The 55,736-nt window shown below is 62.9% G+C and carries 57 protein-coding genes (2 of these 57 running past the window's edge); 28 read left to right on the top strand and 29 right to left on the bottom strand.

Annotation, left to right across the window (positions count from 1 at the left end; genetic code table 11):
- Together DS839_RS29140 and DS839_RS29135 are read right to left on the bottom strand one after the other, a co-directional pair.
- Positions 1 to 842, bottom strand: the 5' portion of a protein-coding gene (locus tag DS839_RS29140) for an MOSC domain-containing protein (protein WP_119274025.1). Its footprint begins 13 nt before the window's first position; the window shows 842 of its 855 coding nt (coding positions 1-842); it begins with the start codon at positions 840 to 842; the stop codon falls past the left edge of the window.
- Between the two features lie 168 nt (positions 843 to 1,010).
- Positions 1,011 to 1,670, bottom strand: coding sequence for a LysE family translocator (locus tag DS839_RS29135; protein ID WP_119274024.1), 660 nt, complete (start codon positions 1,668 to 1,670; stop codon positions 1,011 to 1,013).
- A gap of 184 nt (positions 1,671 to 1,854) precedes the next feature.
- Here DS839_RS29135 and DS839_RS29130 point away from each other — a divergent pair, with 184 nt between their 5' ends.
- Together DS839_RS29130 and mazG are read left to right on the top strand one after the other, a co-directional pair.
- Positions 1,855 to 2,382 (top strand): P-loop nucleotide/nucleoside kinase family protein, encoded by a 528-nt coding sequence (locus DS839_RS29130; protein ID WP_119274023.1) that lies wholly within the window; start codon positions 1,855 to 1,857, stop codon positions 2,380 to 2,382.
- 21 nt (positions 2,383 to 2,403) lie between these two features.
- On the top strand, positions 2,404 to 3,204 hold the full coding sequence (gene mazG / locus DS839_RS29125; protein ID WP_119274022.1) for a nucleoside triphosphate pyrophosphohydrolase: 801 nt from the start codon (positions 2,404 to 2,406) through the stop codon (positions 3,202 to 3,204).
- Between the two features lie 3 nt (positions 3,205 to 3,207).
- Here mazG and hflX read toward each other — a convergent pair whose 3' ends face one another.
- Positions 3,208 to 4,593, bottom strand: coding sequence for a GTPase HflX (gene hflX / locus DS839_RS29120; protein ID WP_119274021.1), 1,386 nt, complete (start codon positions 4,591 to 4,593; stop codon positions 3,208 to 3,210).
- A complete protein-coding gene (gene hfq / locus DS839_RS29115; protein WP_119274020.1) occupies positions 4,590 to 4,835 on the bottom strand; it encodes an RNA chaperone Hfq in 246 nt (81 codons plus the stop codon). Before hfq ends, hflX begins: the two co-directional genes overlap by 4 nt.
- Positions 4,836 to 5,093: 258 nt before the next feature.
- Here hfq and DS839_RS29110 point away from each other — a divergent pair, with 258 nt between their 5' ends.
- Both DS839_RS29110 and DS839_RS29105 read left to right on the top strand, forming a co-directional pair.
- A complete protein-coding gene (locus DS839_RS29110) occupies positions 5,094 to 5,768 on the top strand; it encodes a dihydrofolate reductase family protein (RefSeq protein ID WP_119274056.1) in 675 nt (224 codons plus the stop codon).
- A 58-nt stretch (positions 5,769 to 5,826) separates the two neighbouring features.
- The gene (locus tag DS839_RS29105) at positions 5,827 to 6,387 is read left to right on the top strand and encodes a dihydrofolate reductase family protein (RefSeq protein ID WP_119274019.1); all 561 of its coding nucleotides are present in this window, start codon (positions 5,827 to 5,829) and stop codon (positions 6,385 to 6,387) included.
- An 8-nt stretch (positions 6,388 to 6,395) separates the two neighbouring features.
- Here the strand turns inward: DS839_RS29105 and DS839_RS29100 are convergent, their stop codons facing one another.
- Positions 6,396 to 7,763: a PleD family two-component system response regulator gene (locus DS839_RS29100; RefSeq protein WP_119274018.1), complete on the bottom strand. Its 1,368-nt coding sequence runs from the start codon at positions 7,761 to 7,763 to the stop codon at positions 6,396 to 6,398.
- Complete coding sequence (locus DS839_RS29095; protein ID WP_119274017.1) at positions 7,760 to 8,155, bottom strand: response regulator; 396 nt, start codon at positions 8,153 to 8,155, stop codon at positions 7,760 to 7,762. Before DS839_RS29095 ends, DS839_RS29100 begins: the two co-directional genes overlap by 4 nt.
- A 228-nt stretch (positions 8,156 to 8,383) precedes the next feature.
- On the opposite strand from DS839_RS29095, the gene DS839_RS29090 reads away from it, so the two are divergent.
- Positions 8,384 to 8,665, top strand: a complete 282-nt coding sequence (locus DS839_RS29090; protein ID WP_368911980.1) for a DUF3572 domain-containing protein — start codon at positions 8,384 to 8,386, stop codon at positions 8,663 to 8,665.
- 3 nt (positions 8,666 to 8,668) lie between these two features.
- Here DS839_RS29090 and DS839_RS29085 read toward each other — a convergent pair whose 3' ends face one another.
- Positions 8,669 to 9,319, bottom strand: a complete 651-nt coding sequence (locus DS839_RS29085; protein WP_119274015.1) for a glutathione S-transferase family protein — start codon at positions 9,317 to 9,319, stop codon at positions 8,669 to 8,671.
- A 205-nt stretch (positions 9,320 to 9,524) separates the two neighbouring features.
- On the opposite strand from DS839_RS29085, the gene DS839_RS29080 reads away from it, so the two are divergent.
- Together DS839_RS29080 and DS839_RS29075 are read left to right on the top strand one after the other, a co-directional pair.
- Entirely contained in the window at positions 9,525 to 10,817 is a 1,293-nt protein-coding gene (locus tag DS839_RS29080; RefSeq protein WP_119274014.1) for a DNA polymerase IV, read from the top strand.
- Between the two features lie 76 nt (positions 10,818 to 10,893).
- Entirely contained in the window at positions 10,894 to 11,871 is a 978-nt protein-coding gene (locus DS839_RS29075) for a sigma-70 family RNA polymerase sigma factor (protein WP_119274013.1), read from the top strand.
- Here DS839_RS29075 and DS839_RS29070 read toward each other — a convergent pair whose 3' ends face one another.
- A complete protein-coding gene (locus tag DS839_RS29070; RefSeq protein ID WP_119274012.1) occupies positions 11,872 to 12,720 on the bottom strand; it encodes an EipB family protein in 849 nt (282 codons plus the stop codon).
- Positions 12,721 to 12,769: 49 nt separating this feature from the next.
- On the opposite strand from DS839_RS29070, the gene DS839_RS29065 reads away from it, so the two are divergent.
- The 9 genes from DS839_RS29065 (at position 12,770) to DS839_RS29020 (ending at position 20,084) form a co-directional block, all read left to right on the top strand.
- Positions 12,770 to 13,741 (top strand): 2-hydroxyacid dehydrogenase, encoded by a 972-nt coding sequence (locus DS839_RS29065; RefSeq protein WP_119274011.1) that lies wholly within the window; start codon positions 12,770 to 12,772, stop codon positions 13,739 to 13,741.
- 30 nt (positions 13,742 to 13,771) lie between these two features.
- Positions 13,772 to 14,236: a RidA family protein gene (locus DS839_RS29060; RefSeq protein WP_119274010.1), complete on the top strand. Its 465-nt coding sequence runs from the start codon at positions 13,772 to 13,774 to the stop codon at positions 14,234 to 14,236.
- Between the two features lie 4 nt (positions 14,237 to 14,240).
- Complete coding sequence (locus tag DS839_RS29055) at positions 14,241 to 14,999, top strand: glycerophosphodiester phosphodiesterase family protein (RefSeq protein WP_368911979.1); 759 nt, start codon at positions 14,241 to 14,243, stop codon at positions 14,997 to 14,999.
- A 14-nt stretch (positions 15,000 to 15,013) separates the two neighbouring features.
- Positions 15,014 to 16,165, top strand: coding sequence for a GNAT family N-acetyltransferase (locus tag DS839_RS29050; RefSeq protein WP_119274009.1), 1,152 nt, complete (start codon positions 15,014 to 15,016; stop codon positions 16,163 to 16,165).
- Between the two features lie 17 nt (positions 16,166 to 16,182).
- The gene (locus DS839_RS29045; RefSeq protein ID WP_119274008.1) at positions 16,183 to 16,617 is read left to right on the top strand and encodes an HIT family protein; all 435 of its coding nucleotides are present in this window, start codon (positions 16,183 to 16,185) and stop codon (positions 16,615 to 16,617) included.
- A 10-nt stretch (positions 16,618 to 16,627) separates the two neighbouring features.
- Entirely contained in the window at positions 16,628 to 18,583 is a 1,956-nt protein-coding gene (locus tag DS839_RS29040) for an NAD(P)-binding protein (protein ID WP_119274007.1), read from the top strand.
- Positions 18,584 to 18,606: 23 nt separating this feature from the next.
- A complete protein-coding gene (locus DS839_RS29035; protein ID WP_119274006.1) occupies positions 18,607 to 18,870 on the top strand; it encodes an AbrB/MazE/SpoVT family DNA-binding domain-containing protein in 264 nt (87 codons plus the stop codon).
- A gap of 434 nt (positions 18,871 to 19,304) precedes the next feature.
- Positions 19,305 to 19,745: an Hsp20 family protein gene (locus tag DS839_RS29025; protein WP_119274005.1), complete on the top strand. Its 441-nt coding sequence runs from the start codon at positions 19,305 to 19,307 to the stop codon at positions 19,743 to 19,745.
- 12 nt (positions 19,746 to 19,757) lie between these two features.
- A complete protein-coding gene (locus tag DS839_RS29020) occupies positions 19,758 to 20,084 on the top strand; it encodes a hypothetical protein (protein WP_119274004.1) in 327 nt (108 codons plus the stop codon).
- An 860-nt stretch (positions 20,085 to 20,944) separates the two neighbouring features.
- On the opposite strand, the gene clpA is transcribed toward DS839_RS29020, so the two are convergent.
- From clpA to DS839_RS29000, 3 genes are all read right to left on the bottom strand, one after another.
- Positions 20,945 to 23,347: an ATP-dependent Clp protease ATP-binding subunit ClpA gene (gene clpA, locus DS839_RS29010; RefSeq protein WP_119274002.1), complete on the bottom strand. Its 2,403-nt coding sequence runs from the start codon at positions 23,345 to 23,347 to the stop codon at positions 20,945 to 20,947.
- A gap of 12 nt (positions 23,348 to 23,359) precedes the next feature.
- Complete coding sequence (gene clpS, locus DS839_RS29005; protein ID WP_119274001.1) at positions 23,360 to 23,683, bottom strand: ATP-dependent Clp protease adapter ClpS; 324 nt, start codon at positions 23,681 to 23,683, stop codon at positions 23,360 to 23,362.
- A 259-nt stretch (positions 23,684 to 23,942) separates the two neighbouring features.
- Positions 23,943 to 24,287 (bottom strand): phasin family protein, encoded by a 345-nt coding sequence (locus DS839_RS29000; RefSeq protein ID WP_119274000.1) that lies wholly within the window; start codon positions 24,285 to 24,287, stop codon positions 23,943 to 23,945.
- Positions 24,288 to 24,589: 302 nt separating this feature from the next.
- Between DS839_RS29000 and DS839_RS28995 the strand changes: the two genes are divergently transcribed.
- Positions 24,590 to 26,080, top strand: a complete 1,491-nt coding sequence (locus DS839_RS28995) for a serine hydrolase (protein WP_119273999.1) — start codon at positions 24,590 to 24,592, stop codon at positions 26,078 to 26,080.
- On the opposite strand, the gene DS839_RS28990 is transcribed toward DS839_RS28995, so the two are convergent.
- The 5 genes from DS839_RS28990 to putA all read right to left on the bottom strand — a co-directional run bounded on the left by DS839_RS28990 (position 26,077) and on the right by putA (position 32,960).
- Positions 26,077 to 26,769, bottom strand: a complete 693-nt coding sequence (locus tag DS839_RS28990; protein WP_119273998.1) for a DnaJ domain-containing protein — start codon at positions 26,767 to 26,769, stop codon at positions 26,077 to 26,079. The genes DS839_RS28995 and DS839_RS28990 overlap by 4 nt on opposite strands.
- A gap of 6 nt (positions 26,770 to 26,775) precedes the next feature.
- Entirely contained in the window at positions 26,776 to 27,510 is a 735-nt protein-coding gene (locus DS839_RS28985; protein WP_119273997.1) for a vWA domain-containing protein, read from the bottom strand.
- 354 nt (positions 27,511 to 27,864) lie between these two features.
- On the bottom strand, positions 27,865 to 28,368 hold the full coding sequence (locus tag DS839_RS28980) for a hypothetical protein (RefSeq protein ID WP_438816552.1): 504 nt from the start codon (positions 28,366 to 28,368) through the stop codon (positions 27,865 to 27,867).
- Between the two features lie 175 nt (positions 28,369 to 28,543).
- Complete coding sequence (locus DS839_RS28975; RefSeq protein ID WP_119273995.1) at positions 28,544 to 29,809, bottom strand: flavin monoamine oxidase family protein; 1,266 nt, start codon at positions 29,807 to 29,809, stop codon at positions 28,544 to 28,546.
- Positions 29,802 to 32,960, bottom strand: coding sequence for a bifunctional proline dehydrogenase/L-glutamate gamma-semialdehyde dehydrogenase PutA (putA, locus tag DS839_RS28970; protein ID WP_119273994.1), 3,159 nt, complete (start codon positions 32,958 to 32,960; stop codon positions 29,802 to 29,804). The genes DS839_RS28975 and putA overlap by 8 nt, the downstream gene beginning before the upstream one ends.
- A gap of 57 nt (positions 32,961 to 33,017) precedes the next feature.
- On the opposite strand from putA, the gene panC reads away from it, so the two are divergent.
- The 4 genes from panC to DS839_RS28950 all read left to right on the top strand — a co-directional run bounded on the left by panC (position 33,018) and on the right by DS839_RS28950 (position 41,018).
- Positions 33,018 to 33,860, top strand: coding sequence for a pantoate--beta-alanine ligase (gene panC, locus DS839_RS28965; RefSeq protein ID WP_119273993.1), 843 nt, complete (start codon positions 33,018 to 33,020; stop codon positions 33,858 to 33,860).
- A 73-nt stretch (positions 33,861 to 33,933) separates the two neighbouring features.
- Positions 33,934 to 39,525 (top strand): GAF domain-containing protein, encoded by a 5,592-nt coding sequence (locus DS839_RS28960; RefSeq protein WP_119273992.1) that lies wholly within the window; start codon positions 33,934 to 33,936, stop codon positions 39,523 to 39,525.
- The gene (locus tag DS839_RS28955; protein WP_119273991.1) at positions 39,522 to 39,887 is read left to right on the top strand and encodes a response regulator; all 366 of its coding nucleotides are present in this window, start codon (positions 39,522 to 39,524) and stop codon (positions 39,885 to 39,887) included. The genes DS839_RS28960 and DS839_RS28955 overlap by 4 nt, the downstream gene beginning before the upstream one ends.
- Before the next feature lie 12 nt (positions 39,888 to 39,899).
- Entirely contained in the window at positions 39,900 to 41,018 is a 1,119-nt protein-coding gene (locus DS839_RS28950; protein ID WP_119273990.1) for an adenylate/guanylate cyclase domain-containing protein, read from the top strand.
- Here the strand turns inward: DS839_RS28950 and DS839_RS28945 are convergent.
- Positions 41,015 to 41,470, bottom strand: a complete 456-nt coding sequence (locus tag DS839_RS28945) for a GNAT family N-acetyltransferase (RefSeq protein ID WP_119273989.1) — start codon at positions 41,468 to 41,470, stop codon at positions 41,015 to 41,017. The two genes, DS839_RS28950 and DS839_RS28945, sit on opposite strands and share 4 nt — an antisense overlap.
- Positions 41,467 to 41,883 (bottom strand): DUF1489 family protein, encoded by a 417-nt coding sequence (locus tag DS839_RS28940; protein WP_119273988.1) that lies wholly within the window; start codon positions 41,881 to 41,883, stop codon positions 41,467 to 41,469. The genes DS839_RS28945 and DS839_RS28940 overlap by 4 nt, the downstream gene beginning before the upstream one ends.
- A 111-nt stretch (positions 41,884 to 41,994) precedes the next feature.
- On the opposite strand from DS839_RS28940, the gene DS839_RS28935 reads away from it, so the two are divergent.
- A complete protein-coding gene (locus DS839_RS28935; RefSeq protein ID WP_119273987.1) occupies positions 41,995 to 42,198 on the top strand; it encodes a dodecin family protein in 204 nt (67 codons plus the stop codon).
- Positions 42,199 to 42,201: 3 nt separating this feature from the next.
- Here DS839_RS28935 and DS839_RS28930 read toward each other — a convergent pair whose 3' ends face one another.
- From DS839_RS28930 to DS839_RS28920, 3 genes are all read right to left on the bottom strand, one after another.
- Positions 42,202 to 42,858: a glutathione S-transferase family protein gene (locus tag DS839_RS28930; protein ID WP_119273986.1), complete on the bottom strand. Its 657-nt coding sequence runs from the start codon at positions 42,856 to 42,858 to the stop codon at positions 42,202 to 42,204.
- A 9-nt stretch (positions 42,859 to 42,867) separates the two neighbouring features.
- Complete coding sequence (locus DS839_RS28925; RefSeq protein WP_119273985.1) at positions 42,868 to 43,281, bottom strand: rhodanese-like domain-containing protein; 414 nt, start codon at positions 43,279 to 43,281, stop codon at positions 42,868 to 42,870.
- A 277-nt stretch (positions 43,282 to 43,558) separates the two neighbouring features.
- On the bottom strand, positions 43,559 to 44,758 hold the full coding sequence (locus DS839_RS28920) for an MFS transporter (RefSeq protein ID WP_119273984.1): 1,200 nt from the start codon (positions 44,756 to 44,758) through the stop codon (positions 43,559 to 43,561).
- A gap of 218 nt (positions 44,759 to 44,976) precedes the next feature.
- Here DS839_RS28920 and DS839_RS28915 point away from each other — a divergent pair, with 218 nt between their 5' ends.
- Complete coding sequence (locus tag DS839_RS28915) at positions 44,977 to 46,362, top strand: cation-efflux pump (protein ID WP_119273983.1); 1,386 nt, start codon at positions 44,977 to 44,979, stop codon at positions 46,360 to 46,362.
- Positions 46,363 to 46,375: 13 nt separating this feature from the next.
- Entirely contained in the window at positions 46,376 to 46,960 is a 585-nt protein-coding gene (locus DS839_RS28910; RefSeq protein WP_162918874.1) for a HutD/Ves family protein, read from the top strand.
- Here the strand turns inward: DS839_RS28910 and DS839_RS28905 are convergent.
- Both DS839_RS28905 and mgtE read right to left on the bottom strand, forming a co-directional pair.
- The gene (locus DS839_RS28905) at positions 46,933 to 47,406 is read right to left on the bottom strand and encodes a GNAT family N-acetyltransferase (protein ID WP_119273981.1); all 474 of its coding nucleotides are present in this window, start codon (positions 47,404 to 47,406) and stop codon (positions 46,933 to 46,935) included. The two genes, DS839_RS28910 and DS839_RS28905, sit on opposite strands and share 28 nt — an antisense overlap.
- Positions 47,394 to 48,779, bottom strand: coding sequence for a magnesium transporter (mgtE, locus tag DS839_RS28900; protein ID WP_119273980.1), 1,386 nt, complete (start codon positions 48,777 to 48,779; stop codon positions 47,394 to 47,396). The genes DS839_RS28905 and mgtE overlap by 13 nt, the downstream gene beginning before the upstream one ends.
- Positions 48,780 to 48,852: 73 nt before the next feature.
- Here mgtE and DS839_RS28895 point away from each other — a divergent pair, with 73 nt between their 5' ends.
- The 4 genes from DS839_RS28895 (at position 48,853) to DS839_RS28880 (ending at position 51,412) form a co-directional block, all read left to right on the top strand.
- Positions 48,853 to 49,212 carry a cupin domain-containing protein gene (locus DS839_RS28895; protein WP_162918873.1) on the top strand — a complete coding sequence of 120 codons (360 nt, stop codon included), beginning with the start codon at positions 48,853 to 48,855 and terminating at the stop codon, positions 49,210 to 49,212.
- Positions 49,213 to 49,232: 20 nt separating this feature from the next.
- The gene (locus DS839_RS28890; RefSeq protein ID WP_119273979.1) at positions 49,233 to 50,138 is read left to right on the top strand and encodes a DMT family transporter; all 906 of its coding nucleotides are present in this window, start codon (positions 49,233 to 49,235) and stop codon (positions 50,136 to 50,138) included.
- Between the two features lie 77 nt (positions 50,139 to 50,215).
- Positions 50,216 to 50,842, top strand: coding sequence for a TetR/AcrR family transcriptional regulator (locus DS839_RS28885; RefSeq protein WP_119273978.1), 627 nt, complete (start codon positions 50,216 to 50,218; stop codon positions 50,840 to 50,842).
- A 30-nt stretch (positions 50,843 to 50,872) separates the two neighbouring features.
- Positions 50,873 to 51,412 (top strand): hypothetical protein, encoded by a 540-nt coding sequence (locus DS839_RS28880; protein ID WP_162918872.1) that lies wholly within the window; start codon positions 50,873 to 50,875, stop codon positions 51,410 to 51,412.
- On the opposite strand, the gene DS839_RS28875 is transcribed toward DS839_RS28880, so the two are convergent.
- The 6 genes in view from DS839_RS28875 to DS839_RS28850 are tightly spaced (at most 8 nt apart) and all read right to left on the bottom strand, a layout consistent with a single transcriptional unit that may run on beyond the window.
- Positions 51,409 to 51,999: a cysteine hydrolase family protein gene (locus tag DS839_RS28875; protein WP_119273976.1), complete on the bottom strand. Its 591-nt coding sequence runs from the start codon at positions 51,997 to 51,999 to the stop codon at positions 51,409 to 51,411. The genes DS839_RS28880 and DS839_RS28875 overlap by 4 nt on opposite strands.
- Before the next feature lie 4 nt (positions 52,000 to 52,003).
- The gene (locus tag DS839_RS28870; RefSeq protein WP_368911978.1) at positions 52,004 to 52,894 is read right to left on the bottom strand and encodes an MBL fold metallo-hydrolase; all 891 of its coding nucleotides are present in this window, start codon (positions 52,892 to 52,894) and stop codon (positions 52,004 to 52,006) included.
- Positions 52,895 to 52,897: 3 nt separating this feature from the next.
- Positions 52,898 to 53,923, bottom strand: a complete 1,026-nt coding sequence (locus tag DS839_RS28865) for a branched-chain amino acid ABC transporter permease (protein ID WP_119273975.1) — start codon at positions 53,921 to 53,923, stop codon at positions 52,898 to 52,900.
- Positions 53,924 to 54,799 carry a branched-chain amino acid ABC transporter permease gene (locus DS839_RS28860; RefSeq protein WP_119274052.1) on the bottom strand — a complete coding sequence of 292 codons (876 nt, stop codon included), beginning with the start codon at positions 54,797 to 54,799 and terminating at the stop codon, positions 53,924 to 53,926.
- A gap of 8 nt (positions 54,800 to 54,807) precedes the next feature.
- Complete coding sequence (locus tag DS839_RS28855; RefSeq protein ID WP_119273974.1) at positions 54,808 to 55,572, bottom strand: ABC transporter ATP-binding protein; 765 nt, start codon at positions 55,570 to 55,572, stop codon at positions 54,808 to 54,810.
- Positions 55,569 to 55,736 carry the 3' portion of an ABC transporter ATP-binding protein gene (locus DS839_RS28850; protein WP_368911977.1) on the bottom strand. Its footprint extends 552 nt past the window's final position, so the window shows 168 of its 720 coding nt (coding positions 553-720); its start codon lies off the right edge, out of view; it ends in the stop codon at positions 55,569 to 55,571. The genes DS839_RS28855 and DS839_RS28850 overlap by 4 nt, the downstream gene beginning before the upstream one ends.

The following is a 55,736-nucleotide window of genomic DNA, read 5'->3' as shown; positions in this document are numbered from 1 at the left end:
ACCGGATCTCCGACATGAATGGTGGACGACCCCGAAACCAGACCATAGATGCCGACATTCTGATCGGCCTCCTTGACGACGGTGCGCAGCACCGTCTTGTCGAAGGCAAATTCCGGCTGGGCGCGCGTAACGGCGCCACAACGCGGTGTGGTACCGGCACAGTCGATCGTCGCATCGCCGAGCTTGAGATGCTTGCCGATCCAATCCTGTTCCACGAGGCCTAACGCGTCCGAGCTTGGTTCGATCAGGAGATTGGGTCGAAAGCGGCGGCGGTCCCAATCGGCGCCTGGATTCAGGCGCTTCAAATGCCTGAGCGTCGCTGTCGTGACCACATGCAAGGGCGTCACCAGGAAAAACATGCCCGGGGTCGAGACATATTCGGCGAAAGCCGGCGGCGCCTGGCTGAAATCCGGCAAGGGCTCGCCCTCCTCGCGTTCGAAGGTCGCCTTCAACTCCTCGAACCAGGTATGGTCGTCGAGCTTGTGCCGGCGGTAGAAATCAAGATCGGAGCCGGGCCTGAGCGCCTCAAGCGTCGAGGCCCGGCCGATCAGCCTGGAAAGCCGGTCGTGGATGCTGGCATCGGTGCTTTCGACAACCGCTCCATCCGGAAGAGTCACTTCGACATGCCGACCTGCCCCGTTGCTGCGATCGCGGGCCTGGCACAGCAGCAGCTGCGGGCGAAACTTGCAGCTCTGGATTTCCTTGCGCGTCACATCGCGCAGCGCCCAGGTACGGTCGCCTCCGACGCCCCGTTCTCCCAACTCGCCCGAAGCGAGACTTTCTCCGGCCATGCCCTTGACCGGATAGCGCCAGATTTCCTTGATATGCCCGACATTGAGCATTGCCGCCCCCCTTCGAATTCATATGCGCAAGGCCGATCGTGCCCGATGCCTGCGCGATCGGCTCACGGTTGCAGCACCCGACAACAACTGCAAGCCGGCAAAAGTAAGGTTTTGTAACCAGACTGATCCGCATCGATCAATTGCAGCAGGGCTTCCCCGTGTTCGAAATCATGCGCGCGATGTCGGCGATGCGCTTGCGCCACCGGACATGAAGAGACGCAAGCCGAGGCCGATCATCACACATCCGGTGAAGCGCTGCTGCCATGCGAGGAGGCGCGGCCAGCGCGTCAACCACCGGCCGACCGTGCCCGATGCCAGCGCGACACCGCTCAAAGCGATCACGCCCGACAACATCTGCAGGCTGCCGAACAGCAAGAGCTGGAGCCACACCGGTCCGACCGCGGGATCGACGAATTGCGGCAGGAAGGCGAACATGAAGAGCAGCGACTTCGGATTGGTGAGGCTGTTGATCGCGCCCTCGCGCACCGCCGACCAGGACGAGGCCTCCGCGACGGCGACGGCAAGCGCGCCGCCGTTGAAGCTGGCGCGGATCAGCTTGACGCCCAGCCAGAGGAGATAGGCAGCGCCCGCCCAGCGCAACACGGTCAGAGCCTCGGGATAGGCCTTGAGGAGAGAGGCGACGCCCAGGATCAGGAGACAGATCTTGATGAAGCCGGCGACGAAGATCATGCCGACAACCGTCAGCAAGGCTGTCTTCCGTCCCTGCCCTATGCCGCGCCCGAGGATGAGCATCATATCGGGACCAGGTGTCACTTCCAGGAAGAACAAGGCGATCAGGAAGGTCAGCAATGTTTCGGCGCCGGGCATGGTCGACTCCCAAGGGGATGGCAGGATTCTGCCGGTCCAATGCCATAGCCATAAGCGGCCGGACTGGCCACCCCTGGCGCCATTCCGTCCTGACGTCGCTGCCAAGCCATTTTCTCATCGCTCTTGCGCGGGCGAGCGCAATCCAGCGGTAGCAAGCCGGTCGCCATGCCGGTAATCTCATCCGATGCATCTCATCTTCCTCTATGGACAGCCGGCATCGGGCAAGCTCACCATCGCGAAAGCCCTTGCCGCGCGCACCGGCCTCGCGCTCTTCCACAATCATCTGGTGGTCGACGCCGTCGGCGCGGTATTTCCCTTCGGCTGCGAAAGTTTCGCACGCTTGCGTGAACGCTTCTGGCTCGACGTCTTCGCCGAAGCGGCGAAGACCGGCCGCTCGCTCATCTTCACCTTCGCGCCCGAGCCCACGGTGGCGCGTGATTTCCCCGAGCGCGCCCGGGCCCTTGTCGAGACCGGCCGAGGAAAGGTGACGTTCGTCGCTCTCACCGTCCCGCCTGCAGAACAGGAGCGCCGTCTCGGCGCACCGGATCGCGCCGCATTCGGCAAGATGCAATCACCCGAGCTCTTGCGCCGGCTCGCGAATGACTTCGCCGCCTGTCTGGCGGCCATGCCGACGCCGGCGCTCACCATCGACACCGCGGCCATGACGCCAGACCAGGCGGCCGAGACAATCGCCGCTCTCCTTCCCGCATAACCCCTCACGAGTGCCAAACGCATGACCAATCCCGCCGATCTCGATCCCCGCCAAGTCGCGACCCTCAGAGCCATCATGGCGGCGCTGCGCATGCCCGGCACCGGCTGCCCCTGGGATCTCGAGCAGAATTTCGCGACCATCGCGCCCTATACGATCGAGGAAGCCTATGAAGTGGCCGATGCCATCGCACGCAACGACAGAAGCGATCTGTGCGAGGAACTGGGCGATCTCTTGCTGCAGGTCGTCTATCACGCCCAGCTCGCCGCCGAGGAGAAGAGTTTTGCCTTCGACGACGTGGTGGAATCCATCTGCCGCAAGATGATCCGGCGCCATCCGCATGTCTTCGGCGACGAGAAAGCGCGCTCGGCCAAGCTCGCCAAAGGCTTCTGGGAAGAGATGAAGGCGCGCGAGAAGAAGGACAACGCGAATGGCTCAGGGCTCCTCGATGGCGTGCCGGTGGCGCTGCCGGCGATGACGCGCGCGGTCAAGTTGCAGGCCAAGGCCGCCAAGGTCGGCTTCGACTGGCCGTCGATCGATTTCGTCTATGACAAGATGAACGAGGAGATCGCCGAGCTTCAGGACGAGACCGTGCCCGAAAAGCAGGCCGCCGAATATGGCGACCTGCTCTTCGCCATGGCCAATCTCGGCCGCCATCTCGGCATCGATCCGGAAAGCGCCGTGCGCACCGCAAATGAGAAATTCCTGCGCCGCTTCCGCCATATCGAGGACGCGCTCGCCAAGCGCGGCTCATCGCCGGAAAAGTCGACGCTCGCCGAGATGGATGCGCTGTGGGACGAAGCCAAGGCGCTTGAACGGCGCTGAACGTTATTCCGCCGCTTGATCGAGCAGGCTCGTATTGCGCAAGCGGTATTTGAAGCGGCTTTGGGCGATCTGCGCCTTGTCGGGGCCGAGGCGCACGGTCAGAACGACGCGGCCGTCCTCGAGCTGCTCGCGGCCCAGCACCTCGCCCTTGTCATAGAGCCAGGCCTGGCCCTGCCCGTCGGCCGGATCGAGGACCGCTTCATAGACATCGAGGTCCTTGCCCAATTTGGCTTCGATCAACTGGCGCAACTCATCGAGGCCCTGGCCGGTCAGGGCCGAGACCAGGACACAGCCTTCCTGCCTCGCGGCCTGCATCCGGCGCATCGCGGCGAGATCGTCAGGCAATTGATCGGCCTTGTTCCAGACGTCGATGATGTGGTCGCGGCGGTTCTCACCGATGCCGAGCTCGCTCAGGATGGCGGAGACGTCGGCCGCCTGGGCATCCGTTTCCGGATGGCTGATGTCGCGCACATGCAGGATCACATCGGCCTCGATCACCTCTTCGAGCGTGGCGCGGAAGGCGGCGATGAGCGGCGTCGGAAGATCGGAAATGAAGCCGACCGTGTCCGAGAGAACGACCTTGCGGCCATGCGGCAGCGAGATCGCGCGCATGGCGGGATCGAGGGTGGCGAAAAGCAGGTCCTTGGCGAGCACGCCCGCCTTGGTCAGCGCGTTGAACAGGGTCGACTTGCCGGCATTGGTATAGCCGACGAGGGCGACGACCGGATAGGGAACGCGCGCCCTGCCCTCGCGATGCAGCCCCCGCGTCTTCACGACGGAAGCGAGCTGCTTTTCGAGCCGCGATATGCGCTCCTGGATGAGCCGCCGGTCGGCTTCGAGCTGGGTCTCGCCGGGACCGCCAAGGAAGCCGAAGCCGCCGCGTTGGCGTTCCAAGTGGGTCCAGGATCTGACCAGCCGGCTCTTCTGGTAGCGCAAATGCGCGAGCTCGACCTGCAAGAGGCCTTCACGCGTGCGGGCGCGCCGCCCAAAAATCTCCAGGATGAGGCCGGTCCGGTCGAGGACCTTGGCATCCCAGGCCTTTTCGAGATTGCGCTGCTGGATCGGGCTCAGCGTCCCATTGACGAGGACGAGATCCGTCTCGCTCTCCCTGACCAGCCCCGCGATCTCATCGACCTTGCCGCTGCCGATCAAGGTAGCGGGGCGGGGTTCGCTCAGCATGACGACAAGCTCGCCGGCGATATCGAGATCGATGGCCAGCGCCAGACCGACGGCTTCCTCGAGGCGCGAGGCCGCCGTCCGATCCGTCAGCGCCGACGCCACCCTCGCCTTGCGTTCCACATGAACGACAACGGCGCGCGTGGCCTCAGGCCCTTCAATCTGAAATCGAACTTCGTGACCGGAAGAATGCTTGCGTCTGCTGGGCGTCACCCGTCCTTGCCTTCCTCGTCGAACAGGCTGATCGGCCCGCCCGGCATGATCGTCGAAATGGCATGCTTATAGACGAGCTGGGACAGGCCGTCTCTTCGCAAAAGCACGCAGAAATTATCGAACCAGGTAATAATACCCTGCAATTTCACCCCATTAACGAGAAACACCGTCACCGGGATCTTCTGCTTGCGGACGTGATTAAGAAAAGTATCCTGCAGATTTTGTGGTTTTTCCTGTGCCATATGGATCGCTTATTCCCTTCTTTTTAGGTCACAGCCAAGGGAATCCAAGCCTAGCACGGTTGCATTAGGTGCAAAACGCCAAAATCGGCAGGGCGCTATGTGTTCACGTCAAGATTGAAAGATGTGCGCTGCGCGCTCGATACGCTCATCCGACAGCGGAGCAGGCAAAAATATCGTCTCCCTTGTCGATTTCGCCTCGGTCCGTTCGTCGTGGCTATGAGAACGCCCCTGATGGGCTTGAAATCAAAGGAGAATACCATGCGCAAGATCGTAGCCAGCGCTTTTGTCAGTCTCGACGGCGTGATGCAGGCCCCTGGCGGACCGGATGAGGATCCCACCGGCGGCTTCAAATATGGCGGCTGGACGGCGCCTTACTGGGACGACGCCTTGAGCGCCGTCATGGACGAACTCCTTTCCGCGCCCTTCGACCTCCTGCTCGGCCGCAAGACCTATGACATCTTTGCCGCCTATTGGCCGCATGTGAAGACCGAAGGCGCCGACGAGCTCACGGGCAAGATCACCAGGCTGTTCAACGGCGCCACCAAATATGTCGCCACGCATTCGCCCGACACGCTCGGCTGGCACAACAGCCAGTCGCTCGGTCGCGATGTGGTCGCGACCTTGCGCGATCTCAAGCAGAAGGACGGCCCTGCCCTCCTCGTCCAGGGCTCGAGCAATTTCGTGCAGACGCTGCTGGCGCATCAGCTGATCGACGAAGTCACGCTCCTCACCTTTCCGGTCGCTCTCGGCAAGGGCAAGCGCTTCTTCGGTGACGGCACGAAGCCCGGCGCTTTAAAGCTGACGAAGTCGACGGTCTCGGGCTCGGGCGTCCTGGTCGCGCGCTATGAACCCGACGGCGACGTCAAGACCGGATCCTTCGCTGCGGACGACCCTTCCGCAGCCGAGATCGAGCGCCGCAACGATCTCACCTGACGAAGTGCCGGCCGGCTATCCGGCCGGTCCGGCAACACCCCTGTGAAAGGATATCGAGATGTCCAGAAGGATCATCGCGACGGATTACATGTCTCTCGACGGCGTCATCCAGGACCCGGTCGGGATGGAAGGATCGGGCCTCGGCGACTGGACCGGGCCGTTCAGCCGCGGCCCGGACGGCGACAAGTTCAAGCATGACGAACTCGCGGAGGCCGATGCGCTGCTCTTCGGCCGCCTGACCTATGACGGCTTCGCCGCCGTCTGGCCCACGGTCGAAGGTGAATTTGCCGAGCGCATGAACAGCCTGCCGAAATATGTCGCATCGCGCAGCCTCAAAAGCGCTGCGTGGAACAACACGACGATCATCGGCCGGGATCTTGTCGGTGAAACGAAGGCGTTGAAGGCGGAACCGGGCCGCGACATGCTGATCTATGGCAGCGCCTCGATCGTGCATGTACTGATGCCGCACCGTCTCGTCGATGAATATCGCCTGATGATCTATCCGATCGTGCTCGGGCGCGGCAAACGCCTGTTTCCGTCGGGCACGCAATCGGTGATGACGCTCGCCGAATGTCGCACCTTCAATGACGGGATCGTGCTGCTGCGATATGTCGTCTAGAGAACGGTTCAGGCCGCAGTCGAGTTGACGCGATTGCGGCCTTGGCGCTTGGCGCTGTAGAGCGCCTCGTCGGCGCGCTTCATGATGGCTTCCATCGTGTCGGACGATCCTTCGACGGCGGCGACGCCGATCGAGACGGTGACCGTCAGCGGGCCGGTCCGGGCGCCGACATTGAAGGGCTTGCCCGATATGTTGCGGCGCATGCGGTCGGCGATCTTGGCGGCCACCTCCGCGTTGGTGCCGGGCAGCACGATGACGAATTCCTCGCCGCCGATGCGGCAGATCATGTCGATATTGCGGATCGACTGCTTGAGGCGGGAGGCGAGCTCCTGCAGCACGCGGTCGCCCACCGCATGGCCGTTCTCGTCATTCACCGTCTTGAAGTGATCGACGTCGAGGGCGAGCAGCGACAGACTCTTGCCGCGATTGATGGCGTGCTCGACCAGCGCCGTGGTCTGGGTTTCCATATAGCGGCGGTTGTAGAGTCCGGTCAGCGGGTCGGTGACGGCGAGCTCCATCGTCGCCTGGACATGCGAGCGCAACTGGTCGGTATATCGGCAGCGCTTGATCTGGGTATTGGCGCGCGCCAGGAGCTCCTGCCTGTCGATGGGCCGGATCAGATAGTCGTTCACGCCCATGTCGAGCGCGCGCAGAAGCCGCTGGTGATCGTCGGGCGCCACGACGATGAGGATCGGCGTCTGGCGGGTGCGCTCGAGCGATTTGAGTTGCGAGCACAGGCGCAGGCCGTCGACATTGTCCATGTCGAGATTGATGATGATGAGCTCGTAGCGGGTTTCCGCCGCATGCATGACGGCGGTCAACGGGTCGTCGACCACCGTCACCTCATGATGGGGAACGAGGGCCGCTTTGGTGCGCTCGCTGGCGGTGGCGCGATTGTCGATGATGAGCACTTTGCCCGGGCGCGATGCCTCGCCGTTTTCCAGGCGGTTGACCAGGCGCACCGCCTCGCCGTTGGGCGAGCGGGCGCGGAGCTCATCGGTGAGCATCTTGAGCCTGACCAGGCTCTTCACCCGGCAGAACAGCGCCATGTCATTGACCGGCTTGGTCAGGAAATCGTCGGCGCCGGCCTCGAGGCCTTTCACACGGTCTTCCGGCTGATCGAGGGCGGTGACCATGACCACCGGAATATGATGGGTCTGCGAGTCGCCCTTGATCTGGCGGCAGACCTCGATGCCGTCGATGCCCGGCATCATCACATCGAGGAGCACGATATCGGGCTTCATGCGCCGGATCGCATCGAGGGCATCAGTGCCGTTCATGGCCGTCACGACGTCGAAATATTCCGCCGAAAGCTTCGCCTCGAGGAGGCGAACATTCGCGAGAATGTCGTCGACGACCAGAACCCTGGCGGTCATTGTGGTCTCTTGAGGAAGCTGTCTACCGTTTTGAGAAAGCTCATAACGGAAATGGGTTTGGAGATATAGGCCTCGCACCCCCCTTCCCGGATTTTTTCCTCATCGCCCTTCATGGCGAAGGCGGTCACGGCGATGACCGGTATCTTGCGCAGCTCGTCGTCTTCCTTGAGCCATTTGGTGACTTCGATGCCGGAAACTTCCGGCAATTGGATGTCCATGATGATCAGGTCGGGCATGTGCTGGCGCGCGATCTCGAGCGCCGACAGGCCGTCGCGCGTCTGCAGCACGCGATAGCCATGCGCCTCCAACAGATCGTTGAAGAGCTTCATATTGAGCTCGTTGTCCTCAACGATCAGAACGGTTTTGGCCTGCGCCGGATTCTTTGCGAGCATGTGCTCGTTTCCCACATGTTTTCCCGGTATCTGTAGCACGGCTGCCACCCCATCGGTGTATCTGTGCGGTTGCCGGAGTTAACCGCAAGCCACCGATTTCCCTGTTCGTTTTGAGAATTGGTGCAACTTTTCTTATGGCGGAATTGTCGCCGAACTCTGTAACTAACAGTTTAACCAATGTGACAGCCGCTAACGTGGTAAATCCTGGCTTAAGACGGAATATGGATTTTGCAGAAACCGCTTAAACTCTCAATTGAAGAAGCCGAGATTATCTCTCTGAAAGCGCTCGCTTTTCTGGCTATTGACGGCGACAGGCTGGGGCGCTTCCTGGCGCTTTCGGGCGTAAGCCCGGCCGATATCCGCGAAGCCGTCCAGAACCCGCGGTTCCTGGCGGGCGTCCTCAATCACTTGTTGCAGGACGAATCGCTTCTTTTGACCTTCACGGCCGATCAGGATCTCGACCCCCGCCTGCCGGCGCTGGCGGCCGAGATCCTCAACCGGTCATCCTAATGATCAGGCCGCCTCGGCGGTCTGGACGGCAAGTGCCCCATGGGCATCGAGCGCCGCCTTGAGACGCGGCCTCTTCCTCACATGCTCAGCCACCTTGGCAATATGCGGATAACGCTCGAGCACTGCCCGCTCCGAGGGGTAGGCCCAGAGCGTCAGCATGAACAGATAGATATCGGCGGCAGAGTAATTGTCGCCCAGGAGGAATGGTCCGTCCTCGGCGAGGCGGTTCTCGAGGATGTCGAAGACGCCGAGGCTATGCTGTCCGCCCTTCCGGCGGATCGCCGCATTCTGCTCCTCGGTCTCGGCAAGCGGCCCGCCGTCGAAGGCGAGATTGATAGAGGGATAGAGATTGACCGCCATGAAGACGAGCAACGAGAGATATTGGGCATGGTCGTCGCTGCCGATCGGCGGCGCCAGGCCCTTGTCGGGATGCGAGTCGGTGAGGAAGGCGACGATCGCCGCCGATTCGGCGATGGCGCGGCCATCCGACAGCCCGAGCGCCGGTATCAACCCCAAGGGACTGATCTCGCGGAATTCCGGCGCGCGCACCTGCTCGGCCGTCAACCACACATTTTGATAAGGAACTTCAAGCTCTTCGAGAACGAGATGGGCGCTGATCGAGCCCCACCGTTTGACGTTGTACAACTTGTACATCGGCTCCTCCTTATCCAGGCGGGAGCAGGACCTCGCGAAAACCGGCCCCCCTCATTTTCGCTCGTCCCACGTCCAGTGAAGCCTATTTATGCCGGCTGCGCAACGTCTCGATGACGTGTTCGCGCATGATCTTCTCGGAAAACCGGTGCATGGCCGGGTCAAGCCCGGCCATGAACTTTTCCGGATCATGCGTTAAAATGGACTCATGGACAGGGAAAGGGTGGGAGCGGGCTTCTGCCGGGATTGCTTCAATCCCGTGAGCGCGGACGATCGCCGCTGCTCCTCCTGCCGCTCGCCGCGGCTGCTGCGCCATCCCGAGCTGCATCACCTCACCACCGCCCATCTCGATTGTGACGCCTTCTATGCGGCGATCGAGAAGCGCGACGATCCGAGCCTGCGCGACAGACCGGTGATCGTCGGCGTCCAGCACAGGGGTGTGGTCTCGACCGCCTGCTATATCGCGCGCATCAGGGGCGTGAGATCGGCGATGCCGATGTTCCAGGCCCTCAAGCTCTGTCCCGACGCCACCGTCATTCCGCCCAACATGGCGAAATATGCCGCGGTCGGACAGCAAGTGCGCGAGCTCATGCTGGCGCTCACGCCCTTGGTCCAGCCGCTGTCGATCGACGAGGCCTTTCTCGATCTTGCCGGCACCGAGCGCCTGCATGGGCGCAGTGCGGCCTATTCGCTGGCGCTGCTCGGACAGGAGATCGAGCGCGAGATCGGCATCACCGTGTCGGTCGGCCTGTCGCACAACAAATTCCTCGCCAAGATGGCCTCCGATCTCGACAAGCCGCGCGGCTTCTCGGTGATCGGCAGGGCCGAGACGCTGGGCTTCCTGGCGGCGAAGCCGGTCAGCGCCATCTGGGGCGTCGGTAAGGCGATGCAGGCGGAGCTGGCCAAGGACGGCATCACCATGATCGCCCAGCTGCAGACGCGCGAGAAGGTCGATCTGATGAAACGCTACGGCACGCTGGGCGCCAGGCTCTATCACCTGTCGCGCGGCGAGGATGCCCGCCATGTGTCGCCCGACGACGACACCAAAAGCATCAGCGCCGAAACCACCTTCGATGAGGATATCAGCGACTACAAGGCGCTCGAGCGCATCCTCTGGCAAATGAGCGAGAAAGTATCGCGCCGCGCCAAGGCTGACCGGCTCGCGGGGTCCACCGTCACGCTCAAGCTCAAGACCGCGGACTTCAAGCTCAGGACCCGTGCCGCCTCCTTCCAGGATGCGACGGTGCTCGCCGACCGCATTTTCTCGGCAGCACAACCCTTGCTCAAGCGCGAAGCCACCGGCACCGCCTTCCGCCTTCTCGGCGTCGGCATTTCGCATCTGCGCGAGATCGATCCCTCCAGTCACGAAGCCACGCTCGACGAGCGCGCCGCGACCCGCGCCAAGGCGGAGCACGCCATCGACCGCCTCAGGGAAAAATTCGGCAGGAGCGCCGTCGAGCGTGGGCTCGTCTTCAACGGCGAGGAAGAGGACGGGGCGTAACAAGATCCCGCGCCCCGACGTATCCTTTTGGCCGGTTCGTTCGTCTACCTATCTTTGACCGCAAAGGAGAGATGGGATGATCCGCGTCATGACGGGGGGCGGTTTGGAACAGAAAGACGGGTTTTCCGCACAGGCGGAAGTGCGCCAGCCATGGCGCATATTCATCGATGAATTGGCGCCGCATCGGCCCCGGCTTCTGCGCTTTTGCTGCGGCCTTGCCGGCAATCTCTGGGACGGCGAGGACTTGCTCCAGGATGCCCTGGTTCGAGTCTTCGCCCAGCTGGGAAAGAGCCACGCGGAAGTCACCGATCCGAAGGCCTATGTCTGCCGGACGGCGACGAACCTGTGGATCGACCAGCACCGCCGCATGAGATTGGAGCTCACTCATGCCGAGGATGAGCCGCAATCCACCGCCGAGACCGATCCGGCGCGCTTGCTCGATATACGCGCCGCATCCGGCCGATTGTTTCTTGGTCTCGCGCCCAAGGAGCGCGCCACCGTCGTCTTGTCGGACGTCATGGATTTTCAGCTCGGCGAGATTGCCAGCATGCTTAAGATGACCGTCGGCGCGGTGAAATCGGCCCTACATCGCGGCCGCAAGAGGTTGCAACTGGGGAAGGCATCGACACCCTTGGCTGCGACGGCTCCACGTGAAGTCGTCGACAAATTCGTTACCGCTTTGACGGCTCGCGATTTCGAGGCCATCAAGGCACTATGTCTCAAAGACGTCACTGTCGACATGGTCGGCGGCAGCAGTTTCGAGGGCTTCGACGACGCCAAGATGACCTTCGAATATGCTCACTTCGTCAAGCTGGAATGGGGCTTTGGCGAAAATCCGAACTGGCGGGTCGCGGAATATCTGGGTGAGCCCATCGTGATCGGCTTTCGCACGTTGAACGGGAGGGAGGGCCTCAATGATATCTGGCGTCTCGAGATGGGCGATGGCGGCCTAGGCCGGCTGCGCCTCTATTGTTTCAGTCCCGACGTCATCGCGATGCTCGCCGCGGAACTCGGCGTCCCCGCCTTGCCCCGCCCCTATCGCAGTCCGGGTTGATCACTTGCAGTCTTGCTGGTCCAGCAATTCGAGCGAGGTCAGCCTGCCCGAGAGCACATAGTCGCCGTAATCGATGGTGAGCGTGCCGGCGACGCCGTTCTCATAGATCGGGAAGCTCATCTGATAGCTCGGCAGCTCCTCGCTCGTCGTCTGCTTCGCGTCATATTCGTAGAAGGTGACCGACAAGGGCCACGACGGCAGCGTCTGCAGAGCCTTGTCGGCGGTCTTGTCGGCTCCCGGCTCCTTGCGCTTGCCGATGAAGGAGATCACCTTGTAGATCTTCGATCCTGACGCGCCGTCAAAGAGGATGCTGACATCGCGCGTCTCGCCGCGTTCGGCGGCTTCCATGATGTGCTTCTGATGCGCCATGGGAAACAGGACGCCGGACGGCAGATCGAACTGCTCCGACTTGGGCTCGTCGATGACGCCCTTGCCGCCCTTGCTGCGGTCAGTGTCCATATCGGCCTTGAGCTTGGTCTCGGTCTCCAGCCGGTTGTTGATGAACTGCTTGTCGTTGAGCTGCAGCGACTGGCCGTCGCCCGATTCCCATGAGGCGACCTGATTGTCGAAAAGCTGGGTCTCGCCTTCGGCGGGCCGCATCTCCATGACACGACGGAAGCTGGTGGACCACCCTTCGCAGGCCGATCCCGTGAGCTCCATCACCATGCGGCCATCGGCGCCGGATACGTTCGATCCTTCCGATGAACGCTCGAGCTTCAGATCATAGACGGCGCGATGCGCCCTGATCGTCACCGTAGCGAAAGCGTTGCTGCCTAATGCCGCAAGGGCAGCAAAGCCCAACAGAAGGCTTGCGCCGCGGGTGATCTGGTGTTTTCTAGTCCGTGTCATTCCGGTCCTCTTCACCCCGTTCTCATAAGCCAAACGGTAGTTCTCAACAATGGCCCCTGCCTTACCGCGCCTCCTCGTCACCCGTCGCCTGCCCAAGGAGGTCGAAACCCGCCTCGCCAAGGCCTACCGGGCTGAGCTCAATGCCGACGACCAGCCGATGAGCGAGGCCGAAATCCTGGACGCGGCGCGGGACAAGGACGCGCTCCTGATCACGCCCATGGACAGGTCCTTCGCCACCGGCATCATCGCCAAGCTGCCGGCTTCGGTGAAGATCGTCGCGACCTTCTCGGTGGGCTATGAGCATGTCGATATTGCGGCGGCGCGAGAGCGGAACATCGCGGTCACCAACACGCCGGACGTGCTCACCAACGCCACCGCCGACATCGCCCTGCTCCTCATCCTGGGGGCGGCGCGCGGCGCCTACTGGGGCGAGCGCATGGTGCGCGAGGACCGCTGGACCTCATGGTCGCCGACGGCGCCGCTCGGTTTCGACGTCTCCGGCAAGCGGCTCGGCATTTTAGGCATGGGCCGCATCGGGCAGGCGGTTGCCAAGCGGGCCCAGGCCTTCGAGATGGAGCTCCACTATCACAACCGCCGGCCAGTGGCGCCCGACCTCGCCTATGGCGCGCGCTACCACGCGGCGCTCGACCAGATGCTGCCTCATTGCGATTTCCTGTCGGTCAACTGCGCTTCTACGCCGGAGACGCGCGGCCTGGTGAACGAGAAGCTGATCGCCAAGCTCCCCGATGGCGCGATCATCGTCAATTCGGCGCGCGGCGACATCATCGACGACGATGCGCTGATCGCAGGGCTGACATCGGGCAAGCTCGCCGCGGCCGGGCTCGACGTGTTCCGCAACGAGCCCCGGATCGATCCGCGCTACCGCAGCCTCGACAATGTGTTCCTGCTGCCGCATCTCGGCAGCGCCACGCGCGACACGCGCATCGCCATGGGCATGCGCGCCGCCGACAATCTCGATGCGTTCTTCGCCGGCAGGAGACCGGCCGACCTTCTGACCTGATCACCCACATAGGAATAGGAGACTTCCACCATGAGCCAGATCGACAAGAAGCTTGCTGAATTGGGCATCACCCTGCCGACGCCGGCGAAACCCGTCGCCAATTATGTCGGCTGGGTCAGGACCGGCAATCTCGTCTATACCGCGGGCCAGGTCACGCTCAAGGACGGCAAGCTCGAATATCAGGGCAAGGTCGGCAAGGATTTTTCCACCGAGGAAGCCGCCAAGGCGGCGCGCCTGTGCGCCATCAATATCGTGTCGCAGCTCAAGGATGCCTGCGGCGGCAATCTCGACAAAGTGAAGCGCATCGTGAAGCTGGTCGGCTTCGTCAACGGCGTGCCGGAATTCACCGAGCATCCGAAGGTCGTCAACGGCGCCTCCGACCTGATGGTCGAGATCTTCGGCGACAAAGGCAAGCATGCGCGCTCGGCCGTGGGCTCGGGCTCGCTGCCGCTCAATGTCGCTGTCGAGGTCGAGGCGATCGCCGAGGTCGAGTAGACCCATGCCCCGCGCCCCCGCCTTGCGCGATCTCGCCTGGCTGACCGCCAGGCCGATCGCGCATCGCGGCTTCCATGATGCCCGGCGCGGCATCATGGAGAACAGCGCTGCCGCCTTCGCGGCCGCGATCGATGCCGATTATGCGATCGAATGCGACCTGCAGCTCTCGCGCGACGGCGAAGCGATGGTCTTCCATGACGAGACGCTCGACCGGCTCATGGAAGGCGAGGGCCTGATCGCCGCTCATTCGGCGGCCGAGCTCAAGGCCCTGCCCTTCAAGGTAGGCTCCGATCGCATCCAGACGCTGGGCGAGCTTCTGGGCCAGGTCCAGGGCCGGGCTCCCCTGGTGATCGAGCTCAAAAGCCCGTGGAACGGCAATGAGGCGTTGGTCCGGCGCACTCTCGAGGTGATCCGTGTCTATCATGGGCCCTTCGCCCTGATGTCCTTCGATCCCAAGGTCATCGAGGCGGTGCGCGCGCAGGCACCCGATGTCGCGCGCGGCATCGTGGCGGACCAGGCGACGCATGAGGATTACGACATCCTGCCCGCGGCGGAGCGGCAGCGGCTGCGCGACCTCGCTCACCTGGCGGAAACCGATCCCGATTTCATCTCCTATCACTGGCGCGACCTGCCCTTCCCGCCGGTCGCCCAGTTTCGCCGGACCGGCCGGCCGGTGATCACCTGGACCATCCGCAGCCGGCAAGATGCCGCCACAGCCATGCGCTATTCGGACCAGGTCACTTTCGAAAGCTATCGCGCCTGAGCCGGCTTCCGCCCATGAGGATCGAGATCGTCCCCAGCATTCTCAAGATCGAGGCGGAAGCCTGGAATGCTTGCGCCAATCCTTCAGGGAATCCGTATAATCCTTTCATTTCCCACGAGTTTTTATCGGCGCTCGAGCGGTCGGGTTCGGCCACTCAAAAGACCGGCTGGCTCGGCCGGCATCTCGTCCTGCGGGATGATGAGGGCACAATTCTCGGCGTCGTGCCGGCCTATCTCAAATCGCACAGCATGGGCGAATATGTCTTCGACCACGCCTGGGCCGATGCTTTCGAGCGCGCCGGGGGACGCTATTATCCCAAGCTGCAAGTGTCCGTCCCGTTCACGCCGGTGACCGGCCCTCGCCTCCTCGCGCCGACGAAAGAGCTCCGCTCGCTCCTGCTCCATGGCCTTCGGCAGCTCACGGCCGAGACAGGCGCCAGCTCCGTCCACATCACCTTCCTGCCGGAAGAGGATTGGCGCGAGCTTGGTCTTCCTCCCTGGCTCAAGCGCACTGACACGCAATTCCATTGGTTCAACCAGGATTACGGCACGTTCGATGATTTCCTGGCGCACCTGTCGTCGCGCAAGCGCAAGAATATCCGCAAAGAACGGCAAACCCTGTGCGAGCTCGGCATCGAGTTCGAGCAGCTCACCGGCAACGCCATCACCGAGGCGCATTGGGACGCCTTCTTCGCCTTCTACATGGATACGGGCTCGCGCAAATGGGGCAGCCCCTATCTGACGCGGCGCTTCTTCAGCCTTATCGGCGAGAGCATGGCGGAGCGTGTTCTCCTGGTCATGGCCCGGCGCGGCCGCAAAACCATCGCCGGGGCTCTCAATTTCATCGGCTCGGACGCGCTCTACGGGCGCAATTGGGGCACTATCGAGCATCATCCCAACCTGCATTTCGAAGCCTGCTACTACCAGGCCATCGATTTCGCCATCGCCCGCAAGCTCAAGCGCGTCGAAGCGGGCGCCCAGGGACCGCACAAACTCGCCCGCGGCTATGTGCCGAAATCCACCCACAGCCTGCATTACCTCGCCCATCCGGGCCTGGCCCGGGCGGTCTCCGACTATCTCGAGCATGAGCGCCGCGCGGTCGCCGAGGACCAGAGTGCCCTTGCCGAGCACGCGCCGTTCAGGAATGCTGTCGAGGACGACTTTTGAACCTTATGGAGCCTCAAATGCCCGCTTATGATCCCAACAATATCCTTGCCAAGATCCTGCGCGGCGAAATCCCGTCCATCAAGGTCTATGAGGATCAGGACACGATTGCCATCATGGATATCATGCCGCAGGCCGACGGCCATGTGCTGGTCATCCCGCGCGCCCCCTCGCGCAACCTGCTCGATGCGGATCCCGCGATCTTCAAGCCGCTCTACGAGACCGTCCAGGTCGTCGCGCGCGCGGTACAGCAGGCCTTCGGCGCGGACGGCGTCCTCATCAAGCAGTATAATGAGGCAGCCGCCGGCCAGACGATCTTCCATCTCCATGTCCATGTCGTGCCGCGCAAGCGGGGCGATACGCTGAGGGCCCATGGCGGCAAGATGGCCGACCAGGCGCTGCTCGCCAAGCATGCGGAGATGATCAAGCAGGCGCTCAATTCGCCGCAAAGCTGACGCCGCCGATATGAGCGAGCGCGCGCTGGGCATGGAAGCCAAGATCACGCGGCGCGACTTTCTGGACGGTGTCCTCCTCACGGCCGGCGCGCTGGCGCTGGACGTGCCGGCTAGGAAGGCCAAGGCGGAAGCCCTTTATCCGCCGGCCCTCACCGGCCTCAGGGGACAGGACGCCGAGTCCTTCCGCGTCCTGCACGCCCTGCGCGATCATGATCTCAAGAGTGTGATCAGCGGAGCGCCGGAACCGACGGGTGAAACCTATGATCTCGTCGTGGTGGGCGGCGGCATCAGCGGACTCGCCGCGGCTTTCCTCTATCGCCAGCAATCGGGCGGCAAAGCGCGGGTGCTCATCCTCGAGGCGTGCGATGATTTCGGCGGCCATGCAAGGCGCACCGAATTCATCGCCCGCAACGGCCGCAAGGTCATCGGCTATGGCGGCTCGGAGTCGCTGCAGTCGCCGAGCTATTTCTCGAGCGCGGTCCAGCGGCTCCTCGCCGACATCGGCGTCGACATCGGCAAGTTCGAAACCGCATACGACCAAGGCTGGGCCGACAAATACAAGCTCGGACCAGCGGTGTTCTTCCACAAGCAATGGTTCGGTGCCGATCGCCTGGTCAAAAAGACCGACAATGCCGCCGACTGGGTGCCGAAGACGCCGCTCAACGACAAGGCCAAGCGGGACCTCATCGAGCTCCTCGACAGTCCGCGCGATTATCTCCGCGGCAAGTCGCGCGAGGACAAGCTCAAGATCCTGTCGGAGGCGACCTATGATGAATTCCTTACCCGCATCTGCGGCTATGATCCGCAACTCGTCGCCTATTTCCAGAACTCGACTGAGGGCTATTTCGGCGTCGGTATCGATGCCGTCTCAGCCCTCGATGCTTGGGGCAACTGGAATCCGGGCTTCGACGGCATGGACCTGGGCTACCTAGCCTACCGGACGATGAGCGCCAGCGCGCGGCGTTTCCTGACCGATCCCGATCCCCATATTTTTCATTTTCCGGACGGCAATGCCGGTCTTGCGCGTGCCCTTGTCAGGGCGTTGATCCCGGCCGCGCTTCCCGGGCGCGGCATGGACAGCCTGGTCGTGACGCCGGTCGACTACGGCAAGCTCGACCAGGCGGGGAATGCGGTGCGGCTGCGCCTCAATGCGCCGGTCATCGGGCTCGATCATGCCGGCCGGGCCGAAGAAGCGAAATCGGTGCGGCTCGCCTATGTCGAAGGCGGCCGGCTCAAGCTGGTCGATGCCGGACATGTGGTGCTCGCCTGCTGGCATCGCGTCATTCCTCACATCTTCCGCGAATTATGGCCCGACCAGGTGGACGCGCTCAATGATCAGCAGAAAGTGCCGCTCGTCCTCGCCAATGTCCTGATCCGCAATTGGCAGGCCTTCACCAGGCTCGGCATCCGCGGCTTCACGGCGCCGTCGGCCGCCTGGCATGGCGCCGCGCTCGATTTTCCCGTCAGCATGGGCACATACAGATTTGCCGAAAATCCCGGCGAACCGGTGCTGCTCAATCTCCTCAAGGTCCCGAAGGCGGCGATCAGGGGTGTTTCGCCGCGCGAGCAGAATCTCGCCGGACGGCGTCTGCTGGCGGAGCTCAGTTTCGCGGAGATGGAATATGAGATTCGCGATCTCCTGGGCCGTGCTCTCGCTGAAGGCGGCTTTGATCCGGCCTTCGACATCGAAGCGATCACCATCAATCGCTGGGCGCATGGCTATGCGCGCGAATATTTGCGGCCCTGGGACATATTCTGGCCGGATGGCCCGCTGCCGATCGAGACGGCGCGCAAGCGCCGCGGCCGCGTCGCCATCGCCAATTCAGATTCAGGCGCCTATGCCTATGCTCATTCGGCCATCGACCAGGCGGCACGCGCGGTGCGCGACCTTTTAGGACATTCCCCCGATCTGCCGGCCTATGCCGATTTCCCCGGGCCGCCGCGCGATATGCTGGGGCTGAAATAGGGTGGATCAGGAGAATTGACACGATGGTGAAGCTGACAGTCACGAAGCGGAAGCAGGTCACATTGCGAGAGGACGTGCTACGTCATCTCGGCGTCAGACCGGGCGATGAGATCGAGCTTGCCATGTTGCCTGACGGTCGGGCGCTTCTAAGAAAAGCGGCTCGGCCGACCGGCACCATTGAAGATTTCATCGGCCGGCTGGCCGGCAAAACAGAGAAGCCGCTCACAATCGAGGACATAAACGAGATTACCGCCGCTGGCTGGGCCGGCCGTTTCCGGCAACGCTAGGCTTGTGCGCGAGACGTTGTCGGCAAATGACGGCATCCCGGTCGACTACTCAGCCGGTGCCCCGGCCTTCCGGAGTCGCGACGAAGCCGGCTTGGTCATGATCGGGCGGAATATTTTTGGATTGATAATCAACGGGTTAAGGACAAAACCTACGGTAGGGCTTTCTCCTCGTCGCGACCGAGACCTGGCACTCGGGCGCCGCGGCGGTATCTGGAAACGGCAGGCGTCCAGTTCATCCCCGAGAACGGGGGCGCCGTCGGGGTACGGCTGCGGACGACCTGACAAAAATTTTTCTGCTTGGGGGTCTTGAAGGCAGGCCAGCCAAAACTAGATCAAATTTCGCCGGGTCGTAGGGGTATTCAGATCCGGTGCGGGCATCGGCGTTAATCCCGATGCGCTGCTCGTACCCATGTTGCTCAATGGAGGATGTGGCTATGCGCAACTACGACTTCTCAACTTTCTCCCGTTCAAGCGTTGGCTTTGAACCTCTCTTCAATCTCATCAACGAAGCCCAAAGATTCAACGAGGAAGGCGGCTTTCCGCCCTACGATATCGTTCGCAAGGACGATTCGACCTACGCAATCCGCCTGGCTCTCGCTGGCTTCTCGGAGGATGAACTGGCCATCACCGCCAAGCAGAACCTCGTGACCGTCTCGGGTCACAAGAAGACCGACGAAAAGCGGCAGTATTTGTACGAAGGCATATCTGCCCGAAGTTTCGAGCGGCAATTCAGCCTGGCTGATCATGTCGAAGTGCGAGGCGCCGCCTATGAAAACGGCATTCTCGAAATCGAACTTCACCAGGATGTTCCAGAAGCGGCGAAGCCACGAAAAATAGCAATAAACGGCGGAGCCTCAGCCAAACTCATCAATTGAGGGAGGGCGGCTATGCGAGGGTTTGTTTCCGCCCGAAGGATACCGTGCGAGCTGAACCTGGACGACATCCTGGAGCCAGCTGACGCATTCTCACATCCGCAAGAGGTCGTTTGCGACCTGGATCTGACGATAAACGAAAAGCGGGCCATCCTGGCGTCCTGGGCCTCTGACGCATGTGCAGTCGAAGCCACCCCGGGCTTGCGAAGATCACCCGCCGGCGCAACGGTTACCTTCGACGACATTATGGATGCGCTCAAGGAGCTGGATGAGAGCGCTCGCAAGGGAATGAAGCGCACGCCGTCTTATCGGCGATTGATGAGACAGAGCGATATTCTTTGATCAACCCAATTGCTGTCCGTAGATCGCCCCCGGTAAGCAGCACAGGAGTCGGGCCAGCCGTCGCTTCTGAGGGCGGCGGGCCTGTTCATTCCAACGTGAAATCATGAAACTCCCCGGTTTGCTACTCACAAAGGCCGCGAAACTAGCGAGCAGCCAAACTGTTCGCCGCGTAGAACTATCCGCCGAGATCGGACGGCTTGAGGGTCGCAGGAGCATTAGCGATGCTGAAAGAGCCGAACTCGAGGAAATTCGGTCCGAGGCTGAAAATTGTGGCCAGGCGCTGATGCGCTTTGCCGGTTATCGGCCTTATAGCGATGCCGACCCGAAGTGTCCTCATTGCTGGATCGTCCGGGGGGAAATCTCTCTTCTTCGACCGGGCGCCAAACCCGAAAGCTATCAGTGTGCCCAGTGCGGGGCAGAGTATCCCTGAACCGATTATGGCGGGGAACAGATGTTCAACACTCTTCTCCGGCTGGTGATCTCGGGTTTTGGCTGTCGACACGAGTGGTTGAAGGATGGTGACCCGCAACGGCAATGGATTGTCTGCAACAAATGCCGTCTCTATGCCTACGTGCCGGACCCCGAGGGTGGGAAGAGGGGTAGCTGTGTTTGCGATGACGGACATCCGGCGCCGCTGATTACTGAGCCTCCGCCAGACTAGCATCGATCTGGCAACTCAAGCTGACAAGCATGTGTCAGCGCCGGGAACTAGCGACGGCCACCATTTATACCTTTGACATGGGTTCACGGCCTAATTTACGGTCGCTGATGGCACGGCCAACTCCCGTCTGCTGGCCTTTGCTGAAACAACAAAGCCCCCGGCGAAAGCTTCGCCAGAGGCTTTTTTCAGAGCTTTCAGTTCAATTCAGCTTTTCTTTCTTCTTCGGTGTCTTGCGCGGCCGGGGCGTGCCCGACTTGCGCTGGGTCAGCGCCTTGCGGTCGGGAGGCTTGGGCAAGGCTTTCTCCTCGTCGCGGCCGAGATACTGGAAGTGCAGTTTGCCTTCGCCGTCCTCGCCCTTCTCAAAGAGCACGCGTACCGTGCCGCCCTTGGCCAGCTTGCCGAACAGGACCTCGTCGGCGAGCGGCTTCTTGACATATTCCTGGATGATGCGCGCCAGCGGACGAGCACCCATCTGCTGGTCGTAGCCCTTCTCGGCCAGCCAGTTCCCCGCTTCCTCGGAGAGCTCGATATTGACCTGGCGCTCGGAGAGCTGCGCCTCGAGCTGGAGGACGAATTTCTCGACGACCTTGCGCACGACTTCGGGCGGCAAGTGGTCGAAGGCGATGGTGGCATCGAGCCGGTTGCGGAACTCGGGCGAGAACATCCGGTTGATCGCTTCCTGGTCGTCGCCTTCGCGCACCGTGCGGGTGAAGCCGAAGGCGGCCTTGGCCAGATCCTGGGCGCCCGCATTGGTGGTCATGATCAGGATCGTGTTGCGGAACTCGACCGTCTTGCCGTTATGGTCGGTGAGCTTGCCGTGATCCATCACCTGCAGGAGGATGTTGAACAGATCGGGATGCGCCTTCTCGATCTCGTCGAGCAGCAGCACGCAATAGGGGTTCTGGTCGACGCCGTCGGTCAGGAGGCCGCCCTGGTCGAAGCCGACATAGCCCGGAGGCGCGCCGATCAGGCGCGAGACCGAATGGCGTTCCATATATTCCGACATGTCGAAGCGTATGAGCTTGACGCCCAGGACGTCGGCGAGGCGCTTGGCAACCTCGGTCTTGCCGACGCCGGTCGGGCCTGAGAACAGGTAGCAGCCGATCGGCTTCTCTGGCTCGCGCAGGCCGGCGCGGGCGAGCTTGATGGCGCCCGCCAGCGCCCCAATGGCCTTGTCCTGGCCGAAGACCATGCGCTTCAATTCCTTGTCGAGCTCGCGCAAGACCGTCGCGTCGTCCTTGGACACGGTCTTCTGTGGGATGCGCGCCATGGTGGCGACGGTTTCCTCGATCTCGGGAACCCCGATCACCGTCTTGCGCTTGTTCTCGGGCAGAAGCATCAGCGAGGCGCCGGTCTCGTCGATGACGTCGATCGCCTTGTCGGGAAGCTTGCGGTCGCTCATGTAGCGCGCCGAGAGCTGCACCGCCGTCTCGATGGCGTCGTCGGTGTAGCGGACCTTGTGGAACTCCTCGAAATAAGGCTTGAGGCCTTTCAGGATCTTCACCGCATCCTCGACCGAGGGCTCGTTCACGTCGATCTTCTGGAAGCGGCGCACCAGCGCCCTGTCCTTCTCGAAATGCTGGCGGTATTCCTTGTAGGTCGTCGAGCCGATGCAGCGCAGGTTGCCGCCGGCGAGCGCCGGCTTCAACAGGTTGGAGGCGTCCATGGCGCCGCCCGAGGTGGCGCCCGCCCCGATCACCGTGTGGATCTCGTCGATGAACATGATGGCGCCCGGCTGGCGCTCGATCTCCTTGATCACCGCCTTGAGACGCTCCTCGAAATCGCCGCGATAGCGCGTGCCGGCAAGGAGTGCGCCCATGTCGAGCTGATAGATGGTGCAATCCTTCAGCACGTCGGGAACTTCATTGTTGACGATACGGCGCGCCAGACCTTCGGCGATCGCCGTCTTGCCGACACCCGGGTCGCCGACGAAGAGCGGATTGTTCTTCTGCCGCCGGCATAGGATCTGAATGGTGCGGTTGACCTCCTGCTCGCGCCCGATCAGGGGATCGACATGGCCTTCGGCCGCCTTCTTGTTGAGGTCGACGCAATAGGCCTCGAGCGCATCGGCTTCGTTCTTCTTCTTGCCTTCGCCGGTCTCGCCCTCGCCGTTCTGCTGGTCCTGCTCGACCCCGCGGGCAGGCCGCGAATCCGAAAGGCCGGCACGCTTGGCGATGCCGTGCGAGATGTAATTGACCGCGTCGTAGCGGGTCATGTCCTGCTCCTGCAGGAAATAGGCGGCGTGGCTCTCGCGCTCGGCGAAGATGGCGACCAGCACGTTGGCGCCGGTCACCTCGTCGCGCCCCGAGGACTGGACATGGATCACGGCGCGCTGGATGACGCGCTGGAAGCCCGCGGTCGGCTTCGATTCCTTGACATTGTCGACGATGAGATTGGCGAGCTCGTTGTCGATATAGCTCTCGAGATTGCGGCGCAAAATATTGATGTCGACGCTGCAGGCGCGCATGACGGCAGCGGCGTCCTTGTCGTCGGTCAAAGCGAGAAGCAGATGCTCCAGCGTCGCATATTCGTGGCTACGCTCATTGGCGATGGCGAGCGCGCGATGGAGAGCCTTCTCTAGACTGCGGGAGAATGTGGGCACCCTCTTGAGCTCCTATTCCTTTTCCATAGTGCATTGTAGCGGATGTTGGTGCTTGCGTGCAAAGTCCATGACCTGCGTGACCTTGGTTTCCGCTATCTCGAATGTGTATACCCCGCACACGCCGACCCCTTTCTGGTGGACATGCAGCATGATGCGGGTGGCCTCGTCCCTGCCCTTATTGAAGAACCGTTCCAGCACGACGATGACGAACTCCATGGGCGTGTAGTCGTCATTCAGAAGCAGGACCTTGTAGAGCGACGGCTTCTTCGTCTTGGGCTGCGTCCTGGTGATGACGCCCGTCTGTCCGTTGTCGTGTTTCGAGTCTCGCTGGGCCATGAGATCAATTATATATGCGCTATGGGGTCAAATGGGAGAGGTTAAAGGCGGCGATTTTGCGTCACGCCTTCAAATCTGACGCATGGCTTGCCGAGAGGAGCCAAAAACAGACCAATTGGCCGCATTTTTCGGCAGCGGACCGTCACAAAAGCGGGCTCCCGAAAAGTTGCAGACTTTTCGGGATAAAGCCTGCGCCTTGAAAAGAAAAACCCGGAGACGAGCGTCCCCGGGCTCAAAAAGCCTAGACTGAAATCCAGACTTACTTTGTCACTTTCGGCGCAACGCCCGAGAGCTTCGTCTCGAAGGGCTTATAAGCTTCCTTGGCGGCGGCGAGATAGAGCTCGCCGAACTTGTTCATCTGGCCGAGGAACGCCTCATAGGCCTCCTTGGCATAGGCCTGCTGGACCTCGAGAGCCTTGTCGAAGGACTTGGCCGAGGACGCCTTCTCGAAGGCTTCAGTGCCGCGCTCGAAGGACTTGCGCGAGAAATCGACGGCTTCGGCCGTGATCGTCTGGAAGCCCTTGCTTAAGGCGGTGGCGGAAGCGACATAGGTGTCGACGCTGTCCTTGCCGAAAGACTGGAAATCTTCGAACGACTTGATCATTGAGGAAATCTCCTGGGGTGAATGGGGTCAGTTACTCAACTTTGATGCAGGGCAATATATGCAGTGCACAATGAGTGTCAAGATTTATTTTGCAGTGCACAATTTTATCCTAGCTGCGAAATTTTGCAGTTTTACAAAATAGTAAGCACGACGGAGCGAAAATCGCCTCCGGCAATCGGCTGCGACCGGACTAGGATTAAAAGCCGAAAGTTGACGGTATGAAAATTCATCCGATTTTCATCGCCGAGTAATGTAAGAATGGGTAAAGGGAGCGGACTCGATCCGCCTCAGGGGAATTGAAGATGCTGTTGACTGCCCTTCGCCGCATGATGGTCAGCCTCGCGCTGGTTCTTGCCGTGAGCGCAGGTGGCATCGATCCGGCGGCGGCCAGGGCCAAGTTCTCAGCCCTCGCGGTTGACGCGAGGACCGGCGACATCCTGTTCTCGAGCGATGCCGACGGACTGCGCCATCCCGCTTCCCTCACCAAGGTGATGACGCTCTATATCCTGTTCCAGGAAATGAAGGCGGGCCGCCTCACCCTCGATAGCCGCATCACGGTCTCGCGCTATGCCGCCGGCCGGCCGCCGACCAAGCTCGGCGTCAAAGCCGGCCAGACGGTCAGCGTCGGAGACGCGATCAAGGCGCTCATCACGCTCTCGGCCAATGACGTGGCGGTGGCGGTGGGCGAGCACATCGAAGGCAGCGAATCCGCTTTCGCCCGGCGCATGACCGAGACGGCGCGGCAGCTCGGCATGTCGCGCACCACGTTCCGCAACGCCTCCGGGCTCCCCGATCCCAAGCAGGTCACGACGGCGCGCGACATGGCCACCCTGAGCCTCAGGGTGCAGCGCGACTTCCCGCAATATTATCCCTATTTCCGCACCAGCTCGTTCCAGTTCGGCAAGCGCACGATCCGCACCCATAACCGGCTGCTCCGCCGTTTCGAAGGCACCGACGGCATCAAGACCGGCTATATCAGGGCGTCCGGCTTCAATCTCACGACCTCGGCCCGGCGCGGCGACAAGCGCATCATCGGCGTCGTCATGGGCGGCCGCACGGGGCGCGCCCGCGACAATTACATGATCGCGATGCTCAACAAGGCGTTCCCCAAATGCACCGGTGGTGCCACGCTCGCTTCCGCCGTCGAAGGCACGAGCCCGCGCCTGACCGAAACGGAAGTGAAGGTCGCCGAGACCGACGAACCCGATCAGGAAGCGATCGCCAAGCGTGTGAAGACGCGGCGCACCGGCAAGGCGCCTGACCAGGCGGCGGAGCCTGAGGGCGATACGGCCGGTTTCGACAATGAGGAACTGGCGGAACAGGCCGAGACCGCCGCCAACCTGCCGGGCACGACATATGCCACGGTGAATGCCGATCAGGCCGACCTTGCCCGCGTCTCCGGCGAGGTCGCCAATCCCGACAGCCAACCGCAGCAACTCGCCTCGGTGGCGCCGGTCGGCGCCTCTCTGCCGGCCGACCTGCCCTTCAAGGTCAAAAAGCCCGGCGACACGTCAGGCGGCCAGGTCATCGTCGCCTCGGTCTCGTCCACCTGGAACATCCAGCTCGGCGCCTATCCGACGAAAGAGGCGGCCCAGGACGCCCTCTACAAGGCGCGTAAAGTGAGTCCCAAGCTCTTCGCCAAGAAGCAGGCCTTCACCGTCGAGGTGAAGAAGGGCGAGGAGACGGTGTTCCGCGCCCGCATGTCAGGCTTCAGCGCCAGCACCGCCAAGCGCGCCTGCAGGACGCTGTCGCGCAAGGGCGTCGACTGCGCGACGCTGGCACCGGAAGGCTAAAGCAGCACGTCCTTCGCCTGGTTGATCTTGGCGGCGAGATAATCCGAGCCGCCGCGGTCGGGATGGAACTCCTTCATCAGCCGGCGATGCGCGGCACGGATGTCATCCGGTGTGGCGCCCTCCTTCAGACCCAGCACGGCCAGAGCCTCGGCCCGGCTCATCTTGCCCGACAATGTGGCCGAGCCATTGCCCGGCCCCGTGTTCCAGGCCTCGCGCCAACCCGCCTTGCTGCGGTCGAGCCAGGCTTCGAGCAAGGGCCGGCTCTGGTCTCTGACGGCGGTGCATTGCTGATGAAGCGCTTTCAACTCGTCATTGCTCAGCGAGGATAGGAGGCGGCCCTTGAGCGGCCCGGCCAGCACGGTTCCCTCCATGCGCCCGGTATCGTGATCGAGTTCCATGGCGAGCAGGCTCGTCGCGACACGCGAGCGCTGGCCGGCCGATTTCCGTTCCCAGGGAAAGCCGCCGGGGAACAGGCCGGATTTTCCGAGCAGCCCCACGCCCAGCACGAAAAGCGGGATGGCGGCGTTGAAGGCGCCGCGCAAAGTGAGGAAGCCGGCTATGGCGATGAGGGCGAAGCCGCCCGCCTTGCGGGCGACGCCCGCGACCTGGGTGGCCGGTGTCGAGACGAACTGGCGCAACAGCCAATAGCCGCCGAAAGCGATCACCAGCGCAATCACGAGATTTAGCATAGGCGATTATCGCAATTGTTCGAGGAGAAGGCGAGCGGTTCCCCCCTTCTCTTTCGAATGGTCGGCCAGCGCCTGGCGCCCGCCCGCGGCATAGACCGCGACCGCGGCCAGGAGCTCGCGCAGCTGCCTTGCGGAGGCGGCATCGAGACGGAAATAGGCGCCGCGCGTCAATCGCGCGATCTCGCGATAGGCCTCGCGGGTCACGCCGTCATTGCCTTCTTGGAACATGAAGAGCGGCACGTTGAGAAGCCCGATCTCGCCCGCCGTCTGGCACAGGCTGTCGACATTCTCCTCCATGGCGTCGCCGACATAGACCGCCGCATTGATCCGGCCTTCGCTTGCGGCGCGGCGGATGTGGCTCAGCACCTTGCCGATCTGGGTGTTGCCGCCCCGGCAGTCGACACCGGTCATCATCCGCGCCAAAGCGGAAGGCTCGCTCGCCCATTTGGAGGCCCGGCACTCGTTGAAGCCGCGGAAATAGACCAGTTGGACGTCGAGGCCGCCGATCCTCTCCGTCTCGAGGAACATCTCGCTCTGGATCTGCAGGGCGTGGTCCCAGGTCGGCTGCCGGCTCATGGTCGCATCCATGGCGAAGATCAGCCGGCCGCGCTCGCCGGCGCGCTTCTCGGCCGGCGGCATGCGCTTCACCTGCTCGAGAAAGGACGAGACATCCTCCGCGGCCGAAATCTCGGTTTGTGCCGCGCCGGTCTTCACCGGCGCATTGGATTTGGCATTAGCCATATCCGCCGCCCTCCAAAAAGCGACGTTACAGATAGGTAAGCCTAGCACAAATCAAAGGATTATTTTGCGAGAAGGATTCCAGCGAAAAACCTAGGGCTCCCCGCACCCCAGGGCTCTCGCATACGAGACGAGTCGCCTCCGATGTTCCCCCTCTCCCGTTGCGGAGCAATGGGAGAGGGTGGCCGAAGGCCGGGTGAGGGCTCTTTGTCTCAGCGAGGAATGCTCGTTGAGGTCAAAGCACGCTGCGCGAAAGAGCCCTCATCCGCGCTTCGCGCACCTTCTCCCATTGCTTCGCAACGGGAGAAGGGAAATGATGGAGAGGTCTCTCTTTGAACCGGCGAAATACTGGCTAGGTCACTTGGCCGGCGTCGCCACAGCATCGCAGGACACATCCGGGTTCATGTCCGCGAACGCTCCCGACCGGTTCTTCTTCCAGGCCCATACGTGAAGCTCGTAGAAGGGGCCGAGGCCGTAGCGGTTGGGCGCGGTGTGGAAGCTGAACAAATGGCCGTTGAGCTCCGCCGGTCCCTTGGAGGTGATGTATTCGACCCCGATCAGGGTAAGCTTGCCGCCGGCCGACGGCTCGTACATCACCGCTTCGGGATGCGCGAGATCGATGGCATCGTCCTTGAGCATGCTTTCATTGACATAGTGAATGCCCATCGATCCGCCCTCGACGCCGCTGGCGCAAGCGATCGGCTTATAGCCCTCGGCCATAGCGACGGACACGTCCTTGAAGCGGGCATTGGCATTGCGCACCTCTTCCACCAGCGGGTTAGCACTGTTCGCCGCCAAGGCCTGTCCCGTCGTCACGGCCAGCAAGGACGCGAGGACACTGGTCCATCTCAACATCTTCATGTGAAGCTCCATTTCTTTCTGTATTCCGCCCTCTGGTTAGCCCTCCGCGTTGATACGTCAGGCGGCGTGTTGTTATGCCGAGTGCGGGCGTCGATGAATGATCGGACGTCTGCGATGCTTGACTTTCCGTCCGCGATTGCGAGGAAAGATGCGCAGCGAGAAAAGCTCTTTGGATTCAGGCGCAGAGAGCCTTCAGGATGGTGAGTGCCGCGGCCTCGCCCGAGCGGATGGCGCCCTCGAACCAGCCGGCGGAGACTTCCGCGAAATCCGAGGTCGCGAAGGCAATGCGCCCTTCCCTGCCCCAGACCTCCGGATCACCGATCCAGGTCGCGTCCGCCGGCAAGGCGACCCAGGTGCCCTTGGCATAGGGATCGCCCAGCCAATCATGCCAATCCCAGGCGATGAGCTTTGCTTCGGGAAAGAACCGCGCCAGCGACGCCGCGACGGAAGCCCGGTCGTTGGGATCGAGTGTTCCGTCGGCAAGGGCGAAGCCGACGATCAGCGTCGCGCCATCGGCGCTCAGGCGCTCCGAGAAGAGCCAGCGCAGGCCGCCAGGTCCGCCGCTCGCCAGGATGCCGGGGCTGACGCCCACGACTTTGAGCCAGAGTTTCAGTGAGCGGCCGCCATGGCCGACCGCCGCGGCCTCGCGCTTCCTCGCCGAAAGTGCCGGGGTGAACGCCACTGGCCGCAGCGCGTTCAACGGGATGGCGCAAATGGCGGCGCGTGCTTTGACCGTCTTGCCGTTCACGCAGGTGACGCTCACGCCCTTGGCATCCTGGTTCACGGCGCTGACCGGCGCATTCAATTCGAGGCGCGCGCTCGATGATGCAATCATGCGTTCGGCCAGCATGCCGACGCCCGGAACGAGCGTGTGGCGCAGCGCCGTCATCATGCTTTCGGGCGCGCCGTCGCCATAGGCGCAGCTCGACAGGAATTCGCCCGCCGAAATGCGGTCCGGATCGCCATTGCCGGAGATCGTCCACCAGGCGAGCACATGCATGCGGGCCTCGGGGCTCGCAGCGATATGATCGAGATATTGGTTGAGCGTCAGGGGCGCTTTCCACGGCGAGGGCTTCCCGGCCTTGTAGAGGAGCGCATGCTCCTTCACCGCTTGCAGCGCCAAATCTGCTGCCGGCATGCCGCTGCGCAGCGCCTTGCCGTCGTGCCGGCGATGCTCGTCGACCGGATGGGTCGGCCGCAGCGTGATTTGGGTCTTGTCGGCATAGTGGCGGATACGGTCGTGCCAAGGCGCGATCCAGGAGCCGCCGAATTCGAGCTGGTCCTCACGGTCCTTGAAGCGGCGCGTGAAGCCCCGCCCGCCGGTCCGGTCCCGTGCCTCGAGGACGACCGTCGAAAGTCCGTGTTCGGAACAGATGGAAGACGCAGCGGCGCCGGCGAGCCCTGCCCCTATGACGACGACATCGCAATCGAGCTCACTCATGACCCCGCTCGCCGCTACCCATGCTCATCAGCGCGGCATTGCCGCCGGAAGCCGTGGTGTCGATCGAGCAGACACGCTCGGTGGCGAAGCGGTGGAGATAATGCGGTCCGCCCGCCTTGGGGCCGGTGCCGGAGAGTCCCTCGCCGCCGAAGGGCTGGACGCCGACCACCGCGCCGATCTGGTTGCGGTTCACATACATGTTGCCGACCCTTACACGGGCGCGCACCTCATCGACCGTCGTCTCGATACGCGTATGAAGACCAAGGGTAAGTCCGAAGCCGGTCGAATTGATGGCATCGCAGACCTCGCCCAAGCGGTCGCCGGCGAAGCGCACCACATGCAGGATGGGACCGAAGACCTCGCGCTTGAGGAGCGAGATGGACGGGATCTCATAGGCGGCCGGCGAAACGAAGGTCCCCGCCTTGGTCTGCGACGGCAGCTGCATGTCGAGAATGGTTCTGGCTTCCTTCGCCATGCGCGCTTTGTGCTCGTTGAGCATCCGGCGCGCGTCTTCGTCGATCACCGGGCCGACATCGGTCGCGTAATCCAAGGGATCGCCGATGGTGAGCTCGGCCATGGCGCCTTCCAGCATCGGGATGAGCCGGCCGGCGACGTCTTCCTGAACGAACAGAAGGCGTGCTGCCGAGCAGCGCTGGCCGGCGCTGTCGAAAGCCGAAGCGAGCACGTCGCGCACCGCCTGCTCGGGCAAGGCCGACGAATCGACGATCATCGCATTCATGCCGCCGGTCTCGGCGATGAGCGGCAGGATGGCGCCGTCACGGGCGGCGATGGCGCGGTTGATGATGGCCGCCGTCTCGTTCGAGCCGGTGAAGGCGACGCCGGAAAGAGCGGGATGGGCGAGCAGGATCTTGCCGATGCGGGCGCCATCGCCCGGCAGATAATGCAGTACGTCGGGCGGGACGCCCGCCTCATGCAGAAGCTTCACGCCTTCGAAGGCGATGAGCGGCGTCTGCTCGGCCGGCTTGGCGATGACCGCATTGCCGGAAGCGAGGCCCGCCGCGACCTGGCCGGTGAAGATGGCGAGCGGGAAATTCCACGGGCTGATGCAGGCGAAGACGCCGCGGCCATGGAGCGCGATCTCGTTCAATTCGCCGGTCGGCCCTGGAAGACGCTGCGGGGCCTCAAATTCCTTGCGGGCGCGCTCGGCGTAATAGCGCAGGAAGTCGACCGCCTCGCGCAGATCGGCCTGCGCATTGTCGAGCGTCTTGCCGGCTTCGCGAATGAGCAGCGCCATGAAGCGCGCGGTATTCGCTTCATAGAGATCGGCTGCCTTCTCCAAAATAGTGGCGCGCGCGGCGCCGCCTTTCAGATCCCAGGCCGCATTCGCCTTGGCCGCGTCGATGAGAGCCTGGGCGATTGCCTTGTCGTCTGCTTCCACCACCTCGCCGACGGTGACGCTGCGGTCATGCGGCGAGGTGATCGCACGGACCGCGCCGCCCTTGGCCGCTTTTCCGCTGACCAGGGCCTCGGCCTTCACCGGCTTCGCCAGCACCTTACCGATCCCCGCGAGCATGGTTTCGCGCGTCGCGTCGTCCCACATCGCATAGCCTTTGGAGTTGACGCGTGGCGCGAAGATGTCGCGCGGCAAGGGGATGCGCGGATGGGGGATGGAATTGAGGCCCTGAACCTGCTCGACCGGATCGGCGATGATCTCGCCGATCGGCGCCTCGTCGTCGGCCAGCCGGTTGACGAAGGAGGTGTTGGCGCCGTTCTCGAGCAGCCGGCGCACCAGGTAAGCGAGCAGGTCTTCATGGCTGCCGACCGGCGCATAGATGCGGCAGGGCTGGCGCATCCTGGGGATCCGCGCCACTTCCTCATAAAGCGCCTGGCCCATGCCGTGGAGGCGCTGGAATTCATACGAGCGGTCATCGCCCGCCATTACTGCGACGGCGGCGAGCGAATGCGCGTTGTGGGTGGCGAATTGCGGATAGAAGACGTCGCGGCGCGACAGGAGATATTTGGCGCAAGCGAGATAGCTCACATCGGTCGACACCTTGCGGGTGAAGAGCGAATAGTTCTCGAGGCCCGCTTCCTGGGCGCGTTTGATCTCGGTGTCCCAATAGGCGCCCTTGACCAGGCGGACGGGAAGCTTGCGGCCCGTCTGGCTCGCAAGATCGGCGAGCCATTGCAGCACCGGCTTGGCGCGCTTGCCATAGGCCTGGACGGCGAGACCGAGGCCGTTCCAGCCCTTGAGTGCGGGCTCATGCGCGAGCCTGCCGAAGAGCTCGAGCGACAGATCGAGCCGGTTGACCTCTTCCGCATCGATGGTGAGGCCGAGATCGAGCGCCTTGGCCTGGCGGGCGAGATCGATGACGCGCGGCAGAAGCTCCGTCATGGTGCGGGCTTCCTGCTTCTCCTCATAGCGCGGATGGAGTGCGGAGAGCTTCACCGATATCGACGGCTTGCCGAAGATGCCGTCGGCGCCGCCCGAGCCCGCGCGCTGACCCACGACGGCAAGCGCGTTCTCATAGGCCTTGAGATAGCGGCGCGCATCCTCGGCCGTGAAGGCAGCCTCGCCCAGCATGTCGAAGGAGAAACGGTAGTTCTGGGCTTCGAGGGGCTTCGCGATATCGAGCGCCTCCTCGATGGTGCGGCCGAGCACGAACTGCTTGCCCATGATGCGCATCGCGTGCTTCATGGCATTGCGGATGAAAGGCTCGCCCGAACGCGACACGAGGCGCTTGAGATAGCTGCCGGCATCGGTGGTGGTGCCGCGGCCGAGCTCGACGAAGCGGCCGGTAAGCATGAGGCCCCAGGCGGAAGCATTGACGAAGAGCGATTCCGACTGGCCGATATGGCGCTCCCACTGCTTGCCGCCGATCTTGTCGGCGATGAGCTTGTCGGCCGTCTCGCCGTCGGGAATGCGCAACAGTGCCTCGGCAAGGCACATCAGCACCACGCCCTCTTCGGAGGAGAGCGAATATTCCTGCATGAAGGCATCGACCCCGCCTTGCTGCCGGCGCCCGGCGCGCACCGCCGCGACCAGCTGGCGGGCGAGCTCGGCGACCTGCCGCGACTGCTCAGGCGACAATTGGGCATCGGCGTAGAGCGACTTGACGACGGAGGCTTCGTCCGCAAAGAGAAGTTTCGAGATCGGGGCACGGCTGGGAAGGGCTGGAGATATGGTCATGACGCTGGATATGGTTGAAAGGGCGCCACTGGTTAGCACCTCTTTCGCAAATCCGAAATGACTCTGAAGATCGTCCGTAACATTCTAGACCTGCGCCGGGAGACGGCGTCCTGGCGCGCACAGGGGCTCGTCAGCGCCGTCGTGCCGACCATGGGCGCCCTGCATCGGGGCCATCTCACGCTGGTGCAGGAAGGCCTCAAGCGCGCCGACCGGGTCGTCACCACGATTTTCGTCAATCCGAAGCAGTTCGGACCGCAAGAGGATCTCGGGCGCTATCCACGCACCGAAGCCGCGGATGTCGCCCAGCTCGAGGAAGCGGGCGCCCATCTTGTCTTCGCGCCTCAGCCGAACGAAGTCTATCCGCCTGGCTTCGCCACCAGCATCGTCATGGCGGGTCCCGCCAAGGCCGGGCTCGAGGACAAGTTCAGGCCGCATTTCTTCGACGGTGTCGCGACCGTCGTCGCCAAGCTCTTCACCCAGTCGGAAGCCCAATTCGCCATGTTCGGCGAGAAGGATTATCAGCAGCTCCTGGTTGTGAGACGCATGGCGCGCGATCTCGATTTGCCGATCGAGGTCATCGGCGTGCCGACGGTGCGTGAAGAAAGCGGTCTCGCCCTCTCGTCGCGCAACGCCTATCTGAGCAAGGCTGAGCACCACCAGGCGGCGTCCCTCCACCGGATATTGACCCAGGCGGCGGTCAAGATCAAAGCCGGCCAGAAGCCCACGCGGGCCACGGCGGCGGCCAGGCGGGCTCTGACGACGCGCGGCTTCCGGGTCGATTATGTCGCGGCGCGCAATGCCGAAACGCTGGCCTTGCCGCGCGAGGCGGACGAACCGATGAGGCTCCTCGCCGCGGTCTGGCTCGGCACGACGCGGCTCATCGACAATATCGCGGTCTAGGCCTCATCGACACCCGAAATATCCTGGCGTAAGCTGCCGTACGGGGCGTTCGTCTGACCGGAGGTATTCCGGCGTGAAGTCGAGCTCTCTTCAGTCGAAGCCCGGCGGGAAACAGGTGCCCGGGGAGCTGAGCCGCCTGCGCGACGAGGTCGATCAGCTCAGCCAGGAGCTCGCCGAAGCACGCCAGCAGCAGGCAGCGACTGCCGGGGTGCTCAAGGCCATCAGCCGGTCGAATTTCGACCTGCAGGCAGTGTTGAACACGCTGGTCGAATCGGCCGTCCGTCTGTGCGGCGCCAATTTCGGACAGATCTTCAGATGGGATGGCACTTATCTGCGCTGGGCGGCAGGCTACGCCTTCAGTCCGGAATTTCTCGAGACGCAACGTGAGCTGACCTATCGGCCTGGGCGACAGTCGCTCGTCGCCCGCACCGCACTCAATATGAGTGTCACGGTGATCGACGATGCCCTTGCAGATCCGGAATATGCCTACAAGGAGTATGCGAAGATCGGCAATTACCGCACGATGCTCGGCGTTCCGCTGCTGCGCTCGGGCGAGCTCATCGGCGTCCTGGCACTCGTGCATCAGCGCGTCGAGCCCTTCACCGAGAGACAGGTCGAGCTGGTGACGACTTTTGCTGACCAAGCGGTGATCGCCATCGAGAATGCTCGGCTGTTCGCGGACCTTCAGACACGCAATCGCGAGCTTACCGAGGCGCTTGAGCAGCAGACGGCAACGGCCGAAGTCCTGAAGGCGATCAGCCGTTCGAATTTCGACCTGCAGTCGGTGCTGAACACGTTGGCCGAGTCGGCCACTCGCCTGTGCGGCGCCAATCTGGGGGTAATATTCACGTCGGACGGCACTCATTTGCGCTGGGCTGCCGGATATGCCTTGAGCCCGGAGCTCCTCGAGATCCAGCGGGAACGCGTCTACCAGCCTGGGCGGGAATCGCTGATTGCCCGAACCGCACTCAATATGCGCGTCACGGTCATAGACGATGCCCTTGAAGACCCGGATTACGGCTACAAGGACGATGCACGGACCGGCAAATACCGGTCGATGTTGGGCGTGCCCTTGGTGCGCTCGGGCGAGCTTGTCGGAGTCCTGGGGCTCACGCGTCAGGAGGTCGAGCCTTTCACCGACAGACAGATCGACCTGGTAACAACCTTCGCCGACCAGGCGGTGATCGCCATCGAGAATACCCGGTTGTTCGAAGGACTGCAGACGCGCAACCGCGAGCTGACCGAGGCGCTCGAGCAGCAGACCGCGACCGGCGCGATCCTCAGAGCCATCGCCGCCTCGCCAACGGATATTGGGCCGGTTCTCAACGCCGTGACGGAAAGTGCTGCACGGCTCTGCGAGGCGTATGACTCGGCAATCCTGCTCAGTGAGGGCGATGCGCTCGTCGAGAGCGCGCATTACGGACCGATACCCATCGATTTCGCCCGCTGGCCGATTGGACGCGATTGGGTAACGGGACGGGCGTATGTCGACCGCAAGCCCGTCCATGTGCATGATCTCATGCAGGAAACGGAGGAGTATCCCTTGGGTTACCCGACGGCGAAGCGCCATGGGTATCGCGCGATGCTCGCCGTGCCGCTGCTGCGTAAGGACAAGGCCATTGGCGTGCTGATCATGCGCCGCAGGGAAGTGCGTCCGTTTACCCAGAAGCAGATCGACCTTTTCACCCTATTCGCCGATCAGGCGGCGATCGCCATCGAGAATGCCCGGCTGTTCGAAGAGCTGCAGGCACGTAACCGCGAGCTTACGGAGGCGCTGGAGCAGCAAATGGCAACCGGCACGATTCTGCGCGCCATTGCCGCCTCGCCAACGGATGTCGAGCCGGTTCTCAACACCGTGGCCGAAAGCGCGGCAAGACTATGCGAGGCCTACGATGTGGTGATCCTGCTCGCGGAAGGAAACATGCTCATCACACGCGCGCATCATGGTCCGATACCGCTCAATTTCGTCCAATGGCCGATCGATCGCGATTGGGTTACGGGGCGCGCCTATGCCGACCGCAAGCCCATCCACGTGCACGATATCATCGCGGAGAAAGACGAATACCCCACCGGCTATGCAATGGTGCAGCGCGGCGGTGGTCGAACCGTGCTGGCCATACCGCTGCTACGCGAAGACAAGGCCATCGGCGTGATCGCGATGCGCCGTCATGAAGTACGGCCATTCAGCCAGAAGCAGATCGACCTTCTCGTCATGTTCGCCGATCAGGCGGCGATCGCCATCGAAAACACCCGTCTGTTCGAAGAGGTCAAAACGCGCAACCGCGAGCTGACCGAAGCGCTGGAGCAGCAGATGGCGACCGGCACGATCCTGCGCGCCATCGCCGCATCGCCTACGGACGTGCAGCCGGTTCTCAACACCGTTGCGGAAAGTGCGGCACGGCTCTGCGAGGCCTTCGATGCGATGGTCGTCCTGAAAGTCGACGACACACTTTCGCTCAAGGCCCATCATGGATCAATGCCGACGGTTTCGGAAACCTGGCCGGTCGGGCGCGGCTTGGTGAGCGGTCGCGCCGTTGTCGATCGGGTGCCGGTGCATGTCCATGATCTGCTCGAAGCCGCGGATGAGTTTCCCGTAAGCCATGAACTGGTCGCCTCGGAAGGCCAGCGAACGATCCTCGCCGTTCCCTTGCTCCGCAAGAACGAGGCCATCGGAGCGCTCTGCGTGCGCCGCCACGAGGTCCGGCCTTTCAGCCAGAAACAGATCGACCTCCTTGTCCTGTTCGCCGATCAGGCGGCGATCGCGATCGAGAATGCCCGGCTGTTCGAAGAGCTTCAGACGCGCAACCGCGAGCTCATCCAGGCGATCGAACGGCAGACAGCGACGGCCGAAGTGTTGAAAGCGATCAGCCGTGCGGCCTTCGATCTGCCCGCCGTGCTCCGGACACTCGTTGCATCGGCCGCCCGTTTGTGCGGAGCGAGCTATGGCGGCATCATGCTGCGCGAAGGCGACATGCTGCGCGTTCGAGCACTCTACGGGGGAACCGCAGAGGACGAGGCGGACCTGCAAAGTCGCCTCGCGCCGATCGACCGTAGCCGCATTTCCGGTCGTGTCGTCATCTCCGGCCACATCGAACACATTCCCGATATTCTGGCCGATCGCGAATATGAAGCGCCACTCCCGAGCATCTGGAACACCCGCGCCTTGATGGGCGTTCCCTTGCTGAGAGAGGCAACCGTCGAAGGCGTGTTCTTCCTCGGCCGGCCGCAGCCCGGCACCTTCACCCAGTATCAGAGCGACCTCGTCCAGACCTTCGCCGACCAGGCGGTCATCGCCATCGAGAATGTGCGGCTGTTCGAGGAGGTCAAGGCGCGCACCGGTGAGCTCTCGGAATCGCTCCAACAGCAAATCGCGACCGCCGACGTGCTCAAGGCGATCAGCCGGTCGACTTTCGATCTGCAGGCCGTTCTGAACACGCTGGTGGAATCGGCGGCCCGCCTGTGCGCCGCCAATATCGCGCAGATATTCAGGTGGGATGGTACATGCCTGCGCTGGGCCGCCGGACACGCCCTGGGGCCGGATTATCTCGAAATCCAGCGTGAACGCACCTACAAGCTTGGGCGGGATTCGCTCGTCGGCCGGACCGGCCTCGAGAAACGGACCACGATCATTGCCGATGTCCTGGAAGATCCGGAATATGCCTACAAGGATCATGCGAAGATCGGCCAGATCAGAACGCTTCTGGGCGTGCCGCTCCTGCGTTCAGGCGAGCTGATCGGCGTCATCGCGCTCGCCCATCAGCAGGTCGAACCCTTCACCGAAAAGCAGATCGAGCTGGTGACGACTTTCGCCGACCAGGCGGTCATTGCCATAGAGAACGCCAGGCTGTTCGAGGAGGTGCAGGCACGGACGCGCGAGCTCCAGGAAACGCTCGACTATCAAACGGCCATCAGCGAAGTGCTCAATGTCATCAGCAGATCGCCGTCCGACGTGCAGCCGGTGCTCGATGTGATCCTCCAGACTGCGGTACGCCTGTGCGATGCCGATGGCGGCACGATCGCGCGCGAGCGCAATGGACAATTCTTCCGTTCGGGCCAGGTCGGCTTCTCGCCGGAGTTCATGGAGCTGATGAAGCGCGAGCCGGTCGAATTGTCGCGCGGCACCGCTACCGGACGCACGCTCGTGGATGGCAAGGTCGTTCACATACGCGATGCGGCAACCGATCCCGAATATACTTGGACCGAAGCGCTGAAGCTCGGCGAGCTGCACACATTGCTCGGCGTTCCCCTCTTGCGCGACAAGGTCACGATCGGCGTGATCGCGCTCATACGCCGCACGGTGCGGCCGTTCACCGAAAAGCAAATCGAGCTTGTCACCACCTTTGCCGACCAGGCGGTGATCGCGATCGAGAATGCGCGGCTGTTCGAGGAGGTGCAGGCGCGCACTTCCGATCTCGCCCGTTCGGTCGGTGAGCTCAAGGCGCTGGGCGAAGTCAGCCAGTCGGTCAATTCGACGCTCGATCTCAACACCGTCCTCGAGACCATTGTCGCGAAGGCGGTGCAGCTTTCCGGCACCGATGCCGGCGCCATCTATGTCTATAGCCGGCAGGTGGATCGCTTTCGCCTCAAGGCTACCTACGGAATGAGTGCTGAGCTGATCAAGGCGATCTCCGGTCAGGCCCTGAGGTTGAACGACGCTGGCATGGGTGAGGCCGCGCGATCCCGCCGGCCGGTACAAGCGGAAGATTTGTCCGCGAACCTCCCCTCGCCGACCCACAAGATCGTTCTCGACGCCGGTTTCCGCAGTCTTCTCATCGTGCCATTGCTCAGGCCCAACAAGGTCGTCGGCGCACTCGTCGTCCGGCGCCGCGCGCCGGGGCGCTTTTCCGATTCGACCGTGCGCCTCATGGAGACTTTCGCCGCCCAGTCGGTGCTTGCGATCCAGAATGCCCGGCTGTTCAGCGAGATCGAGGAAAAGGGCCATCAGCTCGAGATCGCCAGCCGCCACAAGTCGCAATTCCTTGCCAATATGAGCCACGAATTGCGCACCCCTCTCAACTCGGTTCTGGGCTTCACGGAAATGCTGGCCGACGGCCTCTATGGCGAACTGCCGGAAAAAGCCAAGGCGACGCTTGGGCGGGTGCAGGCCAATGGACGCCACCTTCTCGGCCTGATCAACGATGTGCTCGATCTGTCCAAGATCGAGGCCGGCCAGCTCACTTTGACTCTCGAGGATTATGCCATCGGTCAGATCGTCAAGACGGTCGCCGCCACCACCGAACCCTTGGCGCGCGCCAAGGGCCTGAAGCTCACGGCAACCGTCGCCGATGGGCTCCCTTTGGGGCGCGGCGATGAACGGCGGCTGCATCAGGTTCTCCTCAATTTGGCCGGCAACGCCGTCAAATTCACCGAAACGGGTTCGATCGAGATCGCCGCCGATGCCAGGGACGGGAGCTTCGAGATCCTAGTGCGCGACACCGGCCCCGGCATCGCGCTCGAGCACCAGACGCGCATCTTCGAGGAATTCCAGCAAATCGACGACAGCAATACGCGCCAGAAGGGCGGCACCGGGCTCGGCCTCGCGATTTCCAAGCGCATCGTCGAAATGCACGGCGGATCCATCAGTATCGAGTCCATGCCGGGCGCGGGCTCGACCTTTCGGGTCAAAATTCCGGTCAGGGCCGGTGAAGGGATGGCAGCGGCATGAGCAAACGCATCCTCATGGTCGAGGACACCGAAGACAATCGTCAGATCCTGCGCGACCTCTTCGCTGCCACGGATTATGAGCTCATCGAGGCAGCGGACGGCGCCCAAGGCCTTGCCATGGCGCGGACCCACAAGCCCGACCTCATCCTCATGGACATCCAATTGCCGGTGCTCGATGGATATGAGACCACACGGCGCATCAAGGCCGATCCGGCGCTGCGCGATATTCCGGTCATCGCGGTTACATCCTATGCATTGTCCGGCGATGAGACGAAGGCGCGCGCCGCGGGCTGCGATGCCTACATCACCAAGCCGTTCAGCCCGCGCCTGCTTCTGGCCAAGGTTCGTGAATTCCTGATGTAAAGGCGGCCTCACTTGCGCGATCCTCCCCTCATTCTCGCCGTGGACGATATGCCCGAGAACCTGGAAATCCTGCGGGTCCGACTGGAGGCCAACGGTTATGAGGTGACGACGGCGGCAGATGGCGAGGAGGGTCTCGCGGCAGCGCGCCGTCTCGTCCCCGACCTGATCCTCCTCGACATCATGATGCCGAAGCGCGACGGCATCAGCGTCGTGCGCGAGCTGAAGGCCGATCCGGCTCTGCAGGCGATACCGGTTGTCCTCATCACCGCCAAATCGGACACGCGCGATGTCGTCGAGGGCCTCGATGCGGGCGGCGATGATTTCCTGTCCAAGCCGTTCGAGCATGCAGCCCTCCTCGCCCGCGTGCGCTCGATGCTGCGCCAGAAGCAGTTGCATGACCGGGTCCAGGAAATGGCCGCGAATCTCGCGGTCTGGAACCAGTCTCTCGAGCAGAAAGTCGCAGCCCAAGTCGCGGAAATAGAACGGGTCAACCGGCTGAAACGCTTCCTTCCCGAGCAAGTGGCCAATCTCGTGGTGGCGTCCAGCGCGGCGGATGATCCGCTCAAAAGCCACCGGCGCGAGGTGACCGTGGTGTTCTGCGATCTGCGCGGCTTCACCGCTTTCGCCGAGATCGCCGAGCCCGAGGAAGTGATGGTCGTGCTCGGCGAATACCATGCCTGCCTTGGCGCGCTGATCGATCATCACGAGGGAACCCTCGAAAGGTTCATTGGCGATGGAGCGCTCGTCCTGTTCAACGACCCGCTGCCCTGCCCCGATCATACCGAGCGTGCGGTCCGCATGGCGCTCGCCATGCGCGATGAGGTCGGGTTGCTCGGCCAAAAATGGCAGCGCAACGGCCATTCGCTGGGCTTCGGCATCGGCATAGCGCGCGGCCATGCGACGATCGGAAAGATCGGCTTCGATCGGCGCGCGGACTATGCGGTCATCGGCAGCGTGCCGAACCTTGCCGCCCGTTTATGCGAAGAGGCGAAAGCCGGGCAGATATTGGCGAGCCAGCGCGCCTTTGCTCCGATAGAATCCCATGTCGAGGCCCGCTCGCTCGGCGAATTGACGCTCAAGGGATTCCACCGCCCGATGGCGGCTTTCGATATCACCCGCTGGGTAACCTAAAGCCTCTTCGCCAGGATCAGTCGGCCTTCGCTGTCAAAGCCGAGGCGGTCATAGAAGGCTTTGAGATCGTGCGCCTCCTGGGCGTAGGGCGTCACCGTCACCTGATAGAAGCTGGCGCCGCGGCCTTTGAGGAAATCCTCGATCGCGAGGACAAGCCGCCGTGACAGGCCATGGCCACGCCATTCCGGCAGGACATAGAGATCGCCCATTTCGGCGCCCCAGCCAAATTCAATGCCGAATTCGAGCGATATGGTGGCAACACCAATCGCCTTGCCCAGATTTTCGGCAATGAAGAGGCCGCAATTGTCGAGCCCGGCCATCTCGGCGGTGTGGCGGCGGATCACCTCGTCCGGCGTATCGAAACCTTCCTCGCGGAAGAACCGGATGAGGAGGTCGCAAGCCTGGGTGAGATCGTCGCCGCTGCCGAGCCTGCGGATCAGGACCTCGCTCATAGGAGGCCGAGCTCGATCAGCTCCTTGCGCATCTTGGGCGGAATGTCCTTGCCGCGCTCAGCCCTAGGCAGGTCGCGCGGCGCATCCTCATCCTTGAAATAGCGCCAGCCCTGGAAGGCACGGCGCGGCATCGGCTGGACCGGCACCACCTGGTGCTTGAGCTCGATCCGGCAGCGCTCGATGCCGTCCTTGCCGGTCACCGGCACAAGATCGGCAATGGGGGTGCGGCACAGGACGACGCCGCGGATGACCCAATAGAGCGAGCCCCCGGGCAGGATCTCGTCCTTGCGGCGCGGAAACATGCGCGTCGTGTGGCTGAACTTGTCGCGGCCGGCCTTCGCGTCCTTGAGCCAGCGGTACATGTCGTCGATATCCTCGCTACCGACGGAGAGCTTGATGATATGGAGAGCCATTGGTCACTGTCGTTCTTTGAAACCCGGCATATTATGCTACGATCCGGCCATGCGGACAAACGGCGGCAGCGGCGTTTCCCGCAAATGCTGTGAATAACTGGGAGATTGACCATGAGCGTCGCCAAAGTCATCGAACTCACCAGCGCCTCCTCGAAAAGCATCGAGGATGCCATCGAACAGGGCGTCAAGCGTGCCGACCAGACGCTCGATCAGGTCGAAGGCGTCTGGGTGCAGGACATCAAGGCGACGGTCAAGAACGGCAAGATCGCCGAATGGCGGGTCAATATGAAAGTGACCTTCCTGCTCAAGAACTAGTCCTCACTCGACTTCCTCCCGAGCGATGATCCAGGTTTCCTCACGGGCCGCCTTCTCCCAGGCCTTGAAGGCTGGCGTCGCGAGCACCGCCTCCATATAGGCACGGCTTTCGCCGGACACCTTGATGTCATAGGTGTCGAAACGGGTCACGACCGGCGCGAACATCGCGTCGGCATTGCTGAAGGGCCCGAACAGGAATCTGCCCTTCCGGCCATGGGCCCTGCGGCACTCACGCCAGAGCGCGTCGATGCGCGCAACATCGGTCTTCACCGTCTCGTTCATCGCGACCGCTTTGCGCGGCCGGCGCAGATTCATCGGGCAGGCGCTTCTCAGCGCGGCGAAGCCACAATGCATCTCGTTCGCCACCGAGCGCGCCGCGGCACGGGCGGCCTTGCCTTCCGGCCAGAGTTTCTTTTCCGGAAACATCTCGGCCAGATATTCGAGAATGGCGAGCGATTCCCACACCGTCAGCTTGCCGTGATGCAGCACCGGCACAAAGCCTGCCTCCGAATGCTCGGTGATGTGTTTCTTGGTCTGCGGCTGATCGAGCGGGATGATCGTTTCCTCGAAGGGGATATGCGCCATGGTGAGCGCCATCCAGGGCCTGAGCGACCAGGAGGAGTAATTCTTGTTGCCGATGACGAGATGGAGCTTCGCCATGGATGCCTCTCACTTGCTCTTCTTTTCCGGCAGCTTCTCGACGGCGCCACCCGCTTCCTTCCAGGCCGTGAAACCGCCCGTCATGTTCTTGACGGGCTTCACGCCCATCTTCTGCAAGATCTGCGTCGCGAGCAGCGACCGCCAGCCCGAGGCGCAGTGGATGATGAAGGTCTTGTCTTCGGCGAAGATGGGCTTGTGATAGGGGCTTTCCGGATCGACCCAGAATTCGAGCATGCCGCGCGGCGCATGGAATGATCCCGCAATGCGGCCCTCGCGTTCGAGCTCGCGGATATCGCGGATGTCGACGATGACCACGTCATCGCGCTCGTGAAGGGCAATCGCATCGGCGGCCGCAATGCTCTCGACCTCGGCCTCGGCTTTCGCCATCAGCTCCTTATAGCCGTGGATGATTTTTTGCGGCATGCGCCTTCCCGGAGAAGGCGGCTACAGTCGCGCCAAGTCCGGCGGCGGTCAAGCGCTAAGAAGGCGCAAGAATTTCTCTTTCAAATCTGGCCGATACGCGAAAGCGCCACGACGCTCATGGCCAGAATGGCGATCACATAGAGATAGAAAATCGCCGGAACCTTTGCACGCATACGCAACATGACACTCTCCCAAACCTGCTGACCATTGCGCAAAATCGTTAAACAGACGTGGAAGAGGCCTTAACACGGCATTCACCATGCCGCTGTGCGCATTGTCACATCGAGCGCGGCAGATAGCGCCAGGCGACGAGGCCAACGATCGCGAGCCAGGCGCCCAGGATGTAGAACACGCTGCCCAGCGGGAAAGCGAGCAGCACGAAGGAATAGATGAGCGAGGGCAGAAGATCGGAGAGATCGATATAGCTGCGGTAGACGCCGGTCATTTGCGGGCGCTCATGCGCTCTGACCGAGCGCAGATAGGGAATGCCCCCTACCCCGTCCAAGGCGGAATTTGCGGTCGAGCCGATAAGGAGGCAAATCGCCGCCATCAAGGGCTGGGCGGTCCCGGCATAGCCCGCGCCAATGACCGCAAGGGCGGCGACCGCATAGGAGCCGGCGATCACCTTGCGCACGCCGATGCGCTCGGACATCCGCCCGGCGAGATAGGCCATGATGAGGCCGAGCTGGCTCAACGAGATCAGGAGCCCGCTCGCCTCCTTGCCGAGATTGCCCTCGATCATGAGCAGCGAGCCATAGACGAAGAAGGTCGTCCAGAAGCAGGACCGGCCGAAGGCGATGATCCAGGCGAGCCTGAGACGTGGCTGGCTGACGAAGCGCCCGACATTGGTCCATGGGTTGTGCGGCCTCGAACGGGCGGCGCGGATGATGGGATGGTCGTTGAGGCGCAGATACCAGAAGAACGCCACCACCAGGCAGCAGGCGGCAATACACAAGAGCTGCGGCGCCCAGGGACCGTAGGTCTCATAGAGCCAGACGCCGAGAAAGGGACCGATGGTCCAGGAAGCGGCCGAGAAGGCGAGCCGCAAGGGCTCGGACCTGACCAGATCGACCTTGCGGATGTGGTCGAGAATGTAGAGCGCCAGCGCGATATTGAGCGTCGCCGCGCCGACATTGCGCAAATACATGCCGGCAACCTGTCCCGGCAGCACATCGGTGGCAAAGGCGATCGAGGCCAGGATGAGGCCACCCACGCCGCCCGTATAGATCCAGCGGCGCGGCACATAGCGGAAGACGAGCGGCAGCATCAGGGTCGACGTCAGGACGGCAAGGCTCACGCAAGTGAACAGCACACTGACTTTCTGGCTCGACTGCAGGAGATCATGCGCCTGGACCGAGACGACGGTCGAGATGAGGGCGCGGGCAAAGGATTCGATGGCGAAGAGCGAGGCGAAAGCCACTGCCCCGCGCTTGGGCGGTGCCGTAGTCCAGACGAGCGAAGAGGCTTCGGAAGCCATAGGCGGGAAAACTCGAGATGCGCCTGAAAAAAGCACCGGTAGGGCAGGATTCGCAAGAATTATCCCGGCAGATCATTCATGCGCTTCCATCATGACTGAGCGGGTGAATGGCCCTCACCAAGACGAGGTTCCATTTCATAGCTTCATGCATAAATGTGCGCGCAATTGTTGCAGAAAACCCGGTTCCCCTTTCGGTTGTCCCCCTCTAAACAGCGGCCATGCAGGTTCATTCGGAGAAACAGTCGGTAGCCCTCGTCTCGATGCTCGCCAGCGCCGGCCTCGCCATCGCCAAGCTGGTGGCCGGCCTGTTGACGGGCTCGCTCGGCATCCTGTCGGAAGCGGTCCACAGCTTCACCGACTTCTGCGCCACGGTGATCACTTTCTTCGCCGTGCGCATGGGCGACCAGCCGCCGGACGACCGGCATCACTACGGCCATGCCAAGTTCGAGAGCATGGCGGCGCTGGCCGAGACCGGCTTGTTGCTCGGCACGACGGGCTGGATCGCCTATGAAGCCATCCGTCGGCTTCTCTCCGGCGAGACCCACATCCTCTTTGCCTGGTGGGCGACGGCCATCATCGTCGCCTCGATTGTCATCGATTTCTTCCGGGCCCGCGCTCTGAGCCGGGTCGCCACGGCGACGTCGAGCGAGGCGCTCGCGGCCGATGCGCTCAATTTCACCTCCGACATGTGGAGCTCGCTCGCCGTCCTTGCCGGGCTCGCCGCCGTGTGGCTCGGCTATCCGGCCGCCGATTCGATCGCCGCTTTGATCGTCGCCGCCGTCATGATGGTGGCGGCGGTGCGGCTCGGTGCACGCACCCTCGACACGCTGCTCGATGCGGCACCGGGCGGCGCCACCGAGGACATCCGCAAGATCGTCGAAGGGACGGACGGCGTCCTGTCGCTCGCCCGCCTGCGCATCAGGCCCGCCGGCGCCACACTCTTCACCGGCGTCGTGGTGACGGTGCCGCGCACCATGCCGATCGACGACATGATCGCGCTGCGCCAGAAAATCGCCCGCGACATCAAGATCCGCTACCCCAACGCCGATGTGACGGTCACCACCGATCCGGTGGCGCTCGATGATGAATCCATTTCCGAGCGGGTGCGCCTCATCGCCCAGCGCCAGGGCCTCGCCATTCATCATCTCACCATCCAGCGCGTCGGCATAAGGACGGCCGTCAGCTTCGATCTCGAGGTCGAAGGCTCGATGACGCTCGAGGACGCGCATGAGAAGGCGACGATGCTCGAGGCCGCCATTCGCCGCGAGCTCGGCGAGGATGTCGAGGTCGAAAGCCATATCGAGCCTTTACCCGAAAGGGTCCTGCCCGGCGAAGACCTGCCCGCCCACGACAAGGAGGCGATCGAGACCATGCTGCGCAAGCTCGTCGCCGGCGAAAGCCGCATCAGCGATATCCATAATGTCCGGGTCAGGCGCAACAGCGAGGGGCTCTTCGTGCATTATCATTGCCGCTTCGACCCATCCGAGACGATCGAGACGGTGCATGAGGTCATCGACCGGATCGAGACCGAGCTTCAGCATGAGGAGCCCCGGATCAAGCGGGTGATCGCCCATGCCGAACCCATCGGCCGTGCCCGGCATTGAAAGGGATTGGGCCATGAACATCCTACGCCAGGAAGACTACAAGGTGATGCCGTGGAAGAATGGCGGCGGCGTCACGACCGAGATATGGGTCTCGCCCCCGGGCTCGGGCCTTGCCGGCACGCCGTTCCAATGGCGGGTCAGCATCGCTGATGTCGCGTCGGATGGCCCCTTCTCCAAATTCCCGGGCTACGACCGGCATATCATGTTGCTCGACGGCGCCGGCATGCGGCTCGAAAGCGAGGACAACGGCGCAATCGAGCTTGCTCGCTATCACCCGGCCGCATTCTCAGGCGACTGGGCGGTCACCGGCAAGCTCGCGGACGGTCCGGTGCGCGACTTCAACCTGATGGTGGCGCGCCATTTCGGCCAGGGATCGCTCAGCTGCCAGAGAGTGACAGCGCCTTTGCCTTTGACCGGCGACGGCACGACACGCCTCATCCATGCGATCGACGGCGAACTATCGCTCGCCGGTCATATCATCGGGTCGGGCGAGACGGTGATAGTCACCGGGATGGAGAGCGGGGTCCTGGCCCCTCTCGAGGCGGACGCTCTCATCGCGCTCTGCACCATTCACCAGGGCCAGGGTGTACGCATGTAGCGCAAATAGGGTGTGCGGATGCCGTTTCTTTCATAAAAGCGCTTTAGCTTCCCATCCGTCTCATCGACCATCCAGAAGACCTGGGTCGCGCCCTTTTCATCCGCCTGGCGGTAGACGGCCCTGAGCAATGCCTCGCCCACGCCCTTGCCGCGGGCGCGGTCCAGGACGAAGAGATCCTGCAGGAAGGCGATATCGGAGGCGGTCCAGGCAAAGGGCGTCAAGCTCACCGTGGCGAAGCCGATGGCCTCACCTTGGGGTGTGAAGGCGAGCAGGATCTGAAGACCGCTGTCCGTCGCCAGTGCCCGAGCCCAGGTTCTTTCCGTGACATCGGCGGGGACGGCACCTTTCATGTGGCGCTGCCATTCAAGCCAAAGCCTCAGCCAGGCGTCCTTGTCCTGAGGCCGTGCCGGTGCAACCCGGATGCCGGGCTCGGTCACGCCAGCCATAGCGCCGCGAGCCCCAGGAAAGCGAAGAAGCCGACTACGTCCGTCACCATGGTGACGAAGACGCCCGATGCAATCGCCGGATCGATATCCCAGTAATCGAGCGTCAAGGGCACCAATATGCCGGCGAGTGCTGCGGCGAAGAAGTTGATGATCATGGCCGCACCGATGATGAGCCCGAGCTCGTCGGAGCCGAACCACCAGAAGGCCATGCCGCCGACCAGCAGAGCGAAGATCAATCCGCTCAACAGGCCCGAGGCGCATTCGCGCAAGATGACCTTGAGGGCGTTGAAGGGGCCGAGATCGCGCATGGCGAGCGCTCGCACCGCTACCGTCATGGTCTGGGTGCCGGCATTGCCGCCCATCGAGGCGACGATCGGCATGAGCACGGCCAGCGCCACCATCTGGTGGATGGTGGCATCGAACCAGGAGATCACCCAGGAGGCGAGGAGTGCGGTGAAGAGATTGAGCAGGCGCCAGGAGAAGCGCGATTTCGTCGTTCGCCAGACGCTGTCATTGACCGTCTCCTCGCTGGTGACGCCGCCCAGATGGAGAATGTCCTCTTCCGCCTCCTCCTCGATGACGTCGACGACGTCGTCGACCATCAGCACGCCGACCAGGCGCTTGTCGGCATCGACGACCGCCGCCGACACCAGATTATACTGCTTGAACTTGAAGGCGATGTCGGTCTCCTCGTCGGTGACCGAGAAGACCGTCTGCTCCTTTTCCATGATCGCGGAAATCTTGCGGTCGCGCTTGTTGCGCAGGATCCGGCTGACCGGGACGACGCCGGTCAGGTGGAAGCTCGGATTGACGACATAGATCTCGACGAAGTCTTCCGGCAGCTCCGCTTCGCTGCGCATATAGTCGATGGTCTGGCCGATCGTCCAGAATTCGGGGACGGCCACGAATTCGGTCTGCATCAGGCGGCCGGCGGTGCCCTCGGGATATTCGAGCGCGCGGTTGAGGGCGACCCGGTCCTCACGCGAGATCTTGGCCAGGATCTCTTCCTGCTCCTCCTTGGGAAGATCCTCGATCAGATAGGCGGCGTCATCGGTGTCGAGCTTCTTGATGGCGGAGGCGATGACGTCGGCCGGCAGGGCTTCCATCAGCTGGTCGCGCACCCCCTCATCGAGCTCGGCCAGGGCCTCGCCGTCGAAAGAACGGCCAAGGCCCGTGATCAGGCCTACACGCTCATCGGGCTCGAGCGCCTCGATGAGGTTGGCGAGGTCGGCCGCATGGAGGTTCTTCGCCTCGGCGCGCAGCGCCTCGTTGTCGCCAGAGGTCAAGCCCGCACGGATCGCGGCGATGAATTCCGGGGCGAGCGACCCCCATTCATCGCGAATCTGCTTCACCGTGATGATGATATCCGCCATTTCGCCCGCCGATTGCCTTTTATCCACACTCCGTGGCACAGTTCAGAGGACCCTTTCAAGAGCAAGAGCCATCATGCGCAAAATCGAGGACGCCGAGCGGATCGTCACCAATATCAAGACCACCAGGTTCAAGCCCTATGTGGTGGACGGCAAGGTGCTCACCGACCAGAGCTATCTGCAGCTCGACGAGACTTTCCCGGAAAGTGCCGGATTCTACATCTATCGGATGGAGCCCGGCGCCTCGAGCCAGCCGCATGAGCATACCTGCCATGAGCAGTTCCTGATGATCGAGGGCGAGCTCATCGACAATGACGGCTATGTCTACAAGCCCGGCGATTTCGTGCTGCTCAAGGAGGGCACCCAGCACAATTCCTACACCAAGACCGGCGCCACCATCGCCGTCTTCGTGCGCGAGATCGAGCGCAATCTCTAGGACCGTCCGATCGACCGCCCATGAAAACCGAGACACTGGCGAAGTTCGCCTGCGCCTATTCGGGCATGGTCTGGGGATTGTTCTGGATCCCGATCCGCAGCCTCGATCAGGCCGGGATCGGCGGCCTGTGGGCGACCTTCTTTTTCTACACCCTGCCCTTCGCGCTCTGCCTGCCCATACTGCTCGTCAGGTGGCGGCCGACGGTCGCGGGCGGACTCTGGCTGCAGCTCTTAGGGTTCATGGCGGCCTTGAGCCTGGTGGCTTATTCCGTGTCGATCCTCTACACCGATGTCGTTCGCGCGACGCTCCTCTTCTATCTGACGCCCTTATGGAGCACGCTCCTCGCCCGGATCTTCCTCGGCGAACCGATCACCCTGCTGCGCTGGGTCGCCATGGCGGTGGCGCTCCTCGGCATGCTGGTCATCTTCCGTGCCGATGCCGGCATTCCGCTGCCCGAGCGGCCGGGCGACTGGATCGCGCTCGGCTCGGGCTTCCTGTGGTCGGTCGCCGCGATCCTGCTGCGCGCCGACAAGGAAAGTGCCGCCATCGACCTGGTCGTCCAGAACTTCATCTGGTCGGCGGTGGTCGCGGCGGCGCTCCTCTTGTTCCTCGGGCCCGATCCTTCGACCTCACCGCCCCTTGCCGTCTATCTGGCGCAATTGCCCTGGCTCGTGCCGACTATCCTCATCGTGGTGATGACCGGTGTCTTCGCCTCCATGTGGGGCACGCCCAAGCTCAATCCGGGCCTCGTCGGCCTCCTGTTCATGACCGAGATCAGCGTCGGCGCCATCACCGCGGCCCTCTGGTCGGGCGATCCCTTCGGCTGGCGCGAGGCGATCGGCATCATCCTGATCTCGGTGGCCGGGATGATGGAAAGCCTGTGGGAGCTGTGGCGAAGGCGCGGGGCGGCGGTCCAGCTGCGGTGACCGGCCCCATGCTTGGCAAAGACGGAAACCTTCGCTATGCCGGAAGCTGATGGTTTGATCGCGTTTGCAAGGACGACATGATGGTGCAGGTGAAGAAGGTCGAAGTCCGCGAGGCCATCGTCGATGCGGCGGCGCGGCTGTTCGTCGACAAGGGCTATGTCGGTACCTCGACGAACGAGATCGGACAGCGCGCCGGTGTGGCGCCCTCGGCCATCTATACCTATTTCGATTCCAAGCTGGCGCTGTTCTACGAGGTGTTCAGCCCGTGGCTGAAGACGCGGCTCGAGCAGCTCGACCATGAGATCAAATCGGTGAGCGGCCACCGCGCCAAGGTGCGGCGGATCATCGAGGCGATCTGGCGGGACATTCCCCATGAGCAGAATTTCTTCGCCAACAATCTGATGCAGGCGGTGTCGATGGCGACACCGGCCGACCACTATAGCGGCGAGCTCCTGGAATGGTGCGAGCAGCGCGTGGCCAGAATGCTGAAGGCCGCCGAGCCAAAACCGCTGCACAGTCTCCACCACTATGCCAGCCTCTCGCATGTGCTCTTCATGTCGTTCAACGGCTTTGTCGCCGGCGCCTATCTCGGCGTGCGGGGCGACAAGACGCTGCCCGCGATCGACACGATGACCGATCTCATCATCGGCGCGCCGGCGCCCGGCCTGAAGCCCGTGGACGGCGCGGGAAGCTCCTCCAGCTAGCTCACCAGCCCACAGTCGCGAGTCAGTGAGATGGAAGGCTTTAATCCAGTTAGACAAGTAGAGGAAAAAGTCCTTACTGCTTTGGAGTCACTCGGCTTTGAAAAGGTCAGAGCGAGATCTCAGTTCAAGGCCGTCAAGAAGATCAAGCCCGAATTCGAAGCATACTTCTTCTCAGGTGTAATGAAACGCGGCGGAAAGATTCTGATCCAACCGGTTGTGGGTATGGACTTTCTGCCGCTCCGACGTGCTCTTGAAATACATGAATCGAATCCGACTACACAAGTGTGCCACTGTTACTTGGGACTCCTTGATAGCAGCAACATTTGGACCACAATGGAGCTGACCAAAAACGCATTGGAGGACGATGGAGCAGAAGTAATCAGAGATATTTTGCTCCGATTTGCTTTGCCTGAGTTAGTGTCTCTAAGCTTTGTTGAAAAGATCAAGAGTCTATTTGAAGATGTTGTGCATCATCGGAGCACAAGTCAATTTGCTGTAATCCAAGAGCATCTGAAGCTAGAAGTTTTGGAAAGACTACTTTCAGAAAACTCTTTTGGACGCTTCAACTAAGGCCATCGTTCAGAGGACGAGAGAGAGTCCAGGGTCTCGATGTCGGCCAGCATCGCCATGCTGGCGAAGGAGGCTTCCGCTGCCGTCTTGTTCGCCGAGGCGCAGCAGTCGCGCACCATGGTGACGAAATAGCCCAGATCCGCGGCGTGCCTGACGGTGTGCTCGACCGAATATTGGGTGGCGAGCCCGGCCACAGCTACATGGGTGACGCCCTGCGCTGTGAGGATCTCCTCGAGCCCGGTCCGGTGGAACGCGTTGTTGCAGGCATGAACGAGCGTTACGTCGCCGGGGGCGGGTTCGAACTCTTGCATCGGTGCCGCGCCCCATGAGCCCCGCCTGAGGGCGCCGAGCGTCTCGACGGTGCTGAACAGACGGCAGTTCCGCGGCAGGTCGGCATAGTCGGCCCGAAAGGCGATATGGACGTGGATCACGAGCCAGCCCGCCTGCCGCGCGCTCGCAATGAGAGTCCTTGCGGCATCGAGAAAGCGATCGACACCCCCCGCCGCGCGATCCACCGCGAAGGGGATCTTGCCGTCCGGGTGGCAGATGTCGTTCTGGAAGTGAAGGGCGATCAGTGCCTTGTCCATGATGTCACGCTGTTGCGCTGAAATACCTTATGGCGAAATCGACCCATTCCGGCGCGTCCCAGTCGGGATGCTCGGCGCGGATTTTCGGCGCGAGAGATGCAACGATCGCATCGGCGGTCTTGCCGGCCTTGACCTCGGCGGCGACCCGGGATTTGAGGTCGAGGATATAGCGACGCACGGCGGCCAGGACCTCGGGGCCACCGGGCGAGCCGTGACCTGGAACGACGATCTTCGGCTTCCTGGCTTCGAGTGCCGCCAGAACAGTGGCCCAGTTGGCGGCGTCGAGATCGGCATCATCGGGCGGAAACCAGGGGAAGATCGGGAAGATACGCTCCTCGGCGAGGTCGCCGGCGAAGAGGACGCCCGCATCCGGAACGCTGACCACCTGGTCGCCCCTTGTGTGGGCGAGCCCATAGGTGCTGAGCTCCACACGGCGTCCGCCCAGGTCGATGGTCGTCGATGCGCCGTCATAGACCTCATCGGGCATGACGAGCTCGGTGCCTTCCAGTGCGGCGGCGACGCCCGGACCGAATGTGCGGAACATGCCGAGATAGGCTTGACCCTTGGCGGCGAACTCGTCGCGCTGGGCCGCGTTATAGAGGATGGCGGCCTCGCCCTTGAAGACCTGCGCGCCGAAGCCGTGCTCGGGATGGAAATGGGTGAGCGTCAGGATCAGCCTTTTGCCCTGGGCCAGGCGCCTGGCGACGTCGAGCACCTTGCGGCCGTTCTCAGGCCCCATGCCGGTGTCGACGACGAGCGCCGCCTCCTCTCCCACGACGATTCCGATATTGGGCACCAGGGGCACGCGCCGGTCGCGGATGACGTGGACACCCGGCGCGATCTCGACAAGCGCATGGGGATCGACATTGGGCGGGGGTGGCATCGTATCGGTCATATCTCAAGTCCTCGTCTGCGGTTGGGTTTTTGGAAGCGCGATCTCGCGCCCGCCGGCGATGCCGTTCGGGCGGAAGAGGATGATGATGAGCATCAGCAAGGCGAGAATGGCATCGCCGAAGCCCAAAGGGGCGGCGAGCCTCGTCGCGCCGATGGTGACGCCGACTTCCGCCTGGCGCAGCAGCTCGGCGAGCAGCGTGATCACGATGGCGCCGAGGACCGCGCCGGTCAGGCTGTGCATCCCGCCGATCACCAGCATGGCGATGATGAGGAAAGTGAGATCGAGATAGAAGGTCTCGACCCGGGCGGTTCCGAGGAAATGGACGAGCAGCACGCCTGAGATGCCCGACAGGAAGGCGCTGACGACGAAGGCGAAGAGGCGGTGCGCCACCAGGCGGACGCCCGATGCGGCGGCGGCGACCTCGTCCTCGCGCGATGCCCTGAGCAGCAGCCCTGAGCGCGATTCCTGATGCAGGAAGGCGACGGCGATCGCGATGACGGCCCAGCCCGCGGCGGTCCACAGGCCGACATAGATCGGCAGGCCCATCAGCGAGTTCTGGCCGCCCGTCACCGAGGACCAGTTGCCGATCACGACATAGAAGACGACAAGCACCGCGAAGGTCGCGATGCTGGCGGAAATGCCCGAAAGGCGCATCAGCGGAAAGCCTGTGACCAAGGCGACGATGGCGGCGGCGAGCCCGCCCGCCAGAGCGCCCGCGATCGCCGGCCATTCCGCCCTCACCAGGAAGGCCGGCAGGTCCGGCAGGAACACGCCCTTCGCCGCGGCCGGCATGGTCAGCAGGGCCGAGACGTAAGCGCCGATCGCCATGAAGGCGACGTTGCCGAAAGACAGCACGCCGGAATTACCGACGAAGACATAGAGGCCGACGACGGCGACGAGGTTGATGAGGCCCTGGGTGATGCGCCGCTGCATCACGGCCGGCGCCAGCTCCGCCAAACCCGCAAGCGCCAGCACGATGACGATGAGAGCCACCAGCGGAAACCATCTGCTTTGCATGAGCGAAGCCATCTAGATCCGCTCCCTGAGGCCGCGCGCCGGGATGAGGCCTTGCGGCCGGACCAGCAGGACCACGGCCACCGCGAGGAACAGGAAGGCTTCGCGGAAGACGCGCAGCTCGGGCGGCAGCAAGGCCTGCAGCAGGATGGTGGCGACACCGACCAGGAAGCCGCCGAATGCCGCTCCCGGCAGGCTGCCCAGGCCGCCGATGACGGTGCCGACGAAAGCGATGATGACCAGCTGCAGGCCCATGCGCGGCTGCACCAGCCCGGTCTGCGCCACGAACAGGCAAGCGACCGCGGCGGCCAGCAGTCCGCTGATCGCAAAAGCGGCAGCGATGACCCGGTTGGCGCGCACGCCCAGCACTTCCGCCATGCGGAAGTTCTCGGCCGCCGCACGCATCTCGAGGCCAAGGCGGGTCGATTTCAGGAACCATGTCGTGCCGATGAGCAGCACCAGGCTGACCAGGATGGTGACGAGCTGCAGGAGCTGCAGCCTGATGCCCAACACTTCCACCTGGCCCGCCAAGGCCGGCAGGAAGTCGACGCCCTTGGGCCGCGAGCCGACCAGCATGATCATCACCTTCTCGATGAAGAAGCTCACCGCGAAGGAGGCGATCAGCAACATCGCAGGGTCGGCGCCGCGCAACGGGCGAAAGGCGGTGCGCTCGACGGCGAGCGCCAGCAGTGCCGCGGCGATGATCGCGCCCAGCACGGCGAGCACCGGCGAGGCCGTGAACAGGAGAAGCACGGCATAGCCCGCGATGGTGATCAATTGCGCATGGGCGAAGTTGATGAGCCGCATGACGCCGAAGATGAGGCCTATGCCGAGCGCGGTCAGCGCATAGAGCCCGCCGACGCTGACGGCATCGACCACGACCTGCAGCATCCGCCCGATCATGGGACACCCGGTCCGGCCGACATCGCCACGCCGAAATAGGCGGCATCGAAGCTCTCCTGACGCCGGATCTCGTCAGGCGTTCCCGTCAGCGTGAAGGTCCCCCTGCTCATCACGCAGGCGCGATCGGCGAGCGCGAAGGCGCGGGCGGCGTTCTGCTCGACCACCAGAAGCGCAACGCCTCGGTCGCGGATCTGGCGCAGCAAGGCATAGACCTTGTCGACGATCGCAGGTGCGAGACCGAGCGATGGCTCGTCGAGGATCAGCAAGCGCGGCCGCGAAAGCGTGGCCCTGGCGATCGCCAGCATCTGCTGTTCGCCGCCCGAAAGCTGGCCGGCCGGCTGGTCGCGGCGCTCGCCGAGAATGGGAAAGTCGCCGAACACGGCGTCGATGTCGGATAGGATCTCGCCGTCGCGGCGTATGGTTGCGCCGAGGCGCAGGTTCTCGAGCACGGTGAGGCCGCCGAAGATGTTGCGGCCTTCCGGAACGAGCGCGATGCCGTGGCGCACGACATCCGACAAGGCTTGTCCGCGCGCGGGCATGCCGGCGCGCTCGATCGTTCCGGCGGCAGGCGGCACAATGCCGGCGATGGCCGACACCAGCGACGTCTTGCCCGCGCCATTCGGCCCGATGATCGCGACCGCCTCGCCTTCATGCACCCTGAGATCGACCCCTTGCACAGCAGCGACGCCGCCATAGCGTATGACGAGGCCCTGCACATCGACCAGGCACGCACCGGCGGGTGGATTGACGGGCGCGCTCATGCCGCCGTGCTGCCGAGATAAGCGGTGCGCACGGCCGGGTCGATTCTGATTTCGTCCGGCAATCCTGCGGCGATGGTCCTGCCGCCGCCCAGCACGTGAACGCGATCGCAGAGGCTCATGACCAGCGCCATATTGTGCTCGATGACCAGGATGCCGCAGCCGCA

The organism is Taklimakanibacter deserti (assembly GCA_003574785.1).
This window is presented reverse-complemented; position numbering and strand designations above follow the sequence as displayed.

Coding starts and splice junctions, on each gene's coding strand:
- DS839_RS29135 (WP_119274024.1), bottom strand. CDS start 1,670: ATGCCCGGCGCCGAAACATTGCTGACCTTCCTGATCGCCTTGTTCTTC.
- DS839_RS29130 (WP_119274023.1), top strand. CDS start 1,855: ATGCATCTCATCTTCCTCTATGGACAGCCGGCATCGGGCAAGCTCACC.
- mazG (WP_119274022.1), top strand. CDS start 2,404: ATGACCAATCCCGCCGATCTCGATCCCCGCCAAGTCGCGACCCTCAGA.
- hfq (WP_119274020.1), bottom strand. CDS start 4,835: ATGGCACAGGAAAAACCACAAAATCTGCAGGATACTTTTCTTAATCAC.
- DS839_RS29110 (WP_119274056.1), top strand. CDS start 5,094: ATGCGCAAGATCGTAGCCAGCGCTTTTGTCAGTCTCGACGGCGTGATG.
- DS839_RS29105 (WP_119274019.1), top strand. CDS start 5,827: ATGTCCAGAAGGATCATCGCGACGGATTACATGTCTCTCGACGGCGTC.
- DS839_RS29100 (WP_119274018.1), bottom strand. CDS start 7,763: ATGACCGCCAGGGTTCTGGTCGTCGACGACATTCTCGCGAATGTTCGC.
- DS839_RS29095 (WP_119274017.1), bottom strand. CDS start 8,155: ATGCTCGCAAAGAATCCGGCGCAGGCCAAAACCGTTCTGATCGTTGAG.
- DS839_RS29085 (WP_119274015.1), bottom strand. CDS start 9,319: ATGTACAAGTTGTACAACGTCAAACGGTGGGGCTCGATCAGCGCCCAT.
- DS839_RS29080 (WP_119274014.1), top strand. CDS start 9,525: ATGGACAGGGAAAGGGTGGGAGCGGGCTTCTGCCGGGATTGCTTCAAT.
- DS839_RS29075 (WP_119274013.1), top strand. CDS start 10,894: ATGATCCGCGTCATGACGGGGGGCGGTTTGGAACAGAAAGACGGGTTT.
- DS839_RS29070 (WP_119274012.1), bottom strand. CDS start 12,720: ATGACACGGACTAGAAAACACCAGATCACCCGCGGCGCAAGCCTTCTG.
- DS839_RS29065 (WP_119274011.1), top strand. CDS start 12,770: ATGGCCCCTGCCTTACCGCGCCTCCTCGTCACCCGTCGCCTGCCCAAG.
- DS839_RS29060 (WP_119274010.1), top strand. CDS start 13,772: ATGAGCCAGATCGACAAGAAGCTTGCTGAATTGGGCATCACCCTGCCG.
- DS839_RS29055 (WP_368911979.1), top strand. CDS start 14,241: ATGCCCCGCGCCCCCGCCTTGCGCGATCTCGCCTGGCTGACCGCCAGG.
- DS839_RS29050 (WP_119274009.1), top strand. CDS start 15,014: ATGAGGATCGAGATCGTCCCCAGCATTCTCAAGATCGAGGCGGAAGCC.
- DS839_RS29045 (WP_119274008.1), top strand. CDS start 16,183: ATGCCCGCTTATGATCCCAACAATATCCTTGCCAAGATCCTGCGCGGC.
- DS839_RS29040 (WP_119274007.1), top strand. CDS start 16,628: ATGAGCGAGCGCGCGCTGGGCATGGAAGCCAAGATCACGCGGCGCGAC.
- DS839_RS29035 (WP_119274006.1), top strand. CDS start 18,607: ATGGTGAAGCTGACAGTCACGAAGCGGAAGCAGGTCACATTGCGAGAG.
- DS839_RS29025 (WP_119274005.1), top strand. CDS start 19,305: ATGCGCAACTACGACTTCTCAACTTTCTCCCGTTCAAGCGTTGGCTTT.
- DS839_RS29020 (WP_119274004.1), top strand. CDS start 19,758: ATGCGAGGGTTTGTTTCCGCCCGAAGGATACCGTGCGAGCTGAACCTG.
- clpS (WP_119274001.1), bottom strand. CDS start 23,683: ATGGCCCAGCGAGACTCGAAACACGACAACGGACAGACGGGCGTCATC.
- DS839_RS29000 (WP_119274000.1), bottom strand. CDS start 24,287: ATGATCAAGTCGTTCGAAGATTTCCAGTCTTTCGGCAAGGACAGCGTC.
- DS839_RS28995 (WP_119273999.1), top strand. CDS start 24,590: ATGCTGTTGACTGCCCTTCGCCGCATGATGGTCAGCCTCGCGCTGGTT.
- DS839_RS28990 (WP_119273998.1), bottom strand. CDS start 26,769: ATGCTAAATCTCGTGATTGCGCTGGTGATCGCTTTCGGCGGCTATTGG.
- DS839_RS28985 (WP_119273997.1), bottom strand. CDS start 27,510: ATGGCTAATGCCAAATCCAATGCGCCGGTGAAGACCGGCGCGGCACAA.
- DS839_RS28980 (WP_438816552.1), bottom strand. CDS start 28,368: ATGAAGATGTTGAGATGGACCAGTGTCCTCGCGTCCTTGCTGGCCGTG.
- DS839_RS28975 (WP_119273995.1), bottom strand. CDS start 29,809: ATGAGTGAGCTCGATTGCGATGTCGTCGTCATAGGGGCAGGGCTCGCC.
- putA (WP_119273994.1), bottom strand. CDS start 32,960: ATGACCATATCTCCAGCCCTTCCCAGCCGTGCCCCGATCTCGAAACTT.
- panC (WP_119273993.1), top strand. CDS start 33,018: ATGACTCTGAAGATCGTCCGTAACATTCTAGACCTGCGCCGGGAGACG.
- DS839_RS28955 (WP_119273991.1), top strand. CDS start 39,522: ATGAGCAAACGCATCCTCATGGTCGAGGACACCGAAGACAATCGTCAG.
- DS839_RS28945 (WP_119273989.1), bottom strand. CDS start 41,470: ATGAGCGAGGTCCTGATCCGCAGGCTCGGCAGCGGCGACGATCTCACC.
- DS839_RS28940 (WP_119273988.1), bottom strand. CDS start 41,883: ATGGCTCTCCATATCATCAAGCTCTCCGTCGGTAGCGAGGATATCGAC.
- DS839_RS28935 (WP_119273987.1), top strand. CDS start 41,995: ATGAGCGTCGCCAAAGTCATCGAACTCACCAGCGCCTCCTCGAAAAGC.
- DS839_RS28930 (WP_119273986.1), bottom strand. CDS start 42,858: ATGGCGAAGCTCCATCTCGTCATCGGCAACAAGAATTACTCCTCCTGG.
- DS839_RS28925 (WP_119273985.1), bottom strand. CDS start 43,281: ATGCCGCAAAAAATCATCCACGGCTATAAGGAGCTGATGGCGAAAGCC.
- DS839_RS28920 (WP_119273984.1), bottom strand. CDS start 44,758: ATGGCTTCCGAAGCCTCTTCGCTCGTCTGGACTACGGCACCGCCCAAG.
- DS839_RS28915 (WP_119273983.1), top strand. CDS start 44,977: ATGCAGGTTCATTCGGAGAAACAGTCGGTAGCCCTCGTCTCGATGCTC.
- DS839_RS28910 (WP_162918874.1), top strand. CDS start 46,376: ATGAACATCCTACGCCAGGAAGACTACAAGGTGATGCCGTGGAAGAAT.
- DS839_RS28905 (WP_119273981.1), bottom strand. CDS start 47,406: ATGGCTGGCGTGACCGAGCCCGGCATCCGGGTTGCACCGGCACGGCCT.
- mgtE (WP_119273980.1), bottom strand. CDS start 48,779: ATGGCGGATATCATCATCACGGTGAAGCAGATTCGCGATGAATGGGGG.
- DS839_RS28895 (WP_162918873.1), top strand. CDS start 48,853: ATGCGCAAAATCGAGGACGCCGAGCGGATCGTCACCAATATCAAGACC.
- DS839_RS28890 (WP_119273979.1), top strand. CDS start 49,233: ATGAAAACCGAGACACTGGCGAAGTTCGCCTGCGCCTATTCGGGCATG.
- DS839_RS28885 (WP_119273978.1), top strand. CDS start 50,216: ATGATGGTGCAGGTGAAGAAGGTCGAAGTCCGCGAGGCCATCGTCGAT.
- DS839_RS28880 (WP_162918872.1), top strand. CDS start 50,873: ATGGAAGGCTTTAATCCAGTTAGACAAGTAGAGGAAAAAGTCCTTACT.
- DS839_RS28875 (WP_119273976.1), bottom strand. CDS start 51,999: ATGGACAAGGCACTGATCGCCCTTCACTTCCAGAACGACATCTGCCAC.
- DS839_RS28870 (WP_368911978.1), bottom strand. CDS start 52,894: ATGACCGATACGATGCCACCCCCGCCCAATGTCGATCCCCATGCGCTT.
- DS839_RS28865 (WP_119273975.1), bottom strand. CDS start 53,923: ATGGCTTCGCTCATGCAAAGCAGATGGTTTCCGCTGGTGGCTCTCATC.
- DS839_RS28860 (WP_119274052.1), bottom strand. CDS start 54,799: ATGCTGCAGGTCGTGGTCGATGCCGTCAGCGTCGGCGGGCTCTATGCG.
- DS839_RS28855 (WP_119273974.1), bottom strand. CDS start 55,572: ATGAGCGCGCCCGTCAATCCACCCGCCGGTGCGTGCCTGGTCGATGTG.